The following is a 56,249-nucleotide window of genomic DNA, read 5'->3' as shown; positions in this document are numbered from 1 at the left end:
AGTGGACGCCCTCGGTCGAGATCGTCACCGAGGCCGTGCGGCTCGGCCGCTCGATCGTCGAGGGCACCTCGGTGAAGATCGACCCGCAGGTCCAAGCGGGGCTCCCGCCGGTGTACGTCGATCGCGCGCGCATCGTGCAGGCCGTCGTCGCCACGTTCCGTCACGCCGCGCGCGGCAAGAGCGAAGGCGTGCTCACGGTGCGCGCCGCGATCGGGAACGCGCGCAGCGGCGCGCCCGCCCTCTTGATCGAGGTGCGCGACGACGCGCGCTGCCTCGGCGAGGAGGACCTCGCGCGCATCTTCGACGCGTTCGGCGACCTGCGCGACTCGACCAGCGGGCGCCGGGTGGGAGGGCTCGGCCTCGCGCTCTCGCTCGCGCGCAAGCTGGTGCGGCTCCACCACGGCGACGTGTGGGCCGAGTGCCGCGACGCGACGAGCACGCGCTACGTCGTCGCCGTGCCGCTGGACGCCTCGGCGGACGGCTAGGTCGCCGGCCGTCCGGCCATCGTCGCGTGGTACCTTCGGACGCGGTGAGCGGTCCTTCTCTCGCGACGCGTCTGGTCGAGCACGTCGGTCGTGTCCTCCTCGGCAAGGGCGAGGTCGTCTCGCTCGCAGTGACGGCGCTCCTCGCGCGCGGTCACCTCCTCGTCGAAGACGTCCCGGGCGTCGGCAAGACGACGCTCGCGCGCACCCTCGCGCGCTCCATCGGCGTCGGGTTCCGGCGCATCCAATTCACCTCGGACCTGCTGCCCGCGGACGTCCTCGGAGGCTCGATCTACGATCCGAGCACCGGCGCGCTCACGTTCAAGCCCGGGCCCGTGTTCACGCCGATCCTCCTCGCCGACGAGATCAACCGCACCACGCCGCGCACGCAGTCCGCGCTGCTCGAGGCGATGGAGGAGCGACGCGTCTCGATCGAGGGCGAGACCCGCGCGCTCGAAGAGCCCTTCTTCGTGGTCGCGACCCAGAACCCCGAGGAGTTCCACGGCACGTACCCGCTCCCGGAGTCGCAGCTCGATCGCTTCTTGTTGCGCGTCGAGATCGGCTATCCGCCGCGCGACGTCGAGCGTCGTCTCCTCGGTGCGCGGCGCGGCGCCGATCCCGTCGACTCGCTGGCGCCGATCGTCACGCTGCCCGAGCTGCTCGCGGCGCAGAGCGCGGTGAACGAGGTGCGCACCGAGGACCTCGTGCTCGACTACCTGCACGAGATCGTCTGCGCGACGCGCACCACGCCGCTGCTCGAGCTCGGCGCGAGCACGCGCGCGGCGCTCGCCCTGGAGCGCGCGGTGCGCGCCCACGCGCTCGTGTCGGGACGCGCCTACGCGACGCCCGACGACGTGAAGGCGCTCGCGGTGCCGGTGCTCGCGCATCGCGTCCGCGTCGCGGGCGCCGGCGACGGACCGCGCGCGCGAGGCGACGCGGCGCGCGTCGTGCGCGACGTGGTCGCGGGCGTGCCGGTGCCCGTCTGATCATGCGGCGGGATCGCGCCGCCGCGGCCGAGAAGAAGGCGCGTCGCGCGCGGCGCGGGCTGCGCTTCACCCGCGAAGGGCGCGTCTTCGTGCTCACCACGCTCGGCGTCGGCGCGGGCGCGGTGAACACCGGCAACAACCTGCTCTACCTCGTGCTCGGCCTGATGCTGAGCCTGATCGTCCTCTCCGGCGTGCTCAGCGATCTCGTGCTGTGGTGGGTGCGCGTGCGTCGCTCGCTGCCGTCGCGCGCGTTCGTCGGCACGCCGTGCGTGATCGAGCTCGCGCTCGCGAACGACAAGAAGTGGCTCCCGAGCTTCTCGATCGAGGTCGAGGACCAGGCCGCCGACGAGCCCACCGATCGCCGCTGCTACTTCCTCAAGGTCGGCGCGCGCGCCGAGCAGGTCGCCGCGTACCGTCGCGTGCCCAGCAAGCGCGGCGTGCTCGTGCTCTCGCGCTTCCGGCTCAGCACGCGGTACCCGTTCGGCCTCTTCGAGAAGTGGCGCCTCGTCGACGATCGCACCGAGCTCGTCGTGTATCCCGCGCTCGTCCCGGTCGTCGCGCCGGCGCTGCCCGCGGGCGCGCGCGCCGAGGATCGTGCGAGCCCGCGGCGCGGTCCGGGCACCGAGCCCGCCGGGCTCCGCGAGTACCGCGCCGGCGACGAAGCGCGCTCCGTGCACGCGCGTCGCAGCGCCGCGCTCGGTCGCCTCGTGGTGCGCGAGCGCGAGCGCGAGAGCGGCGCGCGCCTCTCGATCGTGCTCGACAACGCGCGCCCCCCGGACCTCGACGACGCCGCGTGGCCCCTCGCGTTCGAGCGCGCGATCTCCCACGCCGCGTCGATCGCGGAGCGCGCGCTCGCCCACGGCTCGAGCGTCGACGTGATCACGCGCAGCGGTGGCTCGCCGGTCGTGCTCGGAGGCGGCGCGCCCGATCCCATCCTCCGCTACCTCGCGCTGCTCGGGCCCGTCGCGCACGACGCGGCGCCGCTGCCCACGCCGCGCGCATCGAGCGTGATCGTCACCCCCGAGCTCGCGATCGACGCGGTCGCATGAGCTTCGCCGCGCTCCACAAGCACGTCACGTACATGATGGCGGGGCTCGGCCTCGCCGCGCTCTTCCTCGGCGGCGAGCTCTCGTTCTTCGTGCAGGCGGTGATCGTCGCGGGCTTCGTCGCGTCGGTGTTCGTCGAGGGGCCGCGCCTGCACCAGCCGGGCTGGCAGCGCGGATGGAACGTCGCGCTGCTCGTGCTCTTCGCGCTCGCGATCGTGCGCGGCGTGCTCGGCGAGCCGCTGCTCCCGCTCGCGCTCGAGCTCACCGCCGCGCTCCAGATCTCGCGCCTCTGCAACCGCCGCAGCGCCGCCGAGCACCAGCAGATCGCGATGCTCGCGTTCCTCCAGCTCTGTGCCGCGACCGTGCTCTCGACCGAGCTGACGTACGGCATCGCGTTCCTCGGCTTCGTCGTGGTCGCGCCGTGGATGCTCGCGCTCACCCACCTGCGCAGCGAGATCGAGGGGCACTATCCCGGCGATCCCGATCCCGGTCGCGCCGCCGACGTGCGCCGCGTGCTCGCCTCGCGCCGCGTCGTCGGTCCCTCGTTCCTGCTCGGCACCGCCGCGCTCTCGCTCCCGCTCTTCGTGATGACCGCGGCGCTCTTCGTGCTCTTCCCGCGCGTCGGGCTCGGCATGCTCTCGTTCGGGCGCGGCTCGCCGACGCACGTCGCGGGCTTCGGCGGCGACGTCGAGCTCGGACAGGTGGGCCTCGTGCGCGACGATCCGACGGTCGTCATGCGCGTCGTGCCGCCGGGCATCGGCGCCGGGATCACCCCGCCGGCGCGCGCCGCGATCCGCATGCGCGGCACCTCGTTCGATCGCTACGACGGCCGGCGCTGGTCGCGCTCGCTGCGCGACCCTCGCGCGGTGCGTCGCTACGACGACTACTACCCGATCGAGCGCGTGCCCGATCTCGATCGCGACCTGCCGTTCGAGATCGTGCTCGATCACCTCGACGATCCCGTCGTGTTCCTCCCCGATCGCGCGGTCGCGGTGCAGATCCCGGGGCGCCTCACCACCGGCATCGAGGTCGGCCGGCGCCTGACGCTCGAGCCCGGGCTCGACATCCGCTACGAGGCCGACGACGGGCTCGGGCTGCGCTATCGCGCGTGGGTGGCCGCGCCGGGCTCGCGCCGCGAGGACCCCGAGCCGCTCGATGTCGCGTCGGCCGCGCCCTACCTGCAGGTGCCCGCGGGCCACGAGCGCGTCGCGCACCTCGCGCGCGAGTGGACCGAGGGCGCGACGAGCGACCGCGATCGCGCCGAGCGCATCCAGGAGCACCTGCGCGCGATGCGCTACTCGCTCGACATGCAGGACCCCGGCACGCGCCTGCCGCTCGACGCGTTCCTCTTCGAGTGGCGCGCCGGGCACTGCGAGTACTTCTCGACGGCGATGGCGATCATGCTGCGCTCGCTCGGCGTGCCCACGCGCAACGCGACGGGGTTCCTCGGCGGGCGCTGGAACGCCTGGGGACGCTGGTACGCGATCACGAACGGCGACGCGCACAGCTGGGTCGAGGTGTGGCTCGAGGGCGAGGGCTGGGTGACGTTCGATCCGACGCCGCCGTCGCGCGGCGAGGTCGACTTCGCGCGCGGGCTGCTCGACGAGCTCTCCGCGATGATCGACGCGCTGCGCACGAGCTGGGAGTCCGACGTGATCGGCTACGACCTGCGCGCCCAGCGCTCGCTCGCGCGCCGGCTCTCGCGGTGGCTGCGCGAGCTCGGCGCGTCGTCGCCCTCGGGCGGCGCGCGCATCTCGCCGGACGAGCCGACGCGCGCGCGGGCGGGTGCGCCGCTGCCGTGGACGCGCGTGCTCGCGATCAGCGGGATCGTGCTCGCGTTCGGCGCGCTCGCGGTGATGCTGCGCCGTCGTCGCGGCGCGCAGGCTCGAGGCCCGCAGGTGCCGGAGAATGCGCGCGAGGTGGTCGCGCTGTATCGCGCGCTCGAGCGCGCGCTCGAGACGCTCGGTCGCGCGAGGCCCCTCGACCGCACGCCGCGCGAGCACGCGGCGCTGCTCGAGGCCGAGGGCTTCGTGCATGCCGCGATCGTGCGCGAGGTGACGGAGCGCTACCTCTCGGTGCGCTTCGGCGGCGAGACGCTCGATCCGAGCGAGCTCGCGCAGCTCCGCGAGAAGCTGCGCGACGTGAAGCCGAGCTGAGCGTGGTCCCCGAGCGTGTCGGCGACGTGCGACGAGGCGGCGCTCGAGCACGCCCGTCGCGTGCTGGCGTCGGTGCCCGGGCTCGCGCGTGTGCGGCCGGCGCGCCTCGCGTCGTCGTGCAGGTCGAGCGCGCGCTGGGGATGCCGATTCGCGTCGTGTACCAGCACGTCTGAGCGTCTCGCACGAGCGCTCCGCAGATGCGCGAGCGGGGGTCGGGCCGGCGCTACCCGCGATCCTCACATGCGGGAGCGGGGGTCGGGCCGGCTCTACCCGCGATCCGCACATGCGGGAGTGGGGGTCGGGCCGGCTCTACCCGCGATCCTCACATGCAGGAGAGGGGGTCGGGCCGGCTCTACCCGCGATCCGCACATGCGGGAGAGGGGGTCGGGCCGGCTCTACCCGCGATCCGCACATGCGGGAGAGGGGGTCGGGCCGGCTCCACACGCGCTCGGATGTCCCCGGAGCGGCCGGAGCGTCCGCGATCGAGGGTGTTCGGTGACGTCCTCGATACCCATCGGCCGCCCGACCGACGGGCGCGCCGGAGCGCTACGACCCGCTCTCTCGTTCCAGCGGTCGCGCTCTGCGCGCTCTTGCTCCCTTCACGCGCCGACCCCCAGCGCCCGTACCTGACCGACGACCCGCGTGTGGTGGGCGGCGGCTACGTCGAGCTCGAGACGTGGGCGCAGCTCGGGCCGCGCTCGATCCTCTCGGACGACGCGAGATCGACGCGACCTTCGGCACGACGTTCCCGAGCACCGACGAGGGCTGGTCGGTCAGCTGCGGCATCCGGTGGCGGATGCCGCAGCTCTACGATCCCCGGCGCGCGCGCGAAGAAGCGCGCGTCGACTGACGGGTCAGGGCACCGGCGGCTCGCAGGTGCCGGGGCCGTCGTAGCAGAGCCCGTCGATGCACGCGCCGCAGTCGCAGTCGAGCGCGGTGTCGCAGGCGACGCGGCTGCATCCGTGCGCGTCGGTCGGCGCGTCGGCGCCCGGCGTGCAGCGCTGGTTCACGCCGCAGGTCCACTCGCCCTCGCACGAGAGCACGCGGCACCGCCCGTCGCTCCCGCAGCGCTCGCCGGCCGCGCAGGGATCGCTCTCCGCGGTGCGGCAGTCGATCTCGCAGACGCGCTGGGTCGCTCCGTCGCACAGGCACGACGCGGCGCGCTCCACGCAGAACGAGCCGGGCCCGCAGTCGCCGTCGACCTCGCACTGGTGCTCGGCGGGCCGGCAGATCCCGCACGCGCGCGGCGTGCCCGGCGGCACGCAGGGGAAGCCCTCGCACGCGACGCTCGACGTGCAGATCGGGTGCTCGGGCGGCGGCGGGGTGTAGCCCGGGCACTCGCCCTCGCAGTCGCCGCAGAGCCGCGTCTCGACGACCATGCCGCCCTCGCAGTCGATCCGGGTGAAGCAGCAGTCGCCCTCGTCGCGCGTGCACCCGACGAACTCGGCCGCGTCGCAGAGCACCGGGCCGCCGGCGAAGCGCGCGTACTCGTCGCAGTCACGCGCGCGCGGGGGCGGAGAGCAGATGCGCGACATGCGGCGGAGCCGCCCGTCGACGCACCGGATCGTCGTGCTCGGCCCGCAGCTGCCGAAGTCGTCGCAGTGCAGCCCGTCGACGCAGGGCGCGCCCTCGGGCGCCGCCGATGCCGCCGCGCAGTCGCCGACCAGCCCGCCGTCACCGAGCGGCCCCGCGTCCGCGTCGTCGCCGCGCCCGTGCGCGCCGAAACAGCCGCCCATCACCAGCGCCGCTCCGAGCGCCGCCCCCATCCCCGTGTGCCGCATCCTGCCATTCTCCGCGTGTTTCCCGGGCTCCAGCAACGCGCGATCCACGAGCACGCGTCTTTGTCGCTGCGATCCCCCCCATGAATCGACTACGATCTCGCGCGCCAGATGGCCGAAGGCCCCGAGGAGCAGACCGCACGCGCCAAGCGGCTCATCGCCGAGCGCAATTACGACGAGGCGATCCGCGTCAGTCGCAGGGCGCTGCTCACGCGCCCGGACCTCGTCGAGGTGCGCCTGCTGCTCGGTCAGGCGCTGCTCGTCACGGGGCGATACGAGCAGGTGCGCGTCGAGATGATGGCGCTCGCGCGCAAGCATCCGAACGTCGCGGAGCTGCATCGGATCCTCGGCGAGGCGTACCTGCGCGCCGGGCAGACGGCGAAGGCGAAGGAGTCGCTCCGCCGCGCGGTCGAGCTCGCGCCGAACGACGCGATCGCGCGCGACCTGCTGCGCGAGGCGGTCGACGAGGAGAGCCCGCTCTCGCACACGATCGAGCGCTGGTTCGGCGAGGACGGGCCGAAGACGGTCGAGCAGGAGCTGCCGCCGCACTTCGACGACACGACGCCCGCGCCGGCGTCGCCGCGGGTGCGCACCGCGCCGAGCGAGCCCTCGGTGCAGGTCGATCCGTCGCTCGCCGAGGAGGCCGCGGCAGCGGCGAGGGCCGCGGCGAAGCCGGCGGAGCCCAAGGCGCCCGCGGCGCGTCCGGCGCGCAAGCCGACGATGATGGGCATGGGCGCGATGTCCGTGCCGCGCGCGCCGGTGGCGCCGCGTGCAGCGCAGCCCGCCGCGCCGGTCGCCCAGCGCAGCGTGTCGCCGCAGGGCGCGGTGCCTGCCCAGGGTGCGGTGCCTGCCCAGGCGACGGTGCCTGCCCAGGCGACGGTGCCGGCGCGGGTCGGGCGCTCCGCGCCGCCGCCGCCGCGCGCGAGCATGCCTCCGCCGCCGATGACCGCGCTCCCGCACGTCGGCGACGCGGGCCCGACGCAGCCGATGCCCGCGCTGCGCAGCTTCGCGCGCCCCGCGGAGGGCGGCGGGCTGCGGGACGCCGAGACCGTCGCCCACGGACGCGCGCGACGCGCGATCGACGACGATCCGCCCACCGACGAGATCGCGCTCGAAGAAGAGCTGCGCGTGCCCGGCGCGCGCTCCGATCGCGATCACGACGAGCCCGACGAAGAGGACGAGGACGACGCGCCGACGCTGCTCGGTCGTCGACCCGACTCGCTCGCGCCGCCTCCGGCGTCGCGTCCTCCTGGGTCGCATGCACCGGTCGCGTCGCATGCCCCGGTCGCGTCGCATGCCCCGGTCGCGTCGCGTCCTCCCGTGGGCGCGCATGCTCCCGTCGCATCTCCCGCCGCGCCGCGCTCGGTCCCGCCGCCCGCGGCGCCGCCGCGCGCCGCGCCTCCGCCGTCGGCGCCTCCGCCCGCACGTCCGTCGCGCCCGCCGGAGATGCTGCGCCCCGCGCTGCGCTCGGCGCCGCCGCCGGCGATCGTCCCGCCGCCCGAGGAGCTGACGTCGTCCGAGACGCTCGTGCGCGACGCGGGCGTCGCGCGTCCGTTCCTCGGCGGCCGTCCTCCGCTCGACGGCGCGCAGCCCGAGCCGCCGACCGATCCGCGGCGCGTCGACCCCGCGCCGATCCGGACGCCGCAGATCCCGATCGACGTGCGCGCGCAGGTGACGACCGAGTCCACGCGGCGCCGCCCTGCGTCGATCGCGCGGATGGTCGTGCTCGTCGTGCTCGGGCTCCTGGTGGTCGGGCTCGCGGGCATCGGGGTCCGCACGTACCTGCGGCGCGGCGGTGATGCCGCGATCCGCACCGCGGCCGCGCAGGCGAGCAGCGATGGACGCCGCACGAGCGTCGAGCGCGCGATCGCGACCATCGACGTGGAAGGTGCCGACGAGCCGTGGCGCATCGCGCTGCGCGCGCGCTTGCTCGCGACGCTCACGCTCGAGCACGCGCAGGATCGCGCGACCGAGGTCGAGGTCGAGCTCTCCCGCCTCGAGCGCGAAGGCGCGGCGCTGCCCGATGCGCGCATCGCGCGCAGCTTGTTGCTCGTCGCGCAGGGGCGCGGGCCCGATGCGCTCGGCGTGCTGAGCGGGCTGCCGGCGAGCGGCGAAGAGCTCGCCGAGGCGTTCCGTGCGCGCGCGTGGGCCGCCGCGTCGGCCGGGCGAGTTCCCGAGGCCGAGGAGTCGGCGCGACAGGCGCTCACCGTGCGTCCCGGCGCGTCGCGTCACGCGGCGATGCACGCGGTGCTGCGCTTCGCGGCCGGTGATGCGTCGAGCGCGCTGAGCGTGCTCGACTCGGTGCCGAACGGCGCGACCTCGCCGGCGGTGCGCGTCGCGCGCGCGCGGGTGCTCCTCGAGAGCGGTGGCGATCCCGTGCGTGCGGCGGCGGAGGCCGACGCGGTGCTCACCGAGCTCGCGCCGAGCGCGACGCCGGTCGAGCTCGGCTGGGCGCACCTCGTGCGCGCGCGGCTCGCGGCGCGTCGCGGCGCGCAGGCCGAGGCGCGCGCGTCGGCGCTCGAGGCGGCGTCGCGCACGCCGGCGTTCGACGAGGGCTATGGGCTCAGCGTCGTCGAGACGCTCCTCGAGGCCGAGGCGCCGAACGACGCGCGCGAGGCGCTCGCGCGGTTGCCTTCGAGCCCGGTGGATCCCACGCGCCGCGCGATGCTGGTCGCGGAGGTCGCGCTGGCGTCGAACGATCTCGCGGGCGCGGAGACCGCGCTGATGTCGGCGGGCGCGGGCGCGCACGCCGAGCTGCTGCGAGCGCGCGTGGCCGAGGCGCGCGGCGAGCTCGACACCGCGCGGCAGCTCTACGATCGCGCGGCGGGCGACCCGCGCGAGGCGCTCGAGGCGCGCACGCGATCCGGCGCGGTGCTGCTCCGGATGTCGCGTCCGCGCGAGGCGCGCGCCCAGCTCGATCACGCGCTGCGCCTCGCGCCGGCGGACGTGCGCGCGGTCGCGCTCTTCGTGCGCGCGGCGCTCGCGACCGGCGACGCGGCAGCGGCGGAGACCGCGATCCAGGCGGCGCTCGCGCATCGTCCCGACGCGATCGAGCTCGTCGCGGCGCGCGGCTCGGTGCTGCTCGCGCTGGGGCGCGTCGACGAGGCGCTCGCAGCGCTCCAGCGCGCGTGCGAGGTGCGCCCCGAGGATGCGGAGCTGCGTGCCGAGCTCGGCGAGGCCGGGCTGCGCGCGGGCCGTCGCGACGTCGCGGCGGCGGCGTTCCAGGAGGCGCTGCGGCTCTCGCCGGGGCTCGCGCGAGCGCTGGTCGGCTCGGCGACGCTCGCGATCGACGACGCACGCTTCGACGAGGCGAGCGCGTCGATCGAGCAGGCGACGCGCGCGGGCGCGGCGCCGCTCGATCTCGCGAGGCTGCGCGCGGAGCTGGCGGTGGCGCGCGGGCTCGGGCACGGCGCGATCGCGGCGATCGAGCCGGTGGTCGAGGAGAACCGGCGCGACGGACCGCTGCTCGCGGCGCTCGGTCACCTGCACGCGCAGGCGGAGGACGACCGCGAGGCGCGGGACCTCTACACGCGCGCGGTACGCGCCGACGACGACAACTACGAAGCGCTGCTCGGACGCGCCGGCGTCGAGATGCGGCGCGGCGATCTCGGAGGCTCGGCGCGCTCGATCGATCGCGCGGAGCGCGCGGGGCGTCAGCGCGGCGCGTCGACGTCGTTCTTCGCGCGGGTCTCGGTCGCGCGGGCGCGGCTGCGCTACGAGGTCGGTGATCTCGACGAGGCGCGCCGGCTCGCGCAGCAGGCGATCACGGCGGACCCGAAGTGCAGCGAGGGGCACCTGCTGCTCGCGAACGTCGCGATCGAGCGCAACGAAGATCCGATCCCGCACTTCCGCTCGGCGATCGCGGGCACGCGCGTCGCGCCGGAGGCGGTGGGCCGCCTCGCGATCCGCCTCGAGCGCGGCGACGAAGCGTGCACGCTCGCGCGCCGCTACGTCGACGCCTCACCCCGCGGCTACGACCGCGACGAGGTCGACGGCGTGCTGCGCCGATGTCGCTGATCGAGTCGCACGCCGGCGTCGTCTGCGGCACGAACCGCGACGACCTCGCGTCGTTCGTGCGGGTGCGCGCGCAGCGCGCTCGGACGCTCGTGATGCTGGCCGAGGGCCACACGTGTGGCTGGACGAGCGGCGCGCACGAGATCGCGTCGCCGGTGCTCGATGGTGTCGAGCAAGCGCTCGACGCCGAGCAAAGCGCGCCGATCGAGTCGCTCTTCGCGTCGGCGCGCACCGCGTTCTACGAGGCTGCGGTGCCGTATCCCGAGGACGACGACGTCGGCGGTCCCGCAGCACAGCTCACCATCGTCGAGCTGCGGCCAGGGCGCGCGCGCATCGCGCGTCGCGGCAACCTCGACGTGAGCGTGATTCGCAGCGAGGAGCTCGTCGAAACGCCCAGCCCCGGCACGTTCGGGGACTGGATTGACCGCGCTGCGTTGGGCCCGCCGCACGTGCGCGAGCTCGATCTCGTGAGCGGCGATCTGGTGGTGCTCTCGGGGCGCTGGGTGACGTTCCGGCTCGCGATCCCGCCCTTCGACATCGACGAGCTCACGCGCGCGCTCACCGCGCTCGCGCCGCTCGCGCACGACGCACGTGCGTTCGTCGGTGCCGCGCTCGCGCGATGGAGCGACGACGCACGCGCGACCAAGCCCAGCGGTCCGCCGCCGAGGTTCGTGCTCGCGGCCACGCCTGCGCGCTGAGCACGTCGGCTGCTAGGCTGTCGTCATGGCCACGGCGCCGCGCGCGAAGCTCACGTACGCCGAGTACGTCGCGCTCGAATCGAAGGGGGACGTGCGCCACGAGTACCTCCGCGGCGAGGTCTGGGCGATGGCGGGCGGAACGCCCGAGCACGGGCGCATCCAGGTCGCGCTCGCGGCGGAGATCCGTCGTGCGCTCGGGCGGCGACCGTGCGTGGTCCTCTCGTCGGACGTTCGGGTCCGCATCGATGCGTCGGACCGCACCACGTATCCGGATCTCTCGGTCGTGTGCGGGAAGCGCGAAACGTCCGCGATCGACCCGCACGCGATCACGAACCCGGTCCTGATCGTCGAGGTGCTCTCGGAATCGAGCGAGCGCGCCGATCGCGGCGACAAGTTCGCCCACTACCGCCGTCTGAGCTCGCTCCAGGAGTACGTGCTCGTCGCGCAGGACGCGCCACGCATCGAGGTCTTCCGGCGCAGCGAGGCAGGCTGGGTGCTCACCGAGGCGGGCCCCGGCGAGCAGCTCGTGCTCACGTCGATCGACGCGACGATCGCCGTCGACGACGTCTACTTCGACCCGACTGCGTGAAGGATCCGCGCGGCGTGCTCCTCGAAGTAGCGCCGCACCACCGCGCCGTGGATCCACTCCGTCTCGCGCGACACGAGCGCCGTCAGTCGATCGGAGTCGCGAGTCTCGTTCGGAGTCGCGGCGAGCTCGAGCGCTTCGAGCGCGGCGTCGCGCAAGCGGGCGAGGTCGTCGCCGTGGGGCGTGAAGGCAACGATCGCGGCGCGACACTCGGCGAGACGCTCCCCGAGCGCGATGCCGACGCCCCCTGCCTCGCAGCATCCCATCGCGTAAGCGAGCGCGAGGCAGCCGCGCTCGACGTGCTCGTCGCGCTCGTCGAGCGCGAGATACAGCCAGTACGGTGTCTCGAACATCCAGTGCTCGAGATCGTCGAAGAGGAACCCGTACTCGGCCTGCTCGTGGAAGAAGTACGCGATGTCGCGCGCCACCGCGTGCCGTAGCCACGCCGCATCGATCGGCCCCAAGTTTCGGAACGTGCGCACCGCTGGAGTATGATGCGCGCGTGCTCGCCGTCGGCACGCCTGCGCCCGTGTTCGTCGCACGCACGACGCGCGGCGACTCGATCTCGCTGCGCGAGCTCCACGGGCGCATCGTGGTGCTCTACTTCTTCCGGCGCGCGTTCACGCCCAACTGCACCGTCGAGACGAAGGGGTTCCGCGACAACTACGAGGACCTCGTGCAGCTCGGCAGCGAGGTCGTCGGCGTCTCGTGCGACGACTACGCCACGCAGTGCCGCTTCGCGAGCACGCACGACGTGCGCTTCCCGATGATCGCCGACGAGGATCGCAGCATCTCGCGCGCGTACGACGTGTTCTTCCCGATCCTGCCGCTCGCGCATCGCGTCACGTACGTCATCGATCGCGACGGCGTGATCGCGGGCGTGTTCAACCACGAGTTCCAGGTGATCAAGCACCTCGACGAGGTCGTGCGCTTCACGCGCGACCTCGCGATGCGCAGCAAGCTCCCGCCCGCGCGCTGAGCACAGCGATGCAGCCCGGAGAGGCGCGCCGACCGCGAGCGGGTAGGGACCCGCGCGCAGCGCGAGGGGTCGAGAGGGGACGCGCGCCGACCGCAAGCGGGTGGGGACCCGCGCGCAGCGCGAGGGGTCGAGAGGGGAGGCGCGCAGCCTCCCCCGGGACACTCAGTGCGGGATCAGTCCCGCGAAATACGCGGCCGCGGCACCACCTGCCGCGAGCGCGATCGCGATCCCCACGTACACCGCGGCGCTGCTCTTCTTCTGCTGCGGCGGCGCGCTCACGCGCTCCGGCGCCGCGGGCGCGACCCGCTGCTGCACGACCTGCGGCTGCGCGACCGGCTCGGGCGTGGGTCGCGACACGCGCGCCGGCTCGGGCGCGCTCACGCGCGCGGGCGCCGGCTCGGGTACGTCTTCGAGCACCGACGCGAGATCTCCCTCGCCCGCATCCTCGATCCCCGACTCGCGCCAGCCGGGCTCGCTCTTGCTGCTCGTCCCGCGCCCGATCGCGCCGACCACGTCCTCGTCGTCGCTGAACCAGTCCGCCGGGTTCTCGAACGAGCCCGCGTCGAGCGGCTTCGCGCCCTCGCTCAGATCTCCCGCGAACCCCGCCTCCGGCGAGAGCCCGGCCGCGCCCGGCGCGTTCGGCGCGAGCGGATCGCTCATGTCGTCGAGCGACGTGAAGCGCAGCAGCTCTTCCTGGATCAGCCGATCGATGATCGACGCCTCGCGCGGCCCGCCGGTCTTCGCCGCCTTCTTCGCGTCGATGACGCCCTTCACGAGCGTCGCGATGTCGAACGAGTTCACCTTCAGCTGCTTGCCGAAGAGGTACCCGCTCAGCGCGTCGCCCATCTCGCGCGCGGTCTGGTAGCGCTCCTCCTTGTTCCTCGCGAGCGCCTTGCCGAGCACCGTCTCGAGGTCCGCGTCGACCTCGGGGTTCAAGCGCGCGAGCGACGGGATGTTCGCCTGCTGCACGAGCTTGACGGTCTGGTAGTCGGTCTCGCCGAGGAAGAGACGACGCCCCGCGAGCATCTCCCAGAGCACGATGCCGAGCGCGAAGATGTCGGTCCGCGCGTCGACCGGCTCGCCCATCGCGGCCTCGGGCGAGAGGTACGAGAACTTGCCCTTCACGACGCCGGGATCGGTCTTCTCGAGCTGCGTCGTCGCCTTCGCGAGGCCGAAGTCCGTGACCTTCACCTCGCCGCGCTTGCTGAGCAGGATGTTCGGCGGCGAGATGTCGCGATGGACGATGTGCAGGTCCTCGCCCTCTTCGCTCTGCAGCTCGTGCGCGAACGAGAGGCCCGCGCACGCCTGGAGGCACAGATAGACCGCCTCCTTCACGCCGATGCGCCGGCCCTGCTGCCGGTACTGCTCGATGACGGTCTTCAGATTGCAGCCGTCCACGAACTCCATGACGATGAAGTACGTGTTGTCGGCCGCGCCGATATCGAACACCGTCACGATGTTCGCGTGCGTGAGGCGCGCACCGAGCCGCGCCTCGTCGAGGAACATCGAGATGAAGTTCTTGTTCTGCGCGAGGTGAGGCAGAACGCGCTTGATCGCGACCTGCTTCTTGAAGCCCTGGACGGAGAGCGACTCGCCCTTGAACACCTCCGCCATGCCTCCGGCTTCGAGGCGCTCGGTGACGCGATATCGCTGCTCTGCGGCCATGAACTCCTCGCGCGCCCCGCACGGCTCTCATGGTCGTCGAGCGGGCGCGATCGCCCCGTGATCCGGGGTCGAGGCGCGATTGTAGGAACGCACGTGAAATACAGCAAGCAATGCGTGAGACACGGCGAATCCCTTGGAATTGAAGGTGTTCGGAGCGCCTTGACCGGAGCCGTTCGGGCGGCTTGACTGACGCCCGGTGACACGCCCGGTGCTGCTCGCTCCCTCGATCCTCTCCGCCGACTTCGCGCGGCTCGGAGAGGAGGTCCGCGCCCTCGACGCTGCCGGCGCGGACTGGATCCACGTCGACGTGATGGACGGTCGTTTCGTCCCGAACATCACGATCGGACCGCCGGTCGTCGCGGCGCTGCGGCGCATCACGAAGTCGCCGCTCGACGTGCACCTGATGATCGTCGAGCCGGAGCGCTGGGTCGATGCGTTCGCGGAGGCGGGCGCCGACGTGATCACGGTGCACGCCGAGGCGAGCATGCACCTGCACCGCACGCTCCAGGCGATCCGCGCGGCCGGGAAGAAGGCCGGCGTCTCGCTCAACCCGCACACGCCCGAGGACGTGCTGCGCTACGTGATCGGCGAGCTCGATCTCGTGCTCGTGATGAGCGTGAACCCGGGCTTCGGCGGGCAGTCGTTCATCCCCGAGGTGCTCCCGAAGATCGCGAAGCTGCGCGCGATGATAGACGCGTCGGGCAAGGACGTGCGGCTCGAGGTCGACGGCGGCATCAAGGTGGGCACCGCGTCGCGCGTGGTCGCGGCGGGCGCCGACGTGCTCGTCGCGGGCAACGCGGTGTTCGCGGGGGGCGACTACGCGCGCTCGATCGCGGCGCTGCGCGCGGACGCGTCGAAAGGTTCTCTGTGAGCCAGGAAACGAACCCCGCTCTCACCACCATCTTCGTCGAGGATCGCGCCACCAAGCGCCGCTTGCGCAAGGCGCGGCTGGTCGTGTCGGAAGGGCCCGATCGCGGCAAGGATCTCTCGATCGAGCGCGAGCGCATCACGGTGGGTCGCAGCGTGATCTGCGACATGGTGCTCGCGGACAAGGCGGTGAGCGGCACGCACTTCGAGGTGGTCGCGAACGAGCAGGGCTTCCTGCTGCGCGACCTCGACTCGACGAACGGCACGTTCTGCGGCGCGTCGGCCTCGAGCGAGGCGCTGCGCGTCCGCGAGGTCTGGATCAAGCCGGGCGCGACCATCCGCGTCGGTCAGACACAGATTCGCTTCGAGCCGGTCCAAGGGACCGTGGACATCGATCTCTCGAGCGACGACCGCTTCTTCGAGCTCGTCGGCAAGAGCGTGCGGATGCGCGAGATCTTCGCGACGCTCGCGAAGGTCGGTCCCACCGAGCTCACCGTGCTGATCCGCGGCGAGACCGGCACCGGCAAGGAGCTCGTCGCGCGCGCGATCCACCGCGCATCGCGCCGCACGTCGTCGCCGCTCGTGGTGCAGGACTGCTCGGCGATCCCGAAGGAGCTGATCGAGAGCACGCTGTTCGGCCACGAGCGCGGCGCGTTCACCGGCGCGACCGATCGTCACCGCGGCAGCTTCGAGCAGGCGGACGGCGGGACGATCTTCCTCGACGAGCTCGGCGAGCTCGACCTCGCGCTGCAGCCCAAGCTGCTGCGCGTCCTCGAGAACCGCGAGATCAAGCGCGTCGGCGGTGATCGCACCATCCCGGTCAACGTGCGCGTGGTCGCGGCGACGAACCGCGACCTTCGTCAGATGGTCAACGAGGGCACGTTCCGCGAGGACCTCTACTACCGCCTCAGCGTGGTGCAGATCGATCTGCCTCCGCTGCGCGAGCGCCCGGAGGACGTGCCGCTGCTCGTCGAGCATTTCCTCGCGGACGTCGCGTCGCGACGATGGCCCGGTGAGGCGCGTCGCTTCACGATCACGACCGAGGCGATGACGCGGCTGCAGGCCTATCCGTGGCCGGGCAACATCCGCGAGCTGAAGAACACGGTGGAGCGCGCGGCGTCGCTCGCCGACGGCACCGAGCTCGGCGTGCGCGATCTGCTGCCGAGCTCGCAGAAGACGCCTCCGGTGCCGCTGCCCGGCGGCAACGCCGAGAAGTTCGTCGAGGAGGGCCTGCCGTTCAAGGAAGCGAAGCAGCGCGTGCTCGACGCGTTCGAGGCCTCGTACCTCAAGGCGCTGCTCGACAAGCACGGCGGCAACGTGACGCGCAGCGCGAACGCCGCGGGCCTCACGCGCTATCACCTGCGCGAGCTCGCGAAGCGATACGGCATCCGCGACACCGGCGAGTGACCAGGCCCTGAGCGGGCGAGCCGACTTGGAGCTCTTCACTGCTGCACGAGCGCAGCGGGCGCGAAGTGTCGCTCTGCCGCGCTCCGATGCACCGTCGACGGCAGCCAGTGGCAGCCCTCGCCCTGGCACACGAGCACGTACGTCGCGCGCACGCCGCAGCCCACGACGCCGCGGCTCGACGCGCCGAGCGTGACGACCTCGAGATCCGCGACCGGGCACTCGAGCTCGAAGCTCGCGCGGATCGCGAGATCGTCGATCGTGATCCACTCGCACGCGCGCGCGCCCTCGCAGACGTTGCGGTACTCACGCTGCGCGCCGCACCCGGCGGCCGCGACGTGCCGGGGACCGAGCTCGACCAACGACGCGCGCTCGCACCCGAGATCGATGCGCGCACGCGCGAGCAGCTGCGCGCGTGTCTCGCCCTGTGCCGCTGGAGGCGCGCTCGATGCGAGCCGTGTCCGCGCTGCGCACCCCGTCAGCACCACGCACGTGATCGCGATCGCCGCGATCACCTCGAGCATCCTTCGTCGCATCGTCGCCTCCCTCGCGAGAGCATCTCACGAACGCACGTCGAGCGTGACCCGCGGGCTCGTTTCGTGCTCGGATCGAAGCGTGGACGTGCTCGTCATCGGCGGCTCTCGCTTCATGGGGAGGCAGCTCGCCGCACGGCTCGTCGCGCACGGCGTGCGCACGACGCTGCTCAATCGCGGGACCCACGACGACGGGCTCGGCGCGAGCGTGACGCGCCTCGTCGCGGATCGCACCGACGAGCGCTTCGATCGTGCGCTCGCGGGGCGTCGCTTCGACGCGGTGATCGACTTCGCGGGCTACACCGGGGACGACCTCACGCGCGCGGTGCGCGTGCTCGAGGGCAGGGTGGGGCACTACCTCTTCGTGAGCACCGGACAGGTGTACCTGGTGCGCGAGGGATGCCCTTCACCGTCGCGCGAGGAGGACGCCGACGGTCCGCTGATCGCACAGCCCGAGGACGCGCTCGATCGCGAGGAGCACGCGTACGGCGTCGGAAAGCGCGAGGCCGAAGCCGTGCTCGCGCGCGCGCACCACGAGAGCGGGTTCCCCGCGACGTGCGTGCGCATCCCGATGGTGCACGGCCCGGGCGATCCCCACCGGCGCATCGAGCGCGTGATCGCGCGCGTGCTCGACGGAGGGCCCGTGCTCGCGCCGCGCGCCCACGCGACGGTGCGGCACGTCCACGCGCCGACGATCGCGTCGATGCTGGTGTCGATGATCGGCGCGCGCCGGACGATCGGTCGCGCGTACAACGTCGCGCCCTCGGAGCCGACGACCGTCGGCGCGTTCCTCGGGCGCATCGTGCGTCACCTCGGGAGCGACGCGCCGGTCGTGCCGGTCGACGACGTGATGCTCGCGCGCTACGGGCTGCGCGCCGAGGACGTGTGCCCGATCGGCGGGCGATGGATGTCGGTGCTCGATCCCACGCGCGCGGTGCGCGAGCTCGGGCTGGTGCATCCCCCGGCCGACGCGTGGTTGCCCGGCGTGATCGACGCGGTGATCGCGACGATGGGCCGCGAGCCGCTGGCCGAGCTGGCGCATCGTGATCGGGAGCGGGCGCTCCTCGCGCAGCTGCGTCCCTGATGCGTGCGCCAACTCGGTTGGCGCGGTCGCGTGAGGTGAAGGCGTCGAATGCGCGCGGAACCGCACGTCACGCCAACTCGGTTGGCGCGCGGAGGAACGCGTGCGGCGGCGTTCCGCACGCGCTCCGGCGCAGGCGCGCTCGTTGCTCGGTGCGCGCGCATGCGTCGACGACCAGCGATCCTCTTGGTGTTGGCCCTCCTCGGGGCCTGCGGGAACGAGATCGAGCACACGACGCTCGAGGGCTGCCGCGTGATCGAGACACGCGACCAGATCGGCGCGAGCTCGCCGCGCGGCCTCGACGTCGTCATCGCCGTCGACTCCTCGCCCGCGAGCGCGCCGCTGCGATCGGCGCTCGCCACGCGCGCTGCGTCGATCGCGCGATCGGTGCTCGCGCGCGCCGAGAGCGGTGACCTGCGCCACCTGACGCGCGACGTGCGGTTCTCCGTGATCGGCGGCGATCTCGGGTGCGGTGCGACGCCGAGCGAGCTCCCGCGCGTCCGCACCGCGCCTTCGAGCGGCGCGCCCGCGGCGTGCGCCGCGGAGTACGCACCGCAGCAGGAGTGGCCCGCGCAGAGCGCCGACGACGTCGCGAGCGCGATCGAGTGCCTCGCGTGGGCGACCGACACGTGCGACGCGCAGCGTCCCATGCTCGCTGCGCTCGACGCGATCAGGCTCGTCGAGGGCGTCCGCCGCCGAGGCTCGGCGCTGCTCGTCTACGTCGTGAGCGCGGTCGACGAAGCGCCCGGTCTCGAGGCTGAGGAGATCCGACCGCGCGTCGCGATGCTCTCGCCGTTCACGTTCGAGCTCGGCGTGGTCGCGGGCGTGCCCACCGACCTCGACCCGCTCGCGGATCCCGGCGCGATCACCGCGGCGCTGGCCGACCCGCGCTTCGACGGCGGTGCCGCGTGCGGGATCGCGGGCGCGAGCGTGCCCACCACGCCGCGGCTCCTCGCGCTCGCTGCGGAGGTCGGCGTCGCCGGGTTCGAGTCGGCGTTCGCCAGCTCGGTCTGCGCGGCGGTCCCGCCCGCAGCGACGAGCCTGGGCGGGCTCGGGCTCTCGAGCATCTGCCTCGCGCGCGAGCCGTCGATCGATCCGCTCACGTCGCTGCCGCGATGCACCCTCACGGAGCGCCCCGTCGACGAGGTGTCCGCCACGCCGTGCGCCGGCCGGCCCGGCCGCGATCCGGTGCCGGTCGCGATCGACGAGGACGGGCGCGAGACGTGCGCGATCCTGCAGGTCGCGACGGAGGACGACGACGGGGTCTTCCTCGGTGCGTCGCCCGAGCTCTGCGGGGATCGGCCTGCGCTCCAGCTCAGGGTGCCGCTCGAGCGGAGTGTGGTGCTCACGGTGCGGTGCTTCACGCAGCTCGACTCGACGCCCGGCTGCCAGTGAGACCTCACAAGAGGTGGTGAGGGCGCATCAATTCGGTCTGGGTCTCGTGCGACAGAGCACGCTCGTCGCCGCTCGTGGTCGCCGTATCATGGGCGCCGACGGCCGACTCTTCCGCGCGGGGAGCGTCGGTCGATCGTGACGAACGCCGCCGCGCGGACGGCCCAGAGCGGGACGAGGAGACGATGCGCTTGCCTCGACGGATCGATCCACAGACCTTCGCGACGCGGGCGTTGTTGCTGCTCGCCATGAGCGCGCCGCTCGCTGCGTGCGGCGACGACGACGACGGCGCTCCGACCATCGACGCGTCGACCGACGGCGGTCACGACGCGAGCACGGGCACCGACGCGGGCGCGACCGACTCGGGGGCGTCCGATGCCGGCAGCCCCGACTCCGGCAGCTTCGACGCCGGCACCGACGCCGGCATGCCGGACGCGGGCCCGCCCGACTCGGGGGTGCACGACCCGGCTCCTCCGTTCCGCAACCCGGTCGCGCTGCCCGACGCGGAGCTCGCGACCGAGGCGCTCCGGATCCTCGGCGCGCCCCAAGCGGGCGGCTCGGGATCGTGCGCCTCGTGCCACTCGATGACCCGCGCGCGCATCCGCGAGTGGCAGGCGATGACCGACTTCGCGTGGGGCGCGTGCTTCACCGATCTCGAGGTGCGCACCGTCGCGTCCGCGCGCGCGGTGGTCGACTGCCTGCGCGAAGGCGCGGCGACCGACGAGTACGAGGCCGACGCGGTCGGCGTGCTCGCCGGCGCGGCGCGGCTCGACTGGTACCCGTTCGTGTTCGAGCGCGCGCTCGGGCCGGGGTGGGAGGCGTCGTACGACGCGTTCGTCGCGCAGGCGGGCATGCCGATCGAGCCCGCGACGCACACGCCGTTCACCCAGGCGGAGTTCGACGTGGTCGCGGAGTGGTTCCTGCGCGGCGTGCCGAACGTCGAGGCGGTGCTGCCGCAGGATCCTCCGCCCGACGTGTGCCGGCCCTCCGCGACGCCCGCGGTCGCCGCGCACGTGGCCGAGATGACCGCGACCGGCTGGGGCGCGATCAACCGCGACAACGGGCTCCTGATGCACGGCTGCGCGGGCGCGGCGTCGCCGCGCGACTGCTTCGCGACGGCGCCGCGCGTGACCGCGTGGGAGGTCGCCGGGGCGGGCTCGTTGCGCTGGCTCTACGCGTACTCGAGCCGCTCGTCGTTCTGGACGCGGAGCTCCGCGGACGGTCGCTTCGTCGCGCACGGCGGCGGCGACGGCGGTCGCAGCACGTTCATCGATCTCCAGGAGAACCGCGTCATCGGCGCGAACGCGAGCTACGACCCGTCGTTCTTCCCGGACAACAGCGGCTTCGTGTTCCAGGGCGGCGGCGCGCACTTCTGCGAGCAGAGCGTGCTGACGACGGGCTCGCCCACGACGATCACGTTCAACGAGCCGCAGTGCGAGACGAACGGCGTCGTCGGGCTCTACGAGCACGTCGGCGCATCGCTCGGCGGCGGCGACTACTGGGCGGTGCACGGCGACTTCACGAGCGACAACGGCCACGGGCCCGACCCGTGGGCGTCGTTCTCGGTGTCGACGACGACGAGCTTCACGAGGCTCGTGAACGACGGCAGCGGGTTCGCGGCGCGCGAGACGATCGACGTGAGCACGCCGTACGAAGGAGACGCGGTGATCTCGCCGTCGTCGCGCCTCGTCGTGACGCGTGTCGGCTCGGGCGGGCAGCAGCACGGGTTCGTGCTCCGCCGCGTCGACGCGCGACGGAGCCCCGACGGAAGTTGGTCCGCGACGGCGCCGGTGATCGGCCGCTACTGCATCAACGGCGGCAAGCCTGCGATCTCGTTCGACGAGCGGTGGATGGTCCTCCACCACTACGAGGCCGATCGCGCCGACGCGTGGCTCGTCGATCTCGTGACCGGGCAGACGACGCGCATCACCAACATGTCCGCGGGGTACTACGCGCTCTTCCCGCACTTCCGCTCCGACGGGTGGATCTACATCGTCGTGCGCGGCGAAGGTCGGGAGCAGGTCGTCGCGAGCGACGCTGCGCTCGTGCTCGCGCCGTGAGGGCGCGCGTCGCGCTGCTCGCGCTCGTGATCGCGGGCTGCGAGCGCGCGCCGGCGCCCCCGCCGCCTCCGAGCTGCGAGGAGGTGGGCACCGCGATCGAGGCGGCGACCGCGCCCGATCGGCACCTGCTCGGCCACGCGTCGCCGTACCCCGCGGACGCGTCGCTCCGAGATCGCGCGGAAGAGCTCGCGCGCTCGCAGCGCGCGCGTCGTGCGGCGGCGTGGGACGCGCTCGCCCGGGTGCTGCGCCCGGTCGAGCTCACCGAGCCCACGCCGGCCGAGGGCGCGCGCGTGCCGCGCTTTCGCACCTGGTACGACAGCGAGGACTTCGCGCGTCTCTTCCGTCATGCGTACGAGGTCATGGGGCCCGCGGGGCGCGCGAGCCGCGCGCGCTTCGACGAGGCCGCGCTCGACGCGGCGATGGGATGGAACGTCGATCTCGTGACGACGCTCCCGACGTGGCCCGCGTCGCGATGGGCGGAGTACGTCGCGGCGCTCGAGGACGACGCGGCCGTCGCGGGGATCGGCGGCGTGCGGCGCATCGCGCTCAGCCCCGACGCGGCGCGCCACGTGATGACGAGCTACCCCGAGGTGCTGCGCTGTCTCGACGAGGGCGCGCCTCCCGCGCTCGCGGGTGTGCCCGCCGACACCACGCAGCGGCTCGCGCGCGAGGCGATCTCGATCGAGCGATGCGGCGCGAGGACGATCGGACCGTTCTCGGTGGCGCGCGGTGGGACGCTGCGCGCGCGTCTCGACGGCGAGCAGCTCGAGGGCGCGGAGCTCGTGGTCGGCTCGTGCACCGGCACGACGGAGTGCGAGGTCGAGGGGCCGGGCTCGTTCTTCGTGACGGTGAGCGCGGACGAGGAAGGCCTCGACGCGATCGTCGACGTCGAGCGGACCGAGCCCGCGATGCCGCTCACGGCGTGCCTCGACGGTCCGTTCCCGCTCGCATCGGCGACCGTCGCGCTCGAGTGGAGGCGCGTCGAGCCGGAACGACCGCTGGCCGTCTACGACACGTCGGCGCAAGGCCTCGCGCGCAGGCTCGCCGAGGGCGAGGACGCGACGTGGGGCGCGGGTGACGCGACCGCCGAGCCCGGCGACGACGTCATCTACACGATGCGGCTGCCCACCGGCGCCGTGTTCCGGCTCGCGGGCATGCACGTGCGCACGCGCGAGCTCGATCACTGGCTGAACATCACGATGTGGTGGTCGGATCGGCCGGACGAGGACTTCGGCGCCGATCGACCCGACGCCATCCGCGCGCTCGGCGGCCCGTGGTCGAGCTACAAGATGTGCGTCGCGGTCGAGTTCGACGAGCGCGACCCCGATCCGCGCGGCGGGCTCGATGGCAGCCTCGGCGCGGCGCTCTCCGCGGTGCACACGGGCGAGGGTGGTCCCTCGTGGTGCTCGAACCCGTACATCGATGCCGGGCCCGGGCTCGTGCGCTCGAATTGCGTCGGCTGTCATCAGCACGCGATGAGCGGCGTGCGACCTTCGGACGTCGCGCGCGACGAGCGGATGTTCCCGGAGCACGGCCGCGCGCTGGTGCGCGACAACTTCCCCGCGGATCAATTCTGGGGGCTCGACGGCGGCGACGATCTCGCGGCGGTGATCGCCGAGACCGTCTCGTACTGGGACGCGCAAGAGTAGGCCGCGCTCCGGCGATCACGGCATACTCGGCGCGATGCGTCGGGCGTCGATGTGCGCGGTCGCGATCGCCATCGCCTTCGTGGCGCTCGCGCGCGCGCAGTCGACGCCGCTCGCGATCCCGGCGCGCTCGCTCGAGGTGGTCGCGAGCGGGGTGACCATCCGCGCCGCGCCATCCACGCGCGCTGCGCGACGCGGCACGGTTCGCGTGGGCACGCGCCTTCCGGTCCACGCGCGCGTGCACGGCGAAGGGTGTCCCGGCGGCGACTGGTACCGCGTCGGCGACGATGCGTTCGTGTGCAGCTCGCTGGTGCGACCGAGCGCGGAGACGCCAGGGGGCGAAGAAGTGCCGGTGGTCGCCCCGGGCTCGCTCCTGCCGCGCGCGTACGCGTTCGTCGGCGTCGACGGGACGTGGGCGTATGCGCGGCCGAGCGACTACTTCCTCGACGACTGGACCGAGTCGCTGGGCCGCGGGTTCGGCATCGCGATCACCGAGGTGCAGCGCTACGAGGGCGTGACGTTCGTGCGCAGCCTCGGCGGGCTCTGGGTGCCCGACGACCAGCTCCGTCGCGCGCGCGGCAGCGACTTCGAGGGCGTCGAGCTGCAGGGCGCGCTCGACGTCGCGTGGGTCGCGCGCGAAGGCGCAATCGTGCGCGCGTGGGATGGCCGCCGCGCCGGGCGCGAGGTGCGTCGCGCGGGCCGTCGCGAGCGCGTGCACGTGATCGAGGAGCTCGCGCGTGGGCTCGTGCGCATCGACGACGGAGTGATCGCCGCGCGCGATCTGCAGCGACCGCGCGCGACGACGCCGCCCGACGGGCTCGGCGAGGCCGAGCGATGGATCGACGTCGACGTGACGACGCAGACGCTCGTGCTCTACGAAGGCGCGCGCCCGCTCTTCGCGACGCTGGTCTCGACCGGTCGTCCCGGCCCCGGCAGCGACACGCCGACCGGTGTGTTCCGCGTCTGGGTGAAGCTCGCAGAGGACACGATGGACGACCTCGAGCGCACCGATCAGGAGAGCAACTACGCGATCGAAGCGGTGCCCTGGGTGCAGTACTTCGCGGAGGGCGTGGGGCTGCACGCCGCGTTCTGGCACGACGACTTCGGGCGCCGCCGCAGCCACGGCTGCGTGAACCTCGCGCCGCGCGACGCGCGTCGTCTGTTCGCGATCACCGAGCCCGCGCTGCCGCCCGGATGGGACGCGATCCTGCCGACGTCCGCGCGCCCCGGGACGCTGGTCCGGGTGCGCGATTGAGGGCGATCGCGCTCGTCGCGGTGCTGCTCGTCGCGTGCGGGCCCGACGTGCGTCGCGCTCGCGCCGAGCACACCGTCGAGCTCGCGACGCGCGCGATCACGCTCGTCGACGAGACGAGCGGCGGCGAGATCGCGAGCACGCCCGAGCTCACGCGCGCACGCGAGGACGCGGGTCGCTGGCTCGAGCAGAGCGAGCAGGCGGTCGACGCGTGGCCAGGCACGGGATCGCTCGCGTTCGAGACGATGGTGCCGTGCCTCGGTCGCTCGCTCGGCGTGCTGCGCGAGTCGCTCGCGCGGAACACGCGGCCGATCCCCGAGTCGCTGCGCCAGGCCGAGGCGCTCGCGCGCACCGCGACCGAGCGTCGCTGCGCGCGGCGCCGCGCGCGTTCGGAGTAGTCTCGATCGCATGAAGCGCGTGCTGGTGATCGTCCTTCTCTCGCTCGCGGCGTGTGGGCCCGACGCGCGCCGCGTCGGCGCCGACGCCACCGTGCAGAGCGCGCGCGCGGCGCTGATGCAGGTCGAGGGCACGAGCGGTGGAGAGGAGCCGCTCCGTGCGCCGCTGGAGCGCTCGCGCGTGTGGCTCGAGCGCAGCGAAGAGGGCATCGAGGTCTGGGGTTCGAGCGGCTCGCTCGCCTACGAGACCGCCGCGCCTTGTCTCGGCGTCGCGCTCGGCGAGCTCCGCGATGCGCTCGTCGCGCAGGGACGCGACGTGCCCACCGACCTCGAAGAGGCCGAGGCGAGCGCGCTCGCCGCGAGCGAGCGTCCCTGCGCGACCCGCCGCTGATCACGCTTTCTTCGCGACGGCACCGACCATCGCGGCCCACACCACCGAGATCGCGAGCCCGACGCCGAAGATCCCGACGTAGCCCGCGCGCTCGGCGAGCCAGCCCGACGCGAGCGAGAGCGGCGACTTGCCGAGCACCTCGACCGTCGCGAGCAGCGTGAAGTGGCTCGCGCCCACCTCACGATCGACGCGCGACATCATGAACGCGAACATCGTCGTCGTGAGCATCCCGCCGAAGAAGTGCTCGGCGATCGTCGTCGCGATCACGACCGGCGCGCCGAACGTGCTCAGCGTCGCGAGCGCGACGACGATCGCCAGCGGCACCGCGCGAAGCGCGCCCGCGACCCGCAGCGCGCGTGTGATCTCGACGTGCGTCGCGAGCCATCCGCCCGCGACCGAGCCCGCGATCGACGCCGCCATGCCCCAGGTGCCGAGCCAGAGCCCGAGGTCCTCGCGCGCGAAGCCGCGATCGACGAGGAACGGCGAGAACATCGGATCGATCAGCGACTCGCCCAGCTTGTAGGTCGCGACGAGCACGAGGAGCCATCCGGCCCCAGCGCGCGACACCGCGCGGTGCAGCGTGCCGAGCACCTGCCGCATCGACGTGTGCGCGGGCGTACTCTCTTTCGCGTCGTCTCCGGGCGCACGGCGCGCGCCGGGCTCCGGCGTGAGCAGCGTGAGCACGAGCGCGAGCACCACGAGCGCCGCCATCGCGACGAAGTGGCCCTGCCATCCGATCCACCGGCTCGCCCAGAGCAGCAAGCCGCCGCCGATCAGCATGCCCGCCTTGAACCCGACGACCTGCACCGCGTTGCCGTGGCCGAGCTCGCGCTCGCGCAGCACGTCGACCGCGAGGCCGTCGACCGCGACGTCCATCGTCGCCGCGAAGAGGTTCATCGCGAAGACGGTCGCGAGCAGCGCGCCGAGCGCGCGCTCGGGCGGGAACACCGCAGCGACGAGGCACGCCATCGCGAGGAGCGCCTGCATCGGAACGATCCACGATCGCCGTCGCCCGAAGCGCGCCGAGCCGTAGCGGTCGACGAGCGGCGCCCAGAGCACCTTGAGCATCCACGGCGCCGCGAGCGCGCCCGCGAAGCCGATCGCCGAGAGCGACACGCCCTCGCTCCGCAGGTACGCGCTCAGCGCCGACGCCTGGAAGCCGTAGGGCAGGCCCTGCACGACGTAGAGGCACGCGAGGAGCAGCAGCGGAGAGCGCACGCGAGCGCGGTCTATCACGAGGCGGGCGTCCCATCGCGGGCGCGGAAGCTGGTAGGCTCGCGCCGCGTGGTGGATCGTCGTCCCTCGAGCATCCCGAGCGGTGGCCGCCTCCTCGATCGTGCGGAGCAGGATGCGCTCGAGCGCGACATGGAGGCGATCGTCCTGCGGAGCCATCTCTTCAAGTCGCTCGACGACGCAGGGCGACAGCACCTGCTCGCGAGCGGCTTCGTGATGCGCTTCGACGAGGGCGACGTGATCCTCCGCGAGGGCGACCCCGGCGACACGATGTACGTCGTCATGGAAGGCACCGTCCGCGTGGAGACGCGCACGCCGACCGGCACGCTGCAGCTCGCGGAGCTCGGCCGCGGTGCGTGCGTCGGCGAGGTCTCGGTGCTCTCGGGCGGACCGCGCACCGCGACGGTCACCGCGATCTCGCCGGTCACGACGGTCACCTTCGCGCGTCATCGCATCGAGCGCCTGCTCGCGGAGCACCCGAAGGTCCGCGCGCTGCTCGCGACGCTCGTCGAGGCGCGCGCGCGCGACACGATCGAGAAGATCCTCGGCTCGTAGATCGCGCCGAGCGACCGACCACGCCCACGATGACCGTGACAGCGCCGCCCGCCGGCGAAGCGCGACGTGGTCGGCCGTCCGTCCCCGAAAAAAAACGAAGAGGGCGAGGCCGTCTCCGGCCTCGCCCTCGTTCAGATCATCGCGCTCGCGTCAGGGGTTCACGCAACCGCAGGGCGACGACTCCGTCACCTCGGTGCACACCGGGCGGCCCACGCCGATCGAGCACACGATGTCGTCGAACTGATCCTCGAGCTCCTCACGCGCCACGCGGCCGCTGCTGGTCGTGACGAGCGCACGGAACGCGTTGCTCAGGTTGATGTCGGTGATGATCGCGTCGCGCACGCGGTCCGGATCGAGCCACACGAGCGCCGCGAGGTCGCGGAGGCCGCGGTCGACCTCGAGGTACGCGATGGCGGTGTCCGGCACCGGCTGCGAGCGGCCGTCGAGACCGATGCGAGCACGCGCCGCGCGGTACGCATCGCTGTCCGCGTCGAAGATCTCCATGAGCTGATCGTTCGGCGGGTGGGTGGCGAGCACGAGGTCACGCTGCGCGCCCGCCGGGCTCGTCGCGATGACGTGCGCGCGGATCTCGTCGTCGCGCGGGATGAGGCCGGCCGAGTCGTGGCATCCCATGCACGACAGACCCGCGATGACCGAGCGGTCCGGCGTGCGCGGGTCGCTCACCACGGCCTGCGGCGCCGCGTTCTGGCGGACGCCCGCCGCGTTCGAGATGTAGTAGCCCTGGAGCTGGTTCGGGAGCGAGAAGATGATCTCGCCGCCGTCCTCCTCGAAGTCCACCGGGTTCTGGAAGATGTTGCCGGCGCCCGCGCTGCTCAGGAAGTCGAAGCTCGACCACACGTAGCCGCCGCCGGGCTGGCGATTGCGCTGGATGATGCGGTTCGACACCGAGACGCCCGAGACCGCGAAGCCGGCGCGCGTGAAGTCACCCTCGGCCTCGTCCTGCGCGTAGTTCACGCCGAGCTGCGCGAAGAGCTCCTGCGCGGTGCCCGGCAGGTCGAGCACCTCGTAGTAGAGCGGCGGCTGCGACGCGTTCGAGACGAACCAGTCGGCGAAGATGAACGGGATCTGCTCCGCGGTCTCTTCCTGGATGAACTCCTGCGCCGACGAGTCGAACGGGAACTCGATCGAGCGATCGTCGTACTGGACGAAGTACGGGTAGTTCTCGACGATCAGATCCCAGGTCGCCGCGTCCCAGCCGTAGTCCTCGATGTCGATGCGCAGCACGGTGCGCGCGGTGTCGATCGGCTGCGGCGAGACCACGCGCGTGCCCTGCGAGAGGTGGTTCACGAGCACGTCGACCGAGTCGCGGAGCTGGCTGAGCTCCGCCGAGCTCGCGCCGGCGTTCACGCGGTGCGCGAGGATGATGTAGCGCTTCGACAGGCGCTCCGCGCGGTTGTCGAAGCGGCGCAGATCGTCGGCGATCATGTCGAGCACGTCGTCGACCGCCAGCTGCTCGGCGGGCGTCGGCGTCGGCGTGACGTCGAACGGCGGCGCGCCGCAGCGGATCCACGCCTCGAGCGATCCGACCTGCGCGTCGGTCGGGCGCGGCGTCGCGCCGGAGGGCGGCATCGAGCCCGTGGAGACGCGTCGGAAGATCGGCGAATTCTCCGGGTTGCCCGGGATGATGCGGCCCGTGCGCACGAGCGAGGCGACGTCGTCGATGTTCGCGAGACCGCCCGAGCCGACCTCGCCGTGGCAGCGCGAGCACATCGCGGAGAAGAGCTCCTGCGTCTCGAGCGTCGACTCCTCGCACGTCTCGTCGGGCGGGGGCGCGCCGCCGCCATCCCACGGGGGCGGAGTCGTGGTCCCGCCATCCGATCCGCCACGCGGAGTCGCGGGCCCGTCGATGACTGCGCCCGGACAACCGGTGAGCAGCACGACTGCAGCGACGGCCACGAAACGCGCGCTCGGGCGTCGCCCGGAGCGCTCGCTCGAGCACGAGGAATTCCATCCGTCCGCGAGCGCCGGTGAGTCCGGGCTCGCGACACCCTTCGCGAGATTCGACATGAGAGCAGCCTCCGCTCGCCCCGTTCAGCAACGTGCGTGCCTCGTGAGAATTCGCGCAATTCCCAGCGAAAACGCGCGTTCGGAGGCTCGGGAGAGCGGCGCTTGATCCGTTCTCGACGCTCGGGGCTCCGATGGAGACATCGCACCCCAAAACGAGCATCGGAGTCGTCGACTCGAACGCTCGTGCGCGAACGATCGAGTCGAGATGGCAGTGGTGGAGGAGGCTGCCGAGGACGCGCGACCCCGCGTCGTCGACTCAGAGTGTCGACGTCGTGCGATGTCGGGTCACGCGATCGATCACGCTGCTTCGTCGGGATCGTCGCGCACGCGCATCGAGCTCGCGCGACGCGATGCGCGCGCGAGCGGATCGACCTCACGCAATCGCGTCGCGCGCGACCTCGATCGATCGCTCGCGCGGATCGGCACGACCTCCGCGCTGCCCGCAGCTGCTCGCGCGCGACACGATGCGATCGCTCTTCCGAGCGCGACGGCGCAGAGCACCGACGCGCGCATGGACTTCGACATGCGCTCCTCCTCGCCTTCCCGATGCGGCGTGTTCTGGACGGGCGTCTAGGGACGCGGACTGGCTCGCAGTGATCAACGCACGCGCGGAATGCGTGCGCGATCTCTCTCCGCGCGCGCAGCGCGTGATCGCTCCGTCGCGTGTCGCGCACTGCGATCCTCCGCGCGTGTCGTGGTATCGCTGCGCGATGCACGTGCACCTCATCGGCGTCGCCGGCACCGGCATGGGCGCGCTCGCGGGCTTGCTGCAGCAGGCGGGACATCGCGTGAGCGGGAGCGACACCGCGTTCTATCCGCCGATGGGCGAGGCCCTCGCGCGCTGGGGGATCGAGACGCGCCGCGGATGGGATCCCGCGAACCTCGCGGATCGACCCGACCTCGTCGTCGTCGGCAACGTGTGCCGCAAGGACAACCCCGAGGCGCGCGCCGCGATCGACGGAGGCCTCGCGTACACGTCGATGCCCGGCGCGATCGAGACGCTCTTCCTCGCCGAGCGTCCGGGCTGGGTCGTCGCGGGCACCCACGGCAAGACGACGACGACCGCGCTGCTCGCGTACCTGCTGCACGGGCTCGGTCGCGATCCCGGCATGCTCGTCGGCGGCATCCCGCGCGACTTCGGCGAGAGCTTCCGCGTCGGCGGCGCGCGCGCCCCGTTCGTCATCGAAGGCGACGAGTACGACAGCGCGTTCTTCGAGAAGACGCCGAAGATGTGGCGATACAAGCCGCACGCCGCGATCCTCACGTCGATCGAGCACGATCACGTCGACATCTATCCCGACGCGTCGAGCTATCGCGCGGCGTTCGAGGGCTTCGTCGAGCGCATCCCGGAGAGCGGAACGCTCGTCGCGTTCGCCGGGGATCCCGAGGTACGCGCCGTCGCGTCGCGCGCGCGCTGTCGCGTCGTCTGGTACGCGTCGAGCGGCGACGACACCGGCGGGATCGATCCGACGTGGCTCGCCGCGCCGATCGCGGCGCAGGGCGGGATGCAGCCCTTCGATCTCTTCGTCGGCGGTACGTCGTGCGGGCCCGTGCTCTCGCCGCTGCCCGGCGCGCACAACGTTCGCAACGCGGTCGCGACGATCGCGCTCATCTGCGAGACGAGCGAGGGCACGATCCCGGTGCAGGACGTGCTCGCGTGCCTGCGTCGCTTCTCGGGCGTGCGGCGTCGTCAGGAGCTGATCGGAGAAGCGCGCGGCGTGCGCGTCTACGACGACTTCGCGCACCACCCGACCGCCGTGAGAGAGACGCTCGCCGCGATCCGCGCGCGTCATCCCGAGGGCGCGCTGATCGCCGCGTTCGAGCCGCGCAGCGCGACGGCGTGCCGCGCGATGCACCAGCGCGCGTACGAGGACGCGTTCCACGACGCCGACCTCGCGGTGCTCGCGCCGCTCGGTCGATCGAACGTGCCCGAGGCGGAGCGCCTCGACGTCGCGCAGATCGCGAGCGCGATCCGCGCGCACGGCGGCGACGCGATCGCGCCGCGTGATCTCGACGAGGTGATCACGACGATCACCTCGCGCGCGCGCGAGGGCGACACGGTGCTGCTCATGTCGAACGGCGACTTCGGCGGGCTGCACGATCGACTGCTCGCCGCGCTCGCGCTGCCGAGCAGCTCTGGCCAGCGCTGAATCGCGCGAGCCCGGGACGATGTGACGCTCTCGGAGGTCGTCGTGATGGACGATGCCGAGAGCGGCGCGATGGCGCCCGCGTTCCCCCACACCGCCGACTGGATCGGTGCGGTGGGCGCCATCTTCCCGTTTTTCTTCAGCTATCGGCCGGGCGGAGTGCCCGACTGGGTGGCGATCGCGGGCGGGTTCGTCGCGCTGGTCGCGGGCGCGTTCACGGTGTCGCTGCTCAAGCGCACGCCGCCCGCCCTGCGCACGCCGCGCATCGTCGCGACGATCGCGCTGCTCACGATCGGCTCGCTGCAGCTCGTGCTGCGCGGCTTCGGTCTGATTTGACCGGGGCGCACGAGAAGACAGATTCGCGCGCCATGACGACCTCCGAGCTCGAGCGACTGATCGACGAAGCGCGCGCGATCGCGATCGACGCGGGACAGCTCCTCGCGCGCGCGTGGCGGCGCGGCGGGCGCGTGGAGAAGAAGAGCGCGATCGATCTGGTGACCGAGCACGACCTCGCGAGCGAGGCGCTGATCACCGCGCGGCTTCGCGCTGCTTTCCCCGGGATCACGATCGTCGCGGAAGAGGCGGGCGGCGAGATCGCGAGCGGGCTCGCGTGGTACGTCGACCCGCTCGACGGCACGACGAACTTCGCGCACGGGCACTTCGTGTTCTCGGTGTCGATCGGGCTCGCACACCACGGCGCGCCGATCGCGGGTGTGGTGCACGCGCCGGCGATCGGGATCACGTGGTGGGGCGCCGAGGGCGTCGGCGCGTTCCGCAGCGTCGGTGGCGTCCTCGAGCAGTGCCGCGTCTCGGAGAACGACACGCTCGCGAGCTCGATCATCGCGACCGGCTTCCCGTACGACCGCGCGATCGATCCCGACAACAACGTGCGCGAGAGCGCGCGCATCATCCCGCAGGTGCAGGGCATCCGCCGCCTCGGCTCGGCGGCGATGGATCTCGTGCTGGTCGCCGACGGAACCTACGACGGCTACTGGGAGCAGAAGCTCGCGCCTTGGGATCTCTGCGCCGGCGCGGCGATCGCGAAGGCGGCGGGCGCGACGCTCACGGACTACGAAGGCGCGCCGATCACGCTGCGCCCGAAGAACCGCGTCGTGTGCACGAACGGCCGCGTGCACGAGGTGCTGCGCCGCGAGGTGCTCGCCGCGCGCGCCGAGCTCTGATCAGCGCGGATCGTGGCGCACGCCGAGCTCGGCCTTCTCGCCGCGGCCCAGCAGCGTGTCGAGCCGGCCCACGCGATCGCCGAGCATCGCGGCCATCGTCGCGCGCGTGTCCCAGTGGTGGCGCTGCGCGAGCAGCGTGACGTCGAGCGCGATCTGGCTCGTCGCGATCTCCGCGATCGCCGCGGTCTCGCTGATCACCGCGTTGTCGCTCGGCGCGCGCTCGGTCGCGCCGATCAGCGTGCGCCGATCGTCGCTCACCACCACGAGGCGGTGCTTCCAGAAGTCCTCGAGCGCGCGCTCCTCGAGCCCGTAGCTGAAGTGCGTGCCCGGGATCTCCGGCGAGAGCGCCGAGTGCGAGAAGATCACGATCGCGACCCCACGACGCGCGCTCTCGCCCAGCGCGCCGACGAGCATCGTCAGCTCGCGCGGCCAGCCGGTGATCAGCAGGTTCGTCTCCGCGGTGCGCACCAGGCGCTCCGCCTCTTCCATCACGCGCTCGTAGCCGCGCACGCTGAACGCGTCGGGCACCTCGAGCGAGACGTCGAGCCCGGCGATCGCGCCCTCGAGCGCTTCCGCCTGACCGTCGAAGCGCTTCCGCAACAGGGCGAGCAACGTCTCGGGCGGCGCCGCGACGAAGCGCTCGGGCGTGCCCGCGATCGAACGCGCCGCGCCGACCGCGACCAGGCGCCGGAGCGCGCCGTACACCGCGCTGCGTGGCACCTGCGCGCGCTGACCGACCTCGTAGCCCGTCTGCGGCCCCCAACGCAGCAGCGCCGCATAGGCGCGCCCTTCGTTGAGGCTGAACCCCAGCGCGGTCAGCGCATCGACGACGTCCGGCTCGGCCATCGGGCCGCTAGTGTCGCCATGGCGGCCCTCCCGTCAATCGCTCATCCGCACGAACGGGAAGTACGATGGGCCTGCGCGCCGTTCGACGCGCGAGGTCGAGGGGACGATGCGGGTGCTCGTCGCGTGGGTGCTGGGGCTCTGCGTGGGGTGCGGATCGGCGGCCGAGCCGAGCGCGCTGCCGCCGATCGAGTCCGCGCCGATTCTCGAGAATTTCCCGGAAACTCCGGTGATCGCCGAGGCGCCGAGCGCGCCGCCGCGCTTGCTCGCGATCGACACCCACGCCGACACGACGCAGCGCATGCTCGACATGGGCGACGACCTCTCGGCCCGTCTGCCCGACGGACACGTCGATCTCCCGCGCATGCGCGAGGGCGGGCTCTCCGCGATCTTCTTGTCGATCTGGGTCGACCCTCGGCGCTACGAGGGCGAAGACGGATGGGCGCGCGCGCTCGCCCTCGTGCGCACGGTGCGCGACTTCGCCGCGGCGCATCCGAACGATGCCGCGCTCTGCACGACCGCCGACGAGGTGCGCGCCGCGCACGCCGCGGGCCGCATCGCGCTGCTCATGGGCCTCGAGGGCGCGCACGCCCTCGGTGACGCCGACGACGACACGCTGATCGCGCGGCTCGGCCAGCTCCACGCGCTCGGCGTCCGCTACGTCACGGTCACCTGGACCGGCGACAATCGCTTCGGCCACGCGTCGACCGGCGGGCACGCGTCGCGCGGCCTCACGCCGCTCGGGCGACGTCTGGTGCGCGAGATGAACCGCCTCGGCGTGATCGTCGACGTCAGCCACGTCAGCGATCGCACCGCGCACGACGTGCTCGACGTCACGACGCGCCCGGTGATCGCCTCGCACTCCGCGACCCGCGCGCTCTCCGAGCACCCGCGCAACGTGCCCGACGAGCTGATCCGGCGCATCGCCGCGGGCGGCGGCGCGGTGTGCGTGAACTTCTACGCGCACTTCCTCGACGCCGACTACGGCGCGCGCCGTCGTGCGCTCGAGCACGATCACCACGCCGAGTTCGCGCACCTGCGCGGTCGCTCGTGGCAGACCGCGACCGAGCGCAACGCGATCGCGGCGCGCATCGATCCCGCGCTGCGCCCGCCCGCGGTGCGCGTGCTCGCCGATCACCTCGCGCACGTCGTCGCGATCGGCGGCGAGGGCGCGGCGTGCCTCGGCTCCGACTTCGACGGGATCTCCGAGCTCCCCGAGGGCATGCAGGACGTCGCGGACCTGCCGCGCCTCGTCGAGGAGCTGACGTCGCGCGAGCTGCCGGTCGCGGCGATCGCGGGCGAGAACGTGCTCCGCGTGCTCTCGGCGCAGACGGACTGAACGGGTATATTCGCGGCCCTCATGACCACCGAGCCCCTCGCCTTCCTCAAGAACGAGATCCCCGCCCACTTCGCCAAAGGCATCGACGCGCTGAAGGCCGCGACCGGCCCGAACGCGAAGGCCGACCTCGACGACGTGCTCGCCGCGCGCGCCGCGCTGCGCATCGTCGTGAAGGGCGAGGGCGAGTCGTGGCTCCGCGTCGACAACGGCGCGCTCACGGTGCACGACGCCAAGCCCGAGGGCGTGCCGGTCCGCGGCGCGATCGAGCTCGAGGGCGAGGTCGCGCGCGAGGCGCTCGGCCTGCTCACCGCGAGCGGCCGCATGGACGACCCGCACGCTCCGAAGCGCTTCGCGCGGATGTTCTCGGCGCGCGCCGAGAAGATCCTCGACGGCCAGAAGCTCGAGTTCCACGTGATCCTGAAGGACGTTCCGGATCGCGACGACGACGTGGTGATCCGGATCGGCATCGGCACCGACACGCCGCCCGCCAAGCCGCAGTTCACCGCGGCGATCAGCTACGACGACATCGAGGACATGCGGGAGGGCGACCTCACGCCGCAGCAGGTGATCGGGCGCCTGCGCCTCACCGGCGATGCATCTCGCGCCATGGCGCTCGGCATGATGCTGATGCAGCCGCCGAAGAAGTGAGGCGGCGCGGAGCGTGAGCGACCCGCGCGCCCCAGGCGGTGTGGTCGCGCGGATCTCGGATTTTTCCGGGGGAGCGCCGGAGGATCCGGAAACGGGTGACGCGCCGCGGCCTCGCCCCCGACGGGCGCGGCGGGCGTGTACGGCGCGCGGCACCCCTCGTGCTTCGGGCATCGGTGCCCCCGATGGATCGCGCCGGTGCCATCGCTCTCGTCCTGCGAGTGATCGTCGTCGGTCGCGCGCGCGACTGCGACGTGGTGATCGACGACCCCACCGTCTCGGCGCACCACGCGCGCCTGCGCTGGGACGGCGATCGCATCGCCATCGACGATCTCGGGAGCGCGAACGGGACGTTCGTCGACGGCCGCATGGTGTCGGCGACGCGCATCCGCCCCGGCGAGGAGGTCGTGCTGGGGCGGGTCCCGCTGCCGTGGGCTGCCGAGAAGATGCGTGCGTTCCTGCGCGCCGGGCCGCGCCGTACGACGCTTCGCAGCAGCACGCTGCGAGGCCGACCGCTCTGGGGGCGCCGCTTCGTGTGTGGCGCGTGCGGCACGCGCGGCCTCCTTCCGCCGGGGTTCGATCGCGGGGAGCTCGTGTGCTCGGCGTGCGGCGCGCACCTCGTGCTGGGCGAAGATCGCGGAGATCCGCCGCGCGTGCGCGCCGCGTTGGTCGGCGCGGGCGCGGTGCTGACGTTGGTGCTCGCGGGGATCATGGTCGCGGCGTCGCCGGCGCGCGCCGAGCACGCGTGGTCGCGCCTCGGCGCGTGGCTCGGGCTCGTGAACGAGCCGACGCCGACCGCCGCGTCGAGCCCGGAGGAGGCCTCGATCCGCGCGCGCGTCGCGCCGCTCGTCGCGGCGTCGATCGACGCGGGGCATCCACGCACGCGCAACCTCGCGGTGCGGATCGCGGCGAGCGCGGGCGGGCCCTTCCACGTCGAGCAGGTCGCGCGCGTGTGGTCGCACGTGCGTCGCGAGTGGCGCTACGTGAGCGATCCGCGCGGCGGCGAGTACTTCGCGACCGCGAGCGAGACGATCGAGAACGGTCTCGCGGGCGACTGCGACGACTTCGCGACCGTGATGATCGCGATGCTGCAGGCGATCGGCGGTCAGGCGCGCATGGTGATGGTCGACGGGGACGGCGGCGGGCACGCGTACGCCGAGGTCTGCGTCGACGCGTCGGCGGAGGACGTCGCGCGCCGTCTCGCCGCGTTCTACCGGAGCCCGGATGCGCCCGAGCGCGTGGAGCTCGGCGACATCCACTATCGCAGCGACGGCGCGTGCCCGGTGTGGCTCAACCTCGACTGGAACGCGCGCGCGCCCGGCGGGCACTACGGCCGCGAGCGCTGGGCGGTCGCGATCCATCCCGACGGACACACCGAGACGCTCGCGCCGGCGGCGGGCGACGGAGCGATCGGCGTGGTGCCCGAGGAAGTGCGCGCGAGCGCGGCGCCGGAGTGAGCCGGCGGTCGTGATGACCGTGCGGCCGTGGGGTCGCTCGCACGCGGATCGCGTCGCGCGCCGTGATCTGCGGGTCGCGCTGAGCTAGCTTCGCACGCCTCATGCGCGCGATCGTCGTCGTCTCGTTCGTGCTCGCGCTCGCGTCGTCCGCCGTCGCGCAGGACGCCGTGCCCGACGAGACCGTCGTCGAAGAGCCCACGGTCGGCGAAGCGACGCCACCCGATCCGGCGCCCGAGCCGGTCGTGCCCGCGCCCCAGGAGCCGCTGAGCCTCGGTGGCGGCGCGTCGCTGAGCCGGCCGCCGCCGCAGCCGGAGCCGCTCTTCGAGGATCGACCTCCGGTCGTGCGCGGCACGCGGCTGCTCGATCAGCGCTGGGGTGACGCGGCGGACGGTCGCGTCGAGCCGCTGCTCGCGTCCGCGTCGTTCGCGTTCTTCGCAGGGCGCGTGCGGGGCGCCGACACGTTCGCGATCGCGCCGTCGATGGGGCTCCGCCTCGCGCTCACCGACGAGCTCGATCTGAGCGCGACGTGGGCCCTCGCGTACGGCGTCACGAGCGTGCGCGGCGAGTTCGACGGCGGCGACGACGAGCCCGAGCCCTACCAGGGCGACGTCGAGCGCGTCGAGCCCGGGAACCCGACGCTCACGTTCTCGTGGGCGCCGCGCTGGGAGTCGATCGCGCTGCGCGTCGGGCTCGGCTTCGCGCTCCCGGTCGCGGCGCTCGCGCAGGCGCCGACCGACGCGGCGAGCGCCGCGCAGCGCGACGCGTCGGAGATCGTCCACGACGCGATGCTCGGCATGTACGGCGGACGCGATCCGTGGCGCTTCCTCCCCGAGCGCATCGCGTTCTTCCTGCCGGCGCGCATCGCGTTCGGCGGCGATCTCGTCGCGGGCGCGGTCGACGCCGCGGGTGGCTTCACGCTGCCGGTGCTCGGTGGTGCGGGAGACGTCGAGGCGGTGCTGCAGCTCGCGGGCGAGGTCGCGTTCTCGGTCGTGCCCGAGCTGCTGCGTGCCGGGCTGCGCGGATCGATCGCGGCGTGGGGCCTCGGCGGCGCGAACGAGCGCTTCCAGCCCGCGCTCGAGCCCTGGGTGCGCGTCGCGCTCGGGCCCGCGTTCGCGACGCTGCGCGCGACGCTCGCCCTCGGCGGCGATCTCGGGTTCGGCAGCGCGGACAGCGAGCTCTGGGCGATCCACGTCGGCGGCGGTGCCGCGCTGGAGCGCGAATGAGCGATCGCGATCGGCTCTCGCTCGTCGCGCACGCGGCGATGCCGCTCTGCAATCCGCTCGCTCTCGCGGAGCTCGACGCGCTCCTCGAGCGCGCGCCCGTCGCGCCGGGTGAGCGCGTGCTCGATCTCGGCGCGGGACGCGGCGACGCCGCGCTCCGCACTTCGGGTGCGCACCTCACGCTCGTCGATCGCTCCGACGTCTATCTCGAGGAAGCGCGCCGCCGAGCGCGAGGTCGCGAGCACGTCGAGCTCGTGCTCGCCGACGCAGCGACCTACCTCGAGCGCCTGGAGGGCCCGGTCGCGCTCGCGATCTGTCTCGGCGCGAGCCATGCGCTCTCCGGGCTCGAGACCGCCGCGCGCGCGTTGTCGCAGCGCGCGCATCGAGTGCTGATCGGCGATCTGGTCGCGCTCGGCGCGCGCGCAGAAGCGACGTTCGGCGCACCTCCCCTCGAGTCGCTCGCCGTGGGCGCACCGCACGTGCTGCTCGGCCCCGACCGGTTGCGCGCGTACGAGGACGCGTGGGCGCGCGCGGTCTCGTCGCACCTCGAAGCGTTTCCTCACGACCCCGCCGCCGAGTGGGCGAACGCGCGCATCGCGTGGATGCGCGACCACGACGACGCGCTCTCCGAGCTCGCGTTCGCGGCGTGGGTGCTCTAACCCGAAGACCACTTGTGTCGATCCTCGACGCTGTGGTGTTCGGGTTTCGGGCGGGAGGGAGGCTCGGCGGGCTTTGCCCGATGGGGAAGCGCGCGCCGCACGCGCCCTCCGAAAGGGAACGGCGAACCCAGTGCCCGAGGCGAGGCTCACCTCGACTGGGCACTGGGTTGGCGGCGGCGACACGGATCGAGGCACGATGCGCGTGGATGACACGTCGTGCGCAGCTCCTCCTCGTGCTCTCGTCCTTCGTGATCGCGTGCGGAGGGGACGACGGCGTCCCGCACGTGCCCGGTGAGTGCATCACGTTCGACGAGCAGCGCGGGGAGGGCACGTACTACGACGCGACGGGGGCGGGCGCGTGCAGCTTCGACGCGCAGACCGGCGGCGGCGAGCTCCTCGTCGCCGCGATGAACGCACCGCAGTTCGCGGGCTCGAGCGTATGCGGGATGTGCGCGCACGTCGTGGGCCCGTCGGGCGAGGTCACGGTGCGCATCGTCGATCTCTGCCCCGAGTGCGCGCGCGGCGATCTCGACCTCTCACCGCAGGCCTTCGATCGCATCGCGGCGCGCGAGCTGGGACGCGTGCCGATCACGTGGCGCGAGGTGCCCTGCGACGTGGGCGGCCCGATCGCGTGGCGCATGAAGGAGGGCTCGAACCCGTGGTGGACCGCGGTGCAGGTGCGCGCGCATCGACATCGCATCGCGCGCGTCGAGCGCCTCACCGCCGAGGGCGACTGGGTCGACGTCCCGCGCGTCGACTACAACTTCTTCGTCGAGGAGAGCGGCTTCGGCGAGGGCCCGTACACGCTCCGCGCGATCGACGTGCACGGGAGCGTCGTCGAGGACACCGGGATCGAGCTGCGCGAAGAAGTGGATCAGCCCGGCGCGAGCCAGTTCCCCGCGTGCGAGTGAGCTCAGATCCGCATCAGGACCGAGCCCCAGTTGAGCCCGGCGCCGAGCGCGAGGAAGCACACCAGCTGGCCCGGCTCGAGCCGCCCGTCGCGCATCATCTCGTCGACGAGGATCGGGATCGTCCCCGCCGACGTGTTCCCGTAGCGCGCGATGTTCGAGGGCACCTTGTCCGGCGCGATCCCCAGCGCCTGACGCACCGACGCGTTGATGCGGTCGTTCGCCTGGTGCGCGACGAACCAGTCGATGTCCTCGAGCTTCACGTCGTGCTTGTCGCAGACCTCGTGCACGACCTTCGGCAGCAGCGTGACCGCGCTCTTGAAGAGGTCCTTCCCCTTCATGGTCGGGATGTGCGAGTCGATGCTCGCGTCCCAGTAGTGGCGCCGCGTGAACATCCCGCCGGGCACCCAGATCTGATCCGCCGCGCGCCCGTCGCTGTGGTTCACCGCGCCGATGAAGCCGTGCCCCGGACGATCGCTCTTGCGCAGCACGAGCGCGCCCGCGCCGTCGCCGAAGAGCACCGCGATGCCGCGATGCTTCGTCGCGAACTCGTACTCCTCGGGCGTCGGCTTCGTGTCGCCGAGCAGCGCGTCCCACGCGTACGGCATGAACCCCGCGTGCGCCTCCGCGCCCACGAGGAGGATCGTCTTCGCCGCGCCCGACGCGACGAGCCCGTCCGCGAGCTGCATCCCGAACGGCATCGCCGCGCACTGCTGCCGGATGTCGAGCGCGGGCACGCCGGGGATGCCGAGCTTCGCGCCGAGCAGCGCGCCCGATCCCGGGAACGCGTGCTCGGGCGTCATCGTCGCGAAGATCACGTAGTCGATCTCGCGCTTGTCGATCCGCGCGCGCTCGATCGCCTTCTCGGCCGCGACCACCGCGAGGTCGCTGACGCCTTCACCCTCCGCGACGTAGTGGCGCTGCTCGATGCCCGAGCGCGGCTTGATCCACTCGTCGCTCGTGTCCATCACGCGCGCGAGCTCGTCGTTCTTGATCGGACGTCCCGGCACGTGACGCCCCGAGCCGACGATCGTGATTCCCGGCATGCGCTCGATCCTCTTTCCTGAGTCCCGTCGAGAGGGGCCGGCACCGTAGCAAAGCCATTCGCGCCGGCCATGACGCGGCGCGTCGCGCCCAAGGTCCTCGCCGAACGTCCGGTCGCACCCTGCATGACCTACCGGGACGCGACGGATGCAGCGAGAGAGCGGCGTGACGCGCTGCGCCGCGAGCTCGCGGAGATCGATCGAGCGATCGCCCACGACGCCGCGCTCCGTGCGCAACGACACGCTCTCGCGCAGCGGCTCGAGGGCGCCGAGCGCGACGTCGATCGTGCCCGCGCGAAGGTCGCGCTCCCGCTGCTCGCGAACGTCCGCGTCGCGAGCCCGTGCCCTGCGCGCTGGGACCAGATGAAGGGCGACGATCGCGCGCGTCACTGCGCGTCGTGCGACAAGACGGTCTTCGATCTCTCGGCGATGACGAGCGACGACGCCGAGGCGCTGCTGCGCGCCCACGGCGCTGCGCCGAGCGGCATGTGCGTGCGCTTCTACCGTCGCGCGGACGGAACGGTGATGACCTCGGACTGCAGCGTCGGCGTCGCGCGCGCGCGTCGGCGCGGATGGGCGCTCGCGGCGAGCATCACCGCGGTCGCCGGCCTCGGAGCGCTCGCCGGCGGCGCGTACTTCGTGACCAGCGAGGCGGTCGTCGGGGAGATCGAGCCGGTGTACGTGCAGGGGAGCATCGCGCCGATGCCGTTGCCCGAGCCGCGCGCGACCAACGTCGGTCCCGAGCCCGAGCCCGAGGTCGTGCGCGAGGAGGCGCTGTGAGCGACGAGCTCGCAGCCGCCCGCGCGCGCCGCGACGCGCTCCGCGACGAGCTCGCGCGCCTCGATCACGTGCTGCACGAGACCGACGCGCAACGGGCGCGCCGCGACGCGCTCGCGCGCACGCTCGACGACGTGAGCGACACGCTCGATCGCGCCCGCAAGCGCACGCTGCCGCTCCTCTCGCGCGTCCGGATCGCGAGCCCGTGCGATGCACGCTGGGAGGACATGGAGGGCGACGATCGCGCGCGCCACTGCGCGTCGTGCGACAAGACCGTGTTCGACTTCTCCGCGATGCGCGCCGACGAAGCAGAGGCGCTGCTGCGCGCCCACGGCGAGTCGCTGTGCGCGCAGTTCTTCCAGCGCGCGGACGGCACGATCCTCACCGCCGACTGTGCCGTGGGGGTGCGCCGCAAGATGCGCCGCAAGCTCCTCGCGGCGACGGTCGCGACGATCACGATGGGCGTCGCATCGCTCGCCGCGGCCGCCGTGCTCGCGCCTGCGCGCGAATCGCCCGCGATGCACTGTCAGCTCCGGCTCGACGGGGCGATCGCGACCCGTGATGCGCGCGAGGAGATCACGCGTCCGCGCGCTGCGCCGAACACGCCCTCGTGGCGCGGTGGCGTGCGCCGGGGCGGGATCCGGCTGCGGACGCGCTGACCCGGAGCCCTCGACCGTCGTACGCAGCGATCGTGCTCGCGCGGACGCCGTGACCGCGACGGGGAAGAGCCTGCGCGCGCGCGTGGTTGGACCGAGCACCAGAATTGCTGTGGCCCTGACAGGGCCCTACGATGGCGGAGACGAGAGACCGCGCTGCACGCGCGGTGATCTCCGGGAGGGCGCATGAGCGAGGAGTTCCGCTTCGATCGCTACGTGGAGTCCCGCAAGAGCGGCGCCTTCGGTCGGGACGACGCCGCGCGTTACGCATACTCGGCCGACGTCGCGATGCTGCGCAGCTTCCAGCGCATCCGGCCCGTCGAGCTCGCGGCCGCCGCGGTGGTGCGCACCGGCAAGGAGATGGTGCGCGGCCAGCTCCTCGGGCAGGCGGTGAAGGTCGGCCCGCGCCAGTTCGTGCGGCTGCAGAAGATCGCCGAGCGCTGCGCGCAGACGCTGAGCGTGCCGACCCCGCAGATGTACGTGGTGAACAGCCCGGTGGTGAACGCGTTCACGTTCGGCACCGACGAGGAGTCGTTCATCGTGCTGCACTCCGCGCTCGTCGACGCGCTCGACGACAAGGAGCTGGAGTTCGTGATCGGCCACGAGACCGGTCACATCCAGAACAAGCACGTCGTCTACGGCACCGCGCTCACGATCCTCACGCAGGGGTTCGGCATGGTGCTCGGCCCGCTGATCGAGCCCGCGCTGATCGCGCTGCGCTCGTGGTATCGCCGCGCCGAGATCACGTGCGACCGCGCGGGCCTGCTCTGCAGCGGCGATCTCGATGCCGGCGTGTCGAGCTTCATGAAGCTCGCGATCGGCAGCCGCCGCCTCTACGAGGAGATGGACGTCGAGTCGTATCTCGCGCAGCTCGAGGAAGGGCAGACGTCGATCGGCCGCTTCAGCGAGTTCTTCGCGACGCACCCGTTCCTGCCCAAGCGCATCCAGGCGCTGCGCACGTTCGCGGACAGCCAGCTGTACCGCCAGCACGTGGGCCAGGACGGAGGGATCTCGATCGAGGAGGTCGACGAGCGCACCAGCCGTATCATCGCGATCGTCGGGAAGGACGAGCCGCAGGCAGGCGGCACCGGAGGGAGCGCACAGTGAGCGAGCAGACCGATTACCAGGGCAAGCGTCAGGACGTCCTCTCCTGTCTGCGCGAGGTCGCGATCCTCGCGGAGGACGCGGGCGCGGCCTCGCTCGCGAAGAAGCTGCGCGACGATCGCATCCCGCGGCTCGAAGAGGAGAAATTCCACCTCGTCGTCCTCGGCGAGTTCAACCACGGTAAGACCACCTTCGTGAACGCGCTGCTCGGCGCGCCGGTGCTGCCGATGGGCGTCACGCCGACGACCGCGGTGATCCACCAGGTCGTGCACGGCGTGCGCGGCGCGAAGGCGGTCGCGGAGGACGGCAACGTGCGCGGCGTCTCGTTCGACGAGGTCGGTCAGTACGTCGTCGGCGGCAACGCGGTGAGCGAGGGCGTTCGTTATCTCGAGGTGAGCTATCCGTCGTCGCTCCTCGAGGGCGGCGTGGTGCTCGTCGACACGCCCGGCGTGAACGACCTCAACTCGACGCGCGCCGAGATCACGTACTCGTACGTGCCGCGCGCCGACGCGATCCTGTTCCTGCTCGACGCGGGTCAGATCCTGAAGGAGAGCGAGCGCAGCTTCCTCTCGAACAAGCTGCTCGCGCAGTCGCGCGACAAGGTGCTCTTCGTCATCAACAAGATCGATCTGCTCGACGACGAGGAGAAGGAGCAGGCGCTCGCGTACGCGCGGACGCAGCTCGCGAAGCTGGTCCCCGAGCCGCGCGTCTACGCGATCAGCTCGGAGCAGGCGCTGGGCGGCGATCGCGAGGGCGCAGGGCTCAACCGGCTCATCGCCGACCTCCAGCGCTTCCTCGCCGACGAGCGCGGCAAGGTGCTGCTCGACAACGCGCTCGACGAGGGCCTGCGCACCGCGCACACGCTCAAGCGCGGCATCGAGGTGCAGAAGCAGGCGCTCGCGATGGACCAGAACGAGCTCGAGCGTCGCCTCGCTGCGCTCGAGGGCGATCTCGCGTCGAGCGAGAAGGCGGTCGAGCGCCGCGAGCGGATCATCCGGGAGTCGCTCGCCGCCGTGAAGGCGCTGGTGCGCAAGGAGTGCGACGACTTCGGGCGTCGCTTCGCAGCCGCGCTCCCGCAGGAGATCGAGTCGAGCCGCGCCGAGGATCTGAAGCGCTACCTGCCGGGGTTCATGGAGGAGCGCTTCCGCTCGTTCGCGGACCGGCAGGGCGGTGAGATCCAGAAGCGCCTCGAGAAGGTCGCGGAGGACGCGATCGCGTTCGTCAGCGAGGAGGCGCGCGCGCGGGGCGAGAAGATCGCCGAGACGTTCGGCGGCGCGCCCAACGTGGACCTCACGGTGAACACGCTCGCGTACGACGTCGGCGTCATCGCGCTCGGCGCGTTCGGCATCACGATGATGGCGCTCTCGAACGTGTTCGTCGGCGGCGCGATGGCGCTCGCCGCGCCGGTGCTCGCGTACGTGTTCCGCGAGCGCGCCGATCGCGATCTGAAGCGCCGCGCGACCGAGGAAGCGCCGCAGGCGGTGCTCAAGGCGTCGAGCGACCTCGCCGAGGCGTTCGAGAAGAGCATCGACGAGTTCGGCGACAAGCTCGTCGACTTCGTGAAGAACGCGAACGAGGAGCTCACGCGCAGCATCGCCGAGGTGGTTCGCCACGCGCGCGAGGCGCGTCAGAAGGGCGAGGGCGAGATCGCGTCGCTCGAGTCGCAGACGGGCATGTCGATGGCGCGCCTGAGCTCGGTGCAGACGAAGATGACGACGCTGCGCACGTCGCTCTGGGCGAACGGCTCGGGCGCCTCGCCGCCCGCCGAGTGATCCGCGAGCGAGCGTGAGAGAAGAAGCCCGGCTCAGCCGGGCTTCTTCGTTTGCAGCAGCGCGCGCTCGGTGAACAGCGAGCGCAGCCACACCGACGCACCGTCGTCGTCGTGGAGGCGCGGCCAATACGCGACGATCTCGACCGGCGGGAGCTCGATCGGCGGCCGCACGACACGCACGTCGAACGCCTCGCGCGCGTGCTCGGCGATGCTGCGCGCCACGGTGCAGACGAGGTCGGTCGATGCGACCAGGAGCGGCGCCGACGAGAAGTGCGGCACGCGCAGCGCGACGTTGCGCCGGAGACCGTGCTCGCGAAGCGCGCGGTCGACGACGCCCTCCGCGCGCCCCTCGAGGCTGATCAACAGATGGTCGAGCTCGACGAAGCGCGCGAGCGAGAGCGTGCGCCCGATGCGCGGATGTTCCCGCCGCGCGATCACGTCGAAGGGCTCGTGGTGCACGGTGCATCGCGAGACGCCGGCGCTCGGGAACGACGACGACGCCGAGCCGAGCGCGAGATCGATCTCCCCCGCGCGCAGCCGTGCCGGCGTCTCCGCGCCGAAGCGCTCGATGACCAGCTTCACGCGCGGCGCCTCGCGCGCGAGGTGCACGAGCATCCGCCGCAGCGTCGTGATCTCGAAGTAGTCGAACGTCGCGATCGTGAACGTCCGCTCCGCGGTGCGCGGATCGAACGCGGCGGGCGGCGTGACCACGTCGCGCAGATCGCGGAGCAGCGCCGGCAGCTTCGCGGCGAGGCGCGCGCCGTGCGGCGTGGTCGTCATCACGCGCCCGGCGGGGACCAGCAGTGGATCGCCGAGCAGCTCGCGCAGCTTCGCGAGCGAGTGGCTCATCGCGGACTGGCTGACGCCCGCGCGGCGCGCGGCCTTGCTCACGCTGCGCTCCTCGAGCAGCGCCGCGAGGATGGGCAGCAGGTTCAGGTTGAGAGCGCCGAGCTCTGCAGGTTCGCTCATGGCTGGTATGAGATCTATGAATCAGCGCTCATGCACGCTCCAGCCCACGCTGCGCGCATGGACGATTCATTCGACACGTTCGTGACCGGCGGGAGTGGGTTCATCGGGCGCTGGCTGCTCGCCGAGCTGACGCGACGAGGAAGGCGCGTCGTCGCGCTGGTGCGCCGCGCGGGGGAGCGCGAGAAGGAGCTGCGCGCGTTCGTGGACGCGCACGGCGGGGACGCGCGCCTGCTGCGCTGCGTCGACGGCGATCTGACGCGCGACGGGCTGGGGCTCGACATCGCGCTCGAGGGCGTGCGCGACGTCTACCACTTGGGCGCCGCGTTCGAGTTCGGCATGGACCCGGTGCGCGCGCGCGCGGTGAACGTGGAGGGGACGCTGCGGGTCGCACGCTGGGCCGCGTCGCGCCCGCAGCTGCGGCGCCTCGTGCACCTCGGTGGATATCGCGCCACGCGCATGCCTGCGTGGCTCTGCGAGGCGCAGATCCCGCTCTCGTCGCACGATCGCGCGCGGCTCTATCGCGAGCACGGCGCGTACGAGGCGTCGAAGCTCGAGTCGCAGCTCGAGGTGCGCGCGCTCGCGGCGCGCGAAGGGATCCCCCTGACGATCGTCAGCCCGTCGACGGTCATCGGCGACTCGCGCACCGGCGAGACGATCCAGGTCACCGGGCTCGGCGAGATGATCGGACGGATGGTCGCGGGTGAGCTCCCTGCGCTCGCCGGGAGCGCACGCACCAACGTGCCGGTGGTCGCGGTCGATCACGTCGCGGCGATGCTCGCGACCGCGCCCGAGCGCGACGAGACGATCGGACGAGAGCTCTGCGTGCTCGACGCGCGCACGCCGCCGCTCCCCGAGCTCGTGCGACGAATCGGCGACCACCTCGGCGTCGCCGCGCCGACGCGCGTGCTGGCGCCCGCGCTGCTGCGCGCGCTTCCGCGCTCGCTCACCGGCGTCGATCCCGAGACGCTCACGTTCCTCAGCGAAGACGACTACGACACGCGCTCGGCCGAGGAGCATGCGCGCGCGGTCGGGATCGAGATGCCCGATCTCGACACGACGCTGCGACGATGGGCGACGTACCTGACGTCGACGCGCTTCGGCGCGTGCGCGCCGTCGGGCGCAGCGACGATCCGCGATGTCGCGGGCAGCCGCACGTTCGTCGTCGGACGCCCGGAGACCGCGCAGACGCTCTTCCTGCACGGCCTCCCGTGGGACGCCGAGAGCTGGCGCGACGTCGCGGATCTCACGCCGGGCTCGAGCGCGCGCGTCGACCTGCCGGGCCTCGGTCGATCGTCGCCTGCGCGCGTCGACGACGTCGCGTGGCTCGACGCGCTGCTCGCGGATCGAGCGCGGCCGATCGTGCTGGTGGGCCACTCGCTCGGCGCAGGGCTCGCGCTGCGCTTCGCGGCGCGTCGGCCGCAGCGGGTCTCGCGTCTCGTGCTCGTCTCGCCCGCGTTCCTGCAGCGGCGTGCGCCGGCGATGCTGCGGTGCGCGGCGCTCACGTCGCGTGCTCTCCGCGGCATGAGCCTCGAGCGCGCGCAGCGACGCTTCCTCGGCGCGGGCGACGTGCATCCCGCGGTCGAGAGCGCGCACGCGCACCTGCGCCGCCCCGGGGTCGCGTCGCGCATCGCCCGCGCGCTCGCGGGCGCCTCGACGCTCGAGGCCCGCGCCGAGCTGCGCCGTCTCCTCGAGGCGATCGCCGTGCCCGTCACGATCGTGCACGGCGATCAGGACCCGCTCGAGGTGCGCCCCGCGTGCGAGATCGTGACCGTCGCGGGCGCGGGCCACGTGCTCCACGTCACGCACCCCGAGGCGGTGAGCGCGCAGCTCCGCGACGACGAATTCGCATCGACGCCCTTGCACCTGACGTGACGTCAGGACGCAGAGTGTCCGTCGTCGAGGCAGTCGATGGCGGACGACGCGAAGCTCTGGAAGGTCGGCGATCTCGCGCGCGCGACCGGGATCTCGGTGCGCACGCTGCACTGGTACGAGAAGGTCGGTCTGCTGCGTCCCGCGCGCCGCACGCGCGCCGGACATCGCGTCTACGGCGAGCGCGAGCTGATGCGGATCCAGCAGATCCTCTCGCTGCGCGCCGTCGGCATGTCCCTCGACGAGATCCGCGCGCTCCTCGCGCGGCGCGATGCATCGCCGCTCGACGCGATCGAGCGGCACCTCGCGCGCGCGAAGGAGCTCATCGCCGAGCAGCAGCGGCTCGTGGTGCGCCTCGAGCGCGTCGCGCTCGCGCTGAGGGCGGGATCGAAGGTGTCCGCGGAGGACTTGCTCCGCACCATCGAGGAGACGGTGATGATCGAGAAGTACTACGACGAAGAGCAGCGAAAGCAGCTCGAGCAGCGGCGCGTCGAGGTCGGCGAGGAGCGCATCCGCGAGGTCGAGCAGGCGTGGCCGCTGCTGATCGCCGAGGCGAAGCAGGCGATGGACGAAGGCGTCGATCCCGCTGACCCGCGCATGCAGTCGATCGCGTCGCGATGGATGGCGCTCGTGCGCGAGTTCACGGGCGGCGATCGCGGCATCCACGAGTCGCTCGGCCGCATGTGGAAGAGCGAGCCCTCGCTCGCGCAGCGGAACGGCATGGACCCCGCGCTCTTCGAGCACGTGGGGCGCGCGATCCGCATCGCGAACGGCGGGAAGGACTGGACCGGCGAGTGAGCTCAGCCCGGCGTGTTGCGCAGGAAGTCCGCGACCTCGGCGAACCGTCGATCGAGGAACGCGCGGAGCTCGACGTCCACGCCGATCGCGTCCATCGCGCGCGACATCGAGCGCAGCCACGCGTCGCGCATCGCGACGTCGACGGGCGCGCGCGCGTGGCGCATGCGCAGGCGCGGGTGCCCGTGCGTCGGCGAGTACGCGCGCGGGCCCCCGAGCCACTCGATCAAGAACAGCGCGAAGCGATCGCGCGGTCCGCGCGCGACGCGACCCTCGGCGTCGAGCTCGTGCAGGCGCGCGAGCGCGGGCTCGTCGCGATCCATCGCGTCGTAGAAGGCCTCGGCGAGCGCGCGGACGCGCGTCTCGCCACCGAGCCGATCGAACGGCGTGTCGCTCTCGGAAGGGACCCAGGTCACGGGGGCAACGTACCCCCCGACGCGCAGCGCGCACGTGCGCGTCGCGATGTTCGGATTGAACGTCCGTGCTCGACGAACAGAAAGAATTCGAGCGCCAAAACTTTTTCGTTTGACAGTCGTCGAAGGCCCACGTACAACCGACCGCATCATGACGAGGCACCGGAACATCTCGCGCTCGAGCGCGCGCTTGCAGGGCGACCTGCAGGGCGTGTCGTTCGCTCGCGGGCTCGTGCAGATGCACGAGTGTGTCGGTGTCGGCTCGATCGAACGCATCGCGATGCAAGAGGTCGAGAGCTGGCGTGAGAGCCACGGCGCGAACCGCGTCGTGCTCGGCACCACGGGCGTCTCCTTCCCGTGCCCCGGCGATTCGCTGGGCACGCTCCTGCCGGCGGTCGATCGCGCGGCGGGATATCCGCAGAACGGGCACGGCAGCTCGAAGCCGGCCCCGCCCTTCTTCGTGCGCTCGTCGGGCCTTCGTTGCCTGGAGGGCCACACCTAGGCGTTCTTCTCGCGCACTCCGTGTGTCCGCGAAGGCCGCCTGGGATCTCCCCCCGGCGGCCTTCGTCGTTCCGTCGCGCGTTCGTCCCCGACCGCTCGCCGATCGTCGCGCCACCGGGATCTTCCTCGTTCGTCCGCCTCTCGTCGTGCTCGCGCGCGACGCGAGCCTCCTGGAGAGCCCCCGTGCGCTTGCGTTCTCTCGCACCCCGGCCGCGCTCGCGCGCCCTGCCAGCTCGTCCGTTCGATCCGCGCCCGAGCGCGGCGATGCGGCGCTGGCTCCGCGCCGCGCGCCTTCGTGGTGCGAAGAACACATCGATGATCGGCGCGTGATCTGTCGCGTTCAAACGCGATAGTTTCGCGATTCAATCGAAATTGATCGAGATCGGCGCGCGGCTCCAGCGCGTCGAGACGCCCCGGTCCGTCCGGAGCGGTTCGTTGACAACCGAAGACGAAGCCGTGGGCGCCGAGCGGACCACCATCCGCTCGGCGCCATCGAAGTGCCCTGGCAGCTCGAAGGTCGAGCGTCCGCGTGAAGAGCGGAAGGTGGAGGTTCGATCCCTCCCTGGGGCATCGTGCGATGCGACTCGAATCAGCATCGCGCACGGCGACACGCGTGGGCCGGATGCAGCCGGGTCTCACACCCTCCGGCGTTTCCTCGCCGGCCGCTACGCGCGTCGCGCTCACTCACCGGGCCGGATGCCGCCGGGCTGCTCACCCTCTGGCGAACCCTCGCCGGCCCTCTTTCGTTCTCTGCTCTCGAGGCCCGAATGGAGCGGGCGCCGGGCTGCGAAGCCGGAGGTTGGAGGTTCGAGTCCTCCCGAGAGCGTTGCGTGCTCGTCGCGTCGGCGACGAGCTCGGCCCGGATGGTGGAAACAGCAGACACACCGGTGTGAGGCGCCGGGGCCCGATCGAGGGCGATGCAGGTGCGAGTCCTGCTCCGGGCATCCCTCCTGCTAGGAGGGTCGAATCCAGACACAATCCAGAGAAGACATGCGGACGTAGCCCAAACGGCAGAGGCAGCGGGTTCAGGTATCGCCGAGTGCAAGTTCGAGTCTTGCCGTCCGCAACATCCCCCGAGGTGTTCCCATGCAGACGCTCGTCTTGACGCACACATACCAACCGCATCGCGTCGTCTCCTGGCAGAAGGCGATCACGATGCTCTTCGACGGCAAGGTCGAGGTGCTCTCGGAGTACGACGAGGACATCCGCTCGGTGAGCATCACCGTGAAGATGCCCGCGGTCGTGCGCCTCGTGCGTCACGTCCGCCACGCGAAGCGCGGTGTGAAGTTCAGCCGCGCCAACGTGCTCGCGCGCGACGGTTTCGCCTGCCAGTACTGTGGCCGGAATGCGCCCCCGCGTGAGCTGACGTTCGACCACGTCGTGCCGCGATCGCAGGGCGGCCGCACGAGCTGGGAGAACATCGTCACCGCGTGCGCGCGCTGCAACACGCGCAAGGGTGGCCGCACGCCCGAGCAGGCGGGCATGGCGCTCCGTCATCCGCCGGTCCGTCCGAAGGAGCTCCCCATGCTGTTCGTGCGTCTCGACTTCGGTCGTGGCGTGCCCGAGGCGTGGAAGAGCTGGATGTGGTGGCAGTCGGAGCTGAGCGAGAGCGCTTGATCGAGCGCTCGAGCGACTGACCACCTCGCCATTTCGATCGATGGAGGCCCGCGTCGATGCCAGTCGGCGCGGGTCTTCGTCTGCCGTGTGAACGCATCCGGGATGCGACTCCGCTGTCGACGGAGTGAGCAGGGTTCGACTCCCTCACATGGCGTGATCCACGAACGAGTCGGGGCGACCGCGTTCGCTCGTAGTCCCCCACTGCCGAGCTCCTCTCGGTCGATCTCCCCGACTCACCTACGTCACAGGCTGCAGAGCCGAAGGGCCTCCAAAACCCGGTGGACCTGGTGCAACTCCAGGGTGGCGTGTCACGCGCGCGAATCGTCGCGCGAGGAGAAGAAGGTGAGGTGATGAGCCATGGTGAACACGACGCTCTTCCGCACGTACTCGGGCGCGCGCCTGCCGGGCACCGACACGATCCACGAGGCCGGCGGCAACGCGTACGCGTTCTCCGCGGAGCACGCGCTCGCGCAGCTCGCGGTGACCGGATGCCTCGGCGCGACGTACTACGCGACCGACGAGAACCAGCTCGAGCAGACACTCGCGCTCGCGACGAAAGTCGATCCCGTGTTCCTCGCGAAGACCGCGCTCTACGCGCGTCGCGAGGCGCACATGAAGGACATGCCCGCGCTCCTCGTCGCGGTGCTGTCGCTGCGCGATCCGACGCTCTTCGCGAAGGTGTTCCCGCGCGTCGTCGACAACGCGCGCATGGTCCGCACGTTCGTGCAGATCGTCCGCTCGGGCCGCATCGGGCGCAAATCGCTCGGGACGCGCCCCAAGCGCGCGGTGCGTGGCTGGCTCGACGCGCAGGACGACGACGAGCTCTTCCGCGCGTCGATCGGTGAGCGCCCGTCGCTCGCCGACGTCGTGAAGATGGTGCACCCGAAGCCGCTCACGCCGGCGCGTCGCGCGCTCTACGCGTATTTGATCGGGCGCACCTACGACGCGAAGGATCTGCCGCCGCTCGTGCGCGCGTTCGAGCAGTACAAGACCGACGTGACGGGCGAGGTGCCCGACGTGCCGTACCAGCTGCTCACGTCGCTCCCGCTCGGCACCAACGAGTGGGTGGAGATCGCGAAGCACGCGGGTTGGCAGGTGACGCGCATGAACCTCGCGACGTTCGCGCGTCACGGCGTGTTCGGCGTGCCCGGCATGCCGGAGCTCATCGCCGAGCGCCTGCGCGATCGCGAGGCGATCGCGAAGTCGCGCGTGTTCCCGTACCAGCTCCTCATCGCGTACGTCGCGACGCGCGGATCGGATCTGCCGCGCGTGGTGGTCGAGGCGCTGCACGACGCGCTCGAGATGGCGATCGCGAACGTGCCGCGCGTCGAGGGCCGCGTGTGGGTGCTCCCCGACGTGTCGGGCTCCATGCAGTCGCCGGTCACCGGCGATCGCGGCGAGGGCCAGACCACCGCGGTGCGCTGCGTCGACGTGGCGGCGTTGATCGCCGCGTCGTTCCTCCGCACCGCGACGCACGCGCGCGTGCTCCCGTTCGACGATCGCCTGCGCGACGTCGTGCTCGAGCCGCGCGACACCGTGCTGACCAACGCGACGAAGCTCGCGGCGGTCGGCGGCGGCGGCACCTCGGTGTCGCTGCCCCTCGCGCATCTCAACGAGAAGCGCGAGCACGCGGATCTCGTGGTGTACGTCTCCGACAACCAGTCCTGGGTCGACGCGTCCGCGCGCGGCTCTGCTTCTGGGCACGGTGCGTCGGCGACGATGACCGAGTGGGCGAAGCTCAAGGCGCGCTGCCCGCGCGCCAAGCTCGTCTGCATCGATCTCCAGCCCTACGCGCACACGCAGGCGCCCGATCGCGACGACGTGCTCAACGTCGGAGGTTTCTCCGACCGCGTGTTCGACGTGATCGCCGCCTTCGCGCAGGCGCGGGGCGAGGGGGCAGGCTGGGTCGACGTGATCCAGCGGATGGAGATCGAGACCGCGTGAGCGAGGGAAGAGCTGCCCCGCCTGGGCCTCCGAGAGACGGAGAAGGGCGGGGCAGCTTCGCGCCCTGATCGATCCCGGGCCGAATGCCGCACGAGAGTACAGGGCTCTCGGTCGCACTTGATTGGTCGGCCCTTTGTTCTTCGCGGGTGACCCGGCGAGCGCCGGATCTCGGGCGCCATCCGAGACCTCGGGGGTGCGACTCCCCCCATCCGCTCTCCGCGCACGGCTTCGTGTTCGACCTTCACGCTGGTGGAGATCCCGTCGGGATGGGATCGCTCGATTCTCAGTCGAGAGGCCGCGGGTTCGACTCCCGTCACCAGTATCCGTTTTCAAAGCAAACCGAGCCGTGGAGCGGCGACTGTAGCCACGACTGTAGCCACGGCGCGGGCGCGAACCGCCGCCGGGCTGCCCCGGGGGGTCTATCGGCAGTTCATCCGCGGTCGCTCGCAGAGGCACAACGTCGCCGGGGCTCGGCGCGGTCACCGGGATGCACTGAACCGCCCGGCACATCGCCGGGTAATCGTCCGCCAGGTAGCCTTCCGCGACGCCACCCGCAGCGTTGTGGATGATGCGCTCGATCCAGACCTCGGGAGCGCCGTTTGCGACGGCGATGGTCTTGAACGCACGTCGGAACGCATGCGTCTGGCCCGTCGAGGGAACTCGCACCGCGGCGCAATCGACGAGGAGCTGCTTGTCCACCGTTCGAAGCTTTCGGCACTCGCCGGAGCTCTGGGGGCAGATGAAATCGTCGGGCTGCGGCGGCCGCCCGAACTGCATCGGAAATCCCTGGTGCTTCCACGCGGCGAGCATGGCCGCGAGCTGCGGGTGCACGGGCGCGGTGCGCGGCGGGCCCGGCTCTGCACGCTTCCCCTTGAGCGGCAGATCCTCGTACTGGTGAGTGATGCGAATCACACCGAGCGGCTCTGCCGCGGAGTCGTAGTCGCGCCAGCGCAGTCCAGCCGCCTCACCGAAACGCGTCCCGGTGAAGAACTGGAGCGCGTAAAGCACGCGACGGTCCTGCGCGACGCGAACGTCGAAGAGGAGCGTCGAGACCTCTTGATGCGAGAACACGCGCTTTGCCGCGACGATCTCGTGGCGTGACGCCTTCTTCGGTTTTTGGCTCTTGCGGAGCCCGGCGTACGGCGTGCGCGCGATCTTCCCGTGCTGCTCCATGTCCGCGAAGAACGTCACGACCAGCGCGTTGATGTTGCGGATCGTGTTCTTCGCGAGTGGCGTCCCCCTCGCGCTCTTTTTCCGCCGCAGCTCGGCAAGGAAATCGGCGATCTGGCCCGTTGTCACTTCGCGCGTGACGAGGTTCCCGAGCACCGGCAGGATGTGATCGCGGCCCGCGGAGCGGTTGTCGGCGAGCGTCTTCACGTCCTCTCGCCCCTTGAGCCACTCGTTCCAATCGTCCTCGAACGTGCGCGTTGCCGGCAGTTGGGCGCCGTTCTTCGGGGCCCACGTGCCGTCGACCACCTCGCGGACGCGGCTTGCCAGGTAACTCAGCGCCGCGCGCCGATCGCTTGTCTCCGTCGACTCCTGGACGCGACGTCCATCGGGTCCGGCGTACTTGCACCAGAAAACCCGGGTGCCGGACCGTCGATAGACAGAGCCGCGTCCACTCGTTCGCCGTTGGCCACTCGTCATCGGTCGCCTCGCTTCCTCTTCGCCTCCGCTCGAGCCACAACGCTTTCGAAGGCTGCGCGCGCCGTTTCCGCCATCGCTAAACCGAGATCCCGATGTGCGTGTCGCCACCGATCGCGCTCGGTTCGCGTCGCGGGTACAGTCACACGGACTTCGGCCGCCCGATCGGCTCTCGGCGAGCGTCCTCCGGGACCACGCGGCTTGCTCTCGTTCATGGCTGTCGGTTACTTGTACACGATACTAGCGCACGGCGCGAAACTCGCGCAGGTGCTTCGGCGTAGGAGCGCGGTGCTTCTCGATCCATGCGAGCAGCTCGCGACGCTCGAAGCGGTAGAGCTTGCCGATGCGGTGCGCTGGCAACCCTTGCTGCCGCACCAGCTTGCCAATCGTGCGGGGGTGCACGCGGAGCAACTCCGCAGCTGCCGCCGCGTCGAGCCACTCGAGTGCTGCCGACCTACCCTCAAGAGAATCGAGTGCGCGCCGAACGGCTGACTCTAGGAGGGCTGCGAGCTCTTCGGTGGTTACGACGACGATCCTGCCCGCCACGTGTCGCGCGAGGTCAACCTCGGTGGTCATATCGTCCTCCGGCAATGGGCGGGACGCCCTGTACGCGCGGCCGCCCTACCGAAAACGGTTTCGGCGAGCATTGCTGTAGCGCTGTTGCGTGGTCCGCGCCCAGCCGGAAGCAGGCGGAACTGTGGGTTCCGTCGAACGGCTCGACTACTGCGTGATTGCTTGTTGACTCGCTTCCAGCGCGGGGAGGCCGGGGTCCTTTCGCTGCGTGGGCTCGCCGCACGGATCGTCAGGCTCCATAGTCGGGTGATCTCGCCTTCGTAATCAGTCTGGCGTCCCAACGAACGGACGGTTGTCGGGGTGATAGATCAGTCAGAATGAATTCCCGGAGCGTTGTCGCATGACGATTGACCCGATTGCCCAGACCATTGCTGCCATTGACGAAGCGGCAAAGATCTTGTCGCGGAGTCGCGGAGTGCCCACGACGTTCCGCGATGTTGCCGAGGCACTCTGCGTCCATCTGAGCGTACGAGAAGAACGCCATCTCGTCGGCGCGGTTGGGGACGCCTCGACGATCGCTGAGCAGCTTGCGGCCTACGACTGGCCTGCGTCGCCCGTCGTCCTCGCAACGCTGCACCTCAAAGACGAAGAAGTTGGAGTGCCGCCGGGGGAGTCCGACCTGCTGCTTGAGAAGGTCGTCAAACAAGACGGGCGGTTGTGGGAGATCCACAGGTACGATGCTGACTACTTTCCTTCGAATCCTCACGCACACGAGCGCGGCACGGGTCTGAAACTCTGCCTCTCGACAGGGAAGCTCTATCGCAAGCGCGACCAAGTGGGCCAGATGAGCCGGAAGAAACTTCTGGAGTTTCGCGACCGGCTTTCGAGCATCGCGCTGCCCGTACTGCTCGTGTAGGCGCGTCACGTCCCGAGGCGCGCCCAGAACTCGCCCGCCCAACTGGGCCACCAGGGTCGCTCGGATCCTTGCGCGCGCGTCAACGAGCGTG

Annotated in this window: 51 protein-coding genes and 5 tRNA genes (1 of these 56 running past the window's edge); 44 read left to right on the top strand and 12 right to left on the bottom strand. The window is 72.1% G+C overall.

Translation table 11 applies throughout. From position 1 onward, the window contains the following. The 5 genes from DB32_RS35375 to DB32_RS47515 all read left to right on the top strand — a co-directional run. On the top strand, window positions 1-485 hold the 3' portion of the coding sequence (locus DB32_RS35375) for a sensor histidine kinase (protein WP_053237073.1). 1,105 nt of this gene lie to the left of the window's left edge; 485 of the gene's 1,590 nt are visible here — the last part of the coding sequence; the start codon falls outside the window, past its left edge; it ends in the stop codon at window positions 483-485. A gap of 44 nt (window positions 486-529) precedes the next feature. Further along, window positions 530-1,468: an AAA family ATPase gene (locus tag DB32_RS35370; protein WP_240481289.1), complete on the top strand. Its 939-nt coding sequence runs from the start codon at window positions 530-532 to the stop codon at window positions 1,466-1,468. A 2-nt stretch (window positions 1,469-1,470) separates the two neighbouring features. Beyond that, window positions 1,471-2,517, top strand: coding sequence for a DUF58 domain-containing protein (locus tag DB32_RS35365; protein ID WP_053237071.1), 1,047 nt, complete (start codon window positions 1,471-1,473; stop codon window positions 2,515-2,517). Continuing rightward, on the top strand, window positions 2,514-4,670 hold the full coding sequence (locus tag DB32_RS35360; protein ID WP_053237070.1) for a transglutaminase TgpA family protein: 2,157 nt from the start codon (window positions 2,514-2,516) through the stop codon (window positions 4,668-4,670). The genes DB32_RS35365 and DB32_RS35360 overlap by 4 nt, the downstream gene beginning before the upstream one ends. A 676-nt stretch (window positions 4,671-5,346) precedes the next feature. Beyond that, window positions 5,347-5,520 carry a hypothetical protein gene (locus DB32_RS47515; RefSeq protein WP_157069761.1) on the top strand — a complete coding sequence of 58 codons (174 nt, stop codon included), beginning with the start codon at window positions 5,347-5,349 and terminating at the stop codon, window positions 5,518-5,520. Between the two features lie 4 nt (window positions 5,521-5,524). Here the strand turns inward: DB32_RS47515 and DB32_RS35355 are convergent, their stop codons facing one another. Further along, window positions 5,525-6,451, bottom strand: coding sequence for a hypothetical protein (locus tag DB32_RS35355; RefSeq protein WP_157069760.1), 927 nt, complete (start codon window positions 6,449-6,451; stop codon window positions 5,525-5,527). 108 nt (window positions 6,452-6,559) lie between these two features. Between DB32_RS35355 and DB32_RS35350 the strand changes: the two genes are divergently transcribed. From DB32_RS35350 to DB32_RS35340, 3 genes are read left to right on the top strand one after another with little or no spacing between them, the layout of a single operon-like run. Further along, a complete protein-coding gene (locus DB32_RS35350; RefSeq protein ID WP_053237068.1) occupies window positions 6,560-10,465 on the top strand; it encodes a tetratricopeptide repeat protein in 3,906 nt (1,301 codons plus the stop codon). Beyond that, on the top strand, window positions 10,456-11,160 hold the full coding sequence (locus tag DB32_RS35345; protein ID WP_053237067.1) for a hypothetical protein: 705 nt from the start codon (window positions 10,456-10,458) through the stop codon (window positions 11,158-11,160). The genes DB32_RS35350 and DB32_RS35345 overlap by 10 nt, the downstream gene beginning before the upstream one ends. Before the next feature lie 25 nt (window positions 11,161-11,185). Then, a complete protein-coding gene (locus DB32_RS35340) occupies window positions 11,186-11,749 on the top strand; it encodes a Uma2 family endonuclease (RefSeq protein WP_053237066.1) in 564 nt (187 codons plus the stop codon). Here DB32_RS35340 and DB32_RS35335 read toward each other — a convergent pair. Further along, complete coding sequence (locus tag DB32_RS35335; protein WP_157069759.1) at window positions 11,728-12,228, bottom strand: hypothetical protein; 501 nt, start codon at window positions 12,226-12,228, stop codon at window positions 11,728-11,730. The genes DB32_RS35340 and DB32_RS35335 overlap by 22 nt on opposite strands. Window positions 12,229-12,248: 20 nt before the next feature. On the opposite strand from DB32_RS35335, the gene DB32_RS35330 reads away from it, so the two are divergent. Further along, complete coding sequence (locus tag DB32_RS35330; RefSeq protein ID WP_053237064.1) at window positions 12,249-12,725, top strand: peroxiredoxin; 477 nt, start codon at window positions 12,249-12,251, stop codon at window positions 12,723-12,725. Window positions 12,726-12,887: 162 nt separating this feature from the next. On the opposite strand, the gene DB32_RS35325 is transcribed toward DB32_RS35330, so the two are convergent. Next, the gene (locus DB32_RS35325) at window positions 12,888-14,390 is read right to left on the bottom strand and encodes a serine/threonine protein kinase (RefSeq protein WP_053237063.1); all 1,503 of its coding nucleotides are present in this window, start codon (window positions 14,388-14,390) and stop codon (window positions 12,888-12,890) included. 196 nt (window positions 14,391-14,586) lie between these two features. Between DB32_RS35325 and rpe the strand changes: the two genes are divergently transcribed. Next, window positions 14,587-15,261: a ribulose-phosphate 3-epimerase gene (gene rpe / locus DB32_RS35320; protein ID WP_053237062.1), complete on the top strand. Its 675-nt coding sequence runs from the start codon at window positions 14,587-14,589 to the stop codon at window positions 15,259-15,261. Beyond that, window positions 15,258-16,664 carry a sigma 54-interacting transcriptional regulator gene (locus DB32_RS50095; RefSeq protein ID WP_053237061.1) on the top strand — a complete coding sequence of 469 codons (1,407 nt, stop codon included), beginning with the start codon at window positions 15,258-15,260 and terminating at the stop codon, window positions 16,662-16,664. Before rpe ends, DB32_RS50095 begins: the two co-directional genes overlap by 4 nt. Window positions 16,665-16,699: 35 nt before the next feature. Here DB32_RS50095 and DB32_RS35310 read toward each other — a convergent pair whose 3' ends face one another. Continuing rightward, window positions 16,700-17,197 (bottom strand): hypothetical protein, encoded by a 498-nt coding sequence (locus DB32_RS35310; RefSeq protein ID WP_169791664.1) that lies wholly within the window; start codon window positions 17,195-17,197, stop codon window positions 16,700-16,702. A gap of 79 nt (window positions 17,198-17,276) precedes the next feature. On the opposite strand from DB32_RS35310, the gene DB32_RS35305 reads away from it, so the two are divergent. From DB32_RS35305 to DB32_RS35275, 7 genes are all read left to right on the top strand, one after another. Then, window positions 17,277-18,278, top strand: a complete 1,002-nt coding sequence (locus DB32_RS35305; protein ID WP_169791663.1) for an NAD-dependent epimerase/dehydratase family protein — start codon at window positions 17,277-17,279, stop codon at window positions 18,276-18,278. 159 nt (window positions 18,279-18,437) lie between these two features. After that, the gene (locus tag DB32_RS35300) at window positions 18,438-19,670 is read left to right on the top strand and encodes a hypothetical protein (RefSeq protein ID WP_157069758.1); all 1,233 of its coding nucleotides are present in this window, start codon (window positions 18,438-18,440) and stop codon (window positions 19,668-19,670) included. A 182-nt stretch (window positions 19,671-19,852) separates the two neighbouring features. Next, on the top strand, window positions 19,853-21,727 hold the full coding sequence (locus DB32_RS35295; RefSeq protein WP_157069757.1) for a TolB-like translocation protein: 1,875 nt from the start codon (window positions 19,853-19,855) through the stop codon (window positions 21,725-21,727). Continuing rightward, window positions 21,724-23,376 carry a hypothetical protein gene (locus DB32_RS35290; RefSeq protein ID WP_053237056.1) on the top strand — a complete coding sequence of 551 codons (1,653 nt, stop codon included), beginning with the start codon at window positions 21,724-21,726 and terminating at the stop codon, window positions 23,374-23,376. The genes DB32_RS35295 and DB32_RS35290 overlap by 4 nt, the downstream gene beginning before the upstream one ends. 34 nt (window positions 23,377-23,410) lie before the next feature. Beyond that, window positions 23,411-24,628 (top strand): L,D-transpeptidase family protein, encoded by a 1,218-nt coding sequence (locus tag DB32_RS35285; RefSeq protein WP_053237055.1) that lies wholly within the window; start codon window positions 23,411-23,413, stop codon window positions 24,626-24,628. Further along, window positions 24,625-25,023, top strand: a complete 399-nt coding sequence (locus DB32_RS35280; RefSeq protein ID WP_053237054.1) for a hypothetical protein — start codon at window positions 24,625-24,627, stop codon at window positions 25,021-25,023. The genes DB32_RS35285 and DB32_RS35280 overlap by 4 nt, the downstream gene beginning before the upstream one ends. 10 nt (window positions 25,024-25,033) lie before the next feature. Continuing rightward, complete coding sequence (locus DB32_RS35275; RefSeq protein WP_053237053.1) at window positions 25,034-25,411, top strand: hypothetical protein; 378 nt, start codon at window positions 25,034-25,036, stop codon at window positions 25,409-25,411. On the opposite strand, the gene DB32_RS35270 is transcribed toward DB32_RS35275, so the two are convergent. After that, on the bottom strand, window positions 25,412-26,629 hold the full coding sequence (locus tag DB32_RS35270) for an MFS transporter (RefSeq protein WP_053237052.1): 1,218 nt from the start codon (window positions 26,627-26,629) through the stop codon (window positions 25,412-25,414). It abuts the gene before it with no gap. A 69-nt stretch (window positions 26,630-26,698) separates the two neighbouring features. On the opposite strand from DB32_RS35270, the gene DB32_RS35265 reads away from it, so the two are divergent. Continuing rightward, the gene (locus DB32_RS35265; protein ID WP_053237051.1) at window positions 26,699-27,199 is read left to right on the top strand and encodes a cyclic nucleotide-binding domain-containing protein; all 501 of its coding nucleotides are present in this window, start codon (window positions 26,699-26,701) and stop codon (window positions 27,197-27,199) included. A gap of 150 nt (window positions 27,200-27,349) precedes the next feature. Here the strand turns inward: DB32_RS35265 and DB32_RS35260 are convergent, their stop codons facing one another. Next, window positions 27,350-29,116 (bottom strand): c-type cytochrome domain-containing protein, encoded by a 1,767-nt coding sequence (locus DB32_RS35260; protein WP_169791662.1) that lies wholly within the window; start codon window positions 29,114-29,116, stop codon window positions 27,350-27,352. A 408-nt stretch (window positions 29,117-29,524) separates the two neighbouring features. Beyond that, complete coding sequence (locus tag DB32_RS47510) at window positions 29,525-29,752, bottom strand: hypothetical protein (protein ID WP_157069756.1); 228 nt, start codon at window positions 29,750-29,752, stop codon at window positions 29,525-29,527. A gap of 185 nt (window positions 29,753-29,937) precedes the next feature. Between DB32_RS47510 and DB32_RS35250 the strand changes: the two genes are divergently transcribed. From DB32_RS35250 to DB32_RS35240, 3 genes are read left to right on the top strand one after another with little or no spacing between them, the layout of a single operon-like run. Continuing rightward, complete coding sequence (locus tag DB32_RS35250) at window positions 29,938-31,377, top strand: UDP-N-acetylmuramate--L-alanine ligase (protein WP_053239064.1); 1,440 nt, start codon at window positions 29,938-29,940, stop codon at window positions 31,375-31,377. A gap of 45 nt (window positions 31,378-31,422) precedes the next feature. Next, window positions 31,423-31,710, top strand: coding sequence for a hypothetical protein (locus DB32_RS35245; RefSeq protein WP_157069755.1), 288 nt, complete (start codon window positions 31,423-31,425; stop codon window positions 31,708-31,710). A 32-nt stretch (window positions 31,711-31,742) separates the two neighbouring features. After that, a complete protein-coding gene (locus tag DB32_RS35240; RefSeq protein WP_053237047.1) occupies window positions 31,743-32,555 on the top strand; it encodes an inositol monophosphatase family protein in 813 nt (270 codons plus the stop codon). Here the strand turns inward: DB32_RS35240 and DB32_RS35235 are convergent, their stop codons facing one another. Beyond that, entirely contained in the window at window positions 32,556-33,401 is an 846-nt protein-coding gene (locus DB32_RS35235; RefSeq protein WP_053237046.1) for a TrmB family transcriptional regulator, read from the bottom strand. Between the two features lie 106 nt (window positions 33,402-33,507). On the opposite strand from DB32_RS35235, the gene DB32_RS35230 reads away from it, so the two are divergent. The 6 genes from DB32_RS35230 to DB32_RS35205 all read left to right on the top strand — a co-directional run bounded on the left by DB32_RS35230 (window position 33,508) and on the right by DB32_RS35205 (window position 39,629). Continuing rightward, a complete protein-coding gene (locus tag DB32_RS35230; protein WP_053237045.1) occupies window positions 33,508-34,737 on the top strand; it encodes a dipeptidase in 1,230 nt (409 codons plus the stop codon). Between the two features lie 21 nt (window positions 34,738-34,758). Beyond that, complete coding sequence (locus DB32_RS35225) at window positions 34,759-35,385, top strand: hypothetical protein (protein ID WP_053237044.1); 627 nt, start codon at window positions 34,759-34,761, stop codon at window positions 35,383-35,385. A gap of 182 nt (window positions 35,386-35,567) precedes the next feature. After that, window positions 35,568-36,839 carry an FHA domain-containing protein gene (locus DB32_RS35220; RefSeq protein WP_053237043.1) on the top strand — a complete coding sequence of 424 codons (1,272 nt, stop codon included), beginning with the start codon at window positions 35,568-35,570 and terminating at the stop codon, window positions 36,837-36,839. Window positions 36,840-36,940: 101 nt separating this feature from the next. Then, the gene (locus DB32_RS47505) at window positions 36,941-38,062 is read left to right on the top strand and encodes a hypothetical protein (protein WP_053237042.1); all 1,122 of its coding nucleotides are present in this window, start codon (window positions 36,941-36,943) and stop codon (window positions 38,060-38,062) included. Next, window positions 38,059-38,718: a methyltransferase domain-containing protein gene (locus DB32_RS35210; protein ID WP_053237041.1), complete on the top strand. Its 660-nt coding sequence runs from the start codon at window positions 38,059-38,061 to the stop codon at window positions 38,716-38,718. The genes DB32_RS47505 and DB32_RS35210 overlap by 4 nt, the downstream gene beginning before the upstream one ends. A 206-nt stretch (window positions 38,719-38,924) precedes the next feature. Beyond that, complete coding sequence (locus DB32_RS35205; RefSeq protein ID WP_075097702.1) at window positions 38,925-39,629, top strand: expansin EXLX1 family cellulose-binding protein; 705 nt, start codon at window positions 38,925-38,927, stop codon at window positions 39,627-39,629. A gap of 2 nt (window positions 39,630-39,631) precedes the next feature. On the opposite strand, the gene DB32_RS35200 is transcribed toward DB32_RS35205, so the two are convergent. Beyond that, the gene (locus tag DB32_RS35200) at window positions 39,632-40,672 is read right to left on the bottom strand and encodes a 3-oxoacyl-ACP synthase III family protein (protein ID WP_053237040.1); all 1,041 of its coding nucleotides are present in this window, start codon (window positions 40,670-40,672) and stop codon (window positions 39,632-39,634) included. 123 nt (window positions 40,673-40,795) lie between these two features. On the opposite strand from DB32_RS35200, the gene DB32_RS35195 reads away from it, so the two are divergent. From DB32_RS35195 to DB32_RS35180, 4 genes are all read left to right on the top strand, one after another. Then, a complete protein-coding gene (locus DB32_RS35195) occupies window positions 40,796-41,449 on the top strand; it encodes a hypothetical protein (RefSeq protein ID WP_157069754.1) in 654 nt (217 codons plus the stop codon). Then, a complete protein-coding gene (locus DB32_RS35190) occupies window positions 41,446-42,105 on the top strand; it encodes a hypothetical protein (RefSeq protein WP_053237038.1) in 660 nt (219 codons plus the stop codon). Before DB32_RS35195 ends, DB32_RS35190 begins: the two co-directional genes overlap by 4 nt. Before the next feature lie 183 nt (window positions 42,106-42,288). Then, complete coding sequence (locus DB32_RS35185; protein ID WP_053237037.1) at window positions 42,289-43,209, top strand: M48 family metallopeptidase; 921 nt, start codon at window positions 42,289-42,291, stop codon at window positions 43,207-43,209. Further along, window positions 43,206-44,978 carry a dynamin family protein gene (locus DB32_RS35180; protein ID WP_053237036.1) on the top strand — a complete coding sequence of 591 codons (1,773 nt, stop codon included), beginning with the start codon at window positions 43,206-43,208 and terminating at the stop codon, window positions 44,976-44,978. Before DB32_RS35185 ends, DB32_RS35180 begins: the two co-directional genes overlap by 4 nt. A 32-nt stretch (window positions 44,979-45,010) precedes the next feature. Here DB32_RS35180 and DB32_RS35175 read toward each other — a convergent pair whose 3' ends face one another. Next, window positions 45,011-45,946 carry a LysR family transcriptional regulator gene (locus DB32_RS35175; RefSeq protein ID WP_053237035.1) on the bottom strand — a complete coding sequence of 312 codons (936 nt, stop codon included), beginning with the start codon at window positions 45,944-45,946 and terminating at the stop codon, window positions 45,011-45,013. 57 nt (window positions 45,947-46,003) lie between these two features. Between DB32_RS35175 and DB32_RS35170 the strand changes: the two genes are divergently transcribed. Both DB32_RS35170 and DB32_RS35165 read left to right on the top strand, forming a co-directional pair. After that, complete coding sequence (locus DB32_RS35170; protein ID WP_053237034.1) at window positions 46,004-47,818, top strand: alpha/beta fold hydrolase; 1,815 nt, start codon at window positions 46,004-46,006, stop codon at window positions 47,816-47,818. 36 nt (window positions 47,819-47,854) lie between these two features. After that, window positions 47,855-48,613, top strand: a complete 759-nt coding sequence (locus DB32_RS35165; RefSeq protein WP_053237033.1) for a MerR family transcriptional regulator — start codon at window positions 47,855-47,857, stop codon at window positions 48,611-48,613. Between the two features lie 2 nt (window positions 48,614-48,615). Here DB32_RS35165 and DB32_RS35160 read toward each other — a convergent pair whose 3' ends face one another. After that, a complete protein-coding gene (locus DB32_RS35160) occupies window positions 48,616-49,026 on the bottom strand; it encodes a globin domain-containing protein (RefSeq protein WP_240481288.1) in 411 nt (136 codons plus the stop codon). 148 nt (window positions 49,027-49,174) lie between these two features. Here DB32_RS35160 and DB32_RS35155 point away from each other — a divergent pair, with 148 nt between their 5' ends. The 9 genes from DB32_RS35155 (at window position 49,175) to DB32_RS47495 (ending at window position 54,186) form a co-directional block, all read left to right on the top strand. Next, window positions 49,175-49,525, top strand: coding sequence for a hypothetical protein (locus DB32_RS35155; protein WP_053237032.1), 351 nt, complete (start codon window positions 49,175-49,177; stop codon window positions 49,523-49,525). A gap of 498 nt (window positions 49,526-50,023) precedes the next feature. Beyond that, a tRNA-Phe gene (locus tag DB32_RS35145) sits at window positions 50,024-50,094 on the top strand. A 182-nt stretch (window positions 50,095-50,276) separates the two neighbouring features. Continuing rightward, window positions 50,277-50,350 (top strand) — tRNA-Arg (locus DB32_RS35140). 31 nt (window positions 50,351-50,381) lie between these two features. Beyond that, window positions 50,382-50,468: transfer RNA gene (locus DB32_RS47500), tRNA-Leu, on the top strand. A gap of 48 nt (window positions 50,469-50,516) precedes the next feature. Further along, window positions 50,517-50,590 (top strand) — tRNA-Leu (locus DB32_RS35135). A 20-nt stretch (window positions 50,591-50,610) separates the two neighbouring features. After that, window positions 50,611-51,141, top strand: a complete 531-nt coding sequence (locus tag DB32_RS35130) for an HNH endonuclease (protein ID WP_053237030.1) — start codon at window positions 50,611-50,613, stop codon at window positions 51,139-51,141. A gap of 357 nt (window positions 51,142-51,498) precedes the next feature. Then, window positions 51,499-53,085, top strand: coding sequence for a TROVE domain-containing protein (locus DB32_RS35125; protein WP_053237029.1), 1,587 nt, complete (start codon window positions 51,499-51,501; stop codon window positions 53,083-53,085). A 245-nt stretch (window positions 53,086-53,330) separates the two neighbouring features. Continuing rightward, window positions 53,331-53,407 (top strand) — tRNA-Glu (locus DB32_RS35120). A 239-nt stretch (window positions 53,408-53,646) separates the two neighbouring features. Continuing rightward, window positions 53,647-54,186, top strand: coding sequence for a hypothetical protein (locus tag DB32_RS47495; protein ID WP_157069753.1), 540 nt, complete (start codon window positions 53,647-53,649; stop codon window positions 54,184-54,186). A gap of 783 nt (window positions 54,187-54,969) precedes the next feature. Here the strand turns inward: DB32_RS47495 and DB32_RS35110 are convergent. Next, window positions 54,970-55,305: a helix-turn-helix domain-containing protein gene (locus DB32_RS35110; protein WP_157069752.1), complete on the bottom strand. Its 336-nt coding sequence runs from the start codon at window positions 55,303-55,305 to the stop codon at window positions 54,970-54,972. A gap of 337 nt (window positions 55,306-55,642) precedes the next feature. Here DB32_RS35110 and DB32_RS35105 point away from each other — a divergent pair, with 337 nt between their 5' ends. Continuing rightward, window positions 55,643-56,158 carry a hypothetical protein gene (locus tag DB32_RS35105; protein ID WP_053237026.1) on the top strand — a complete coding sequence of 172 codons (516 nt, stop codon included), beginning with the start codon at window positions 55,643-55,645 and terminating at the stop codon, window positions 56,156-56,158. Window positions 56,159-56,249: the final 91 nt, after the last annotated feature.

Source organism: Sandaracinus amylolyticus, assembly GCF_000737325.1.
Lineage (GTDB): Bacteria > Myxococcota_A > Polyangia > Polyangiales > Sandaracinaceae > Sandaracinus > Sandaracinus amylolyticus.
Note: the sequence above shows the minus strand (reverse complement) of the source record. Positions and strands in the feature narration are given on the sequence as shown.

Excerpts from the sequence above, each read along its gene's own strand:
- DB32_RS35110 (WP_157069752.1), bottom strand. The coding sequence starts at position 55,305 with ATGACCACCGAGGTTGACCTCGCGCGACACGTGGCGGGCAGGATCGTC.
- DB32_RS35205 (WP_075097702.1), top strand. The coding sequence starts at position 38,925 with ATGACACGTCGTGCGCAGCTCCTCCTCGTGCTCTCGTCCTTCGTGATC.
- DB32_RS35355 (WP_157069760.1), bottom strand. The coding sequence starts at position 6,451 with ATGCGGCACACGGGGATGGGGGCGGCGCTCGGAGCGGCGCTGGTGATG.
- DB32_RS35300 (WP_157069758.1), top strand. The coding sequence starts at position 18,438 with ATGCGTCGACGACCAGCGATCCTCTTGGTGTTGGCCCTCCTCGGGGCC.
- DB32_RS35345 (WP_053237067.1), top strand. The coding sequence starts at position 10,456 with ATGTCGCTGATCGAGTCGCACGCCGGCGTCGTCTGCGGCACGAACCGC.
- DB32_RS35295 (WP_157069757.1), top strand. The coding sequence starts at position 19,853 with ATGCGCTTGCCTCGACGGATCGATCCACAGACCTTCGCGACGCGGGCG.
- DB32_RS47505 (WP_053237042.1), top strand. The coding sequence starts at position 36,941 with ATGCGCGCGATCGTCGTCGTCTCGTTCGTGCTCGCGCTCGCGTCGTCC.
- DB32_RS35185 (WP_053237037.1), top strand. The coding sequence starts at position 42,289 with ATGAGCGAGGAGTTCCGCTTCGATCGCTACGTGGAGTCCCGCAAGAGC.
- DB32_RS47510 (WP_157069756.1), bottom strand. The coding sequence starts at position 29,752 with ATGTCGAAGTCCATGCGCGCGTCGGTGCTCTGCGCCGTCGCGCTCGGA.
- DB32_RS35240 (WP_053237047.1), top strand. The coding sequence starts at position 31,743 with ATGACGACCTCCGAGCTCGAGCGACTGATCGACGAAGCGCGCGCGATC.
- DB32_RS35175 (WP_053237035.1), bottom strand. The coding sequence starts at position 45,946 with ATGAGCGAACCTGCAGAGCTCGGCGCTCTCAACCTGAACCTGCTGCCC.
- DB32_RS35285 (WP_053237055.1), top strand. The coding sequence starts at position 23,411 with ATGCGTCGGGCGTCGATGTGCGCGGTCGCGATCGCCATCGCCTTCGTG.
- DB32_RS35230 (WP_053237045.1), top strand. The coding sequence starts at position 33,508 with ATGCGGGTGCTCGTCGCGTGGGTGCTGGGGCTCTGCGTGGGGTGCGGA.
- DB32_RS35340 (WP_053237066.1), top strand. The coding sequence starts at position 11,186 with ATGGCCACGGCGCCGCGCGCGAAGCTCACGTACGCCGAGTACGTCGCG.
- DB32_RS35170 (WP_053237034.1), top strand. The coding sequence starts at position 46,004 with ATGGACGATTCATTCGACACGTTCGTGACCGGCGGGAGTGGGTTCATC.
- DB32_RS35225 (WP_053237044.1), top strand. The coding sequence starts at position 34,759 with ATGACCACCGAGCCCCTCGCCTTCCTCAAGAACGAGATCCCCGCCCAC.
- DB32_RS35210 (WP_053237041.1), top strand. The coding sequence starts at position 38,059 with ATGAGCGATCGCGATCGGCTCTCGCTCGTCGCGCACGCGGCGATGCCG.
- DB32_RS35125 (WP_053237029.1), top strand. The coding sequence starts at position 51,499 with ATGGTGAACACGACGCTCTTCCGCACGTACTCGGGCGCGCGCCTGCCG.
- DB32_RS35325 (WP_053237063.1), bottom strand. The coding sequence starts at position 14,390 with ATGGCCGCAGAGCAGCGATATCGCGTCACCGAGCGCCTCGAAGCCGGA.
- DB32_RS35165 (WP_053237033.1), top strand. The coding sequence starts at position 47,855 with ATGGCGGACGACGCGAAGCTCTGGAAGGTCGGCGATCTCGCGCGCGCG.
- DB32_RS35275 (WP_053237053.1), top strand. The coding sequence starts at position 25,034 with ATGAAGCGCGTGCTGGTGATCGTCCTTCTCTCGCTCGCGGCGTGTGGG.
- DB32_RS35245 (WP_157069755.1), top strand. The coding sequence starts at position 31,423 with ATGGACGATGCCGAGAGCGGCGCGATGGCGCCCGCGTTCCCCCACACC.
- DB32_RS35310 (WP_169791664.1), bottom strand. The coding sequence starts at position 17,197 with ATGCGACGAAGGATGCTCGAGGTGATCGCGGCGATCGCGATCACGTGC.
- DB32_RS35195 (WP_157069754.1), top strand. The coding sequence starts at position 40,796 with ATGACCTACCGGGACGCGACGGATGCAGCGAGAGAGCGGCGTGACGCG.
- DB32_RS35130 (WP_053237030.1), top strand. The coding sequence starts at position 50,611 with ATGCAGACGCTCGTCTTGACGCACACATACCAACCGCATCGCGTCGTC.
- DB32_RS35360 (WP_053237070.1), top strand. The coding sequence starts at position 2,514 with ATGAGCTTCGCCGCGCTCCACAAGCACGTCACGTACATGATGGCGGGG.
- DB32_RS35105 (WP_053237026.1), top strand. The coding sequence starts at position 55,643 with ATGACGATTGACCCGATTGCCCAGACCATTGCTGCCATTGACGAAGCG.
- DB32_RS35350 (WP_053237068.1), top strand. The coding sequence starts at position 6,560 with ATGGCCGAAGGCCCCGAGGAGCAGACCGCACGCGCCAAGCGGCTCATC.
- DB32_RS35155 (WP_053237032.1), top strand. The coding sequence starts at position 49,175 with ATGACGAGGCACCGGAACATCTCGCGCTCGAGCGCGCGCTTGCAGGGC.
- DB32_RS35220 (WP_053237043.1), top strand. The coding sequence starts at position 35,568 with ATGGATCGCGCCGGTGCCATCGCTCTCGTCCTGCGAGTGATCGTCGTC.
- DB32_RS35235 (WP_053237046.1), bottom strand. The coding sequence starts at position 33,401 with ATGGCCGAGCCGGACGTCGTCGATGCGCTGACCGCGCTGGGGTTCAGC.
- DB32_RS35365 (WP_053237071.1), top strand. The coding sequence starts at position 1,471 with ATGCGGCGGGATCGCGCCGCCGCGGCCGAGAAGAAGGCGCGTCGCGCG.
- DB32_RS35200 (WP_053237040.1), bottom strand. The coding sequence starts at position 40,672 with ATGCCGGGAATCACGATCGTCGGCTCGGGGCGTCACGTGCCGGGACGT.
- DB32_RS35250 (WP_053239064.1), top strand. The coding sequence starts at position 29,938 with ATGCACGTGCACCTCATCGGCGTCGCCGGCACCGGCATGGGCGCGCTC.